At 36.3% G+C, this 57,671-nt stretch carries 53 protein-coding genes (2 of these 53 running past the window's edge); 8 read left to right on the top strand and 45 right to left on the bottom strand.

Annotated features, from left to right (window positions below):
- The 13 genes from uvrA to H3T43_RS06475 all read right to left on the bottom strand — a co-directional run.
- Positions 1-1,132, bottom strand: the 5' portion of a protein-coding gene (gene uvrA, locus H3T43_RS06535; protein WP_198213383.1) for an excinuclease ABC subunit UvrA. Its footprint begins 1,721 nt before the window's first position; the window shows 1,132 of its 2,853 coding nt (coding positions 1-1,132); its start codon is at positions 1,130-1,132; its stop codon lies beyond the left edge, outside the window.
- Complete coding sequence (gene uvrB / locus H3T43_RS06530; RefSeq protein WP_034977480.1) at positions 1,122-3,164, bottom strand: excinuclease ABC subunit UvrB; 2,043 nt, start codon at positions 3,162-3,164, stop codon at positions 1,122-1,124. Before uvrB ends, uvrA begins: the two co-directional genes overlap by 11 nt.
- 100 nt (positions 3,165-3,264) lie before the next feature.
- On the bottom strand, positions 3,265-4,989 hold the full coding sequence (locus H3T43_RS06525; protein WP_198213381.1) for a phospho-sugar mutase: 1,725 nt from the start codon (positions 4,987-4,989) through the stop codon (positions 3,265-3,267).
- A gap of 132 nt (positions 4,990-5,121) precedes the next feature.
- Entirely contained in the window at positions 5,122-6,051 is a 930-nt protein-coding gene (gene trxB, locus H3T43_RS06520) for a thioredoxin-disulfide reductase (RefSeq protein WP_198213379.1), read from the bottom strand.
- Positions 6,052-6,108: 57 nt separating this feature from the next.
- Entirely contained in the window at positions 6,109-7,128 is a 1,020-nt protein-coding gene (locus H3T43_RS06515; RefSeq protein ID WP_198213377.1) for an NAD(P)H-dependent glycerol-3-phosphate dehydrogenase, read from the bottom strand.
- A gap of 30 nt (positions 7,129-7,158) precedes the next feature.
- The gene (lgt, locus tag H3T43_RS06510; protein ID WP_198213375.1) at positions 7,159-7,995 is read right to left on the bottom strand and encodes a prolipoprotein diacylglyceryl transferase; all 837 of its coding nucleotides are present in this window, start codon (positions 7,993-7,995) and stop codon (positions 7,159-7,161) included.
- Positions 7,992-8,954: an HPr(Ser) kinase/phosphatase gene (hprK, locus tag H3T43_RS06505; RefSeq protein ID WP_034977465.1), complete on the bottom strand. Its 963-nt coding sequence runs from the start codon at positions 8,952-8,954 to the stop codon at positions 7,992-7,994. The genes lgt and hprK overlap by 4 nt, the downstream gene beginning before the upstream one ends.
- Before the next feature lie 16 nt (positions 8,955-8,970).
- Positions 8,971-9,246, bottom strand: a complete 276-nt coding sequence (locus H3T43_RS06500; protein ID WP_109586077.1) for a hypothetical protein — start codon at positions 9,244-9,246, stop codon at positions 8,971-8,973.
- A gap of 8 nt (positions 9,247-9,254) precedes the next feature.
- A protein-coding gene (gene prfB, locus H3T43_RS06495) for a peptide chain release factor 2 (protein ID WP_187161002.1) occupies positions 9,255-10,371 on the bottom strand; the annotation gives its coding sequence in 2 pieces (ribosomal slippage) (positions 9,255-10,298 and positions 10,300-10,371; 1,116 coding nt in all).
- 79 nt (positions 10,372-10,450) lie between these two features.
- Positions 10,451-12,850 carry a preprotein translocase subunit SecA gene (gene secA, locus H3T43_RS06490; RefSeq protein ID WP_034977457.1) on the bottom strand — a complete coding sequence of 800 codons (2,400 nt, stop codon included), beginning with the start codon at positions 12,848-12,850 and terminating at the stop codon, positions 10,451-10,453.
- Positions 12,851-12,980: 130 nt separating this feature from the next.
- Positions 12,981-13,529 carry a ribosome hibernation-promoting factor, HPF/YfiA family gene (gene hpf, locus H3T43_RS06485; RefSeq protein ID WP_034977454.1) on the bottom strand — a complete coding sequence of 183 codons (549 nt, stop codon included), beginning with the start codon at positions 13,527-13,529 and terminating at the stop codon, positions 12,981-12,983.
- A gap of 93 nt (positions 13,530-13,622) precedes the next feature.
- Positions 13,623-14,312 carry a ComF family protein gene (locus tag H3T43_RS06480; protein WP_198213373.1) on the bottom strand — a complete coding sequence of 230 codons (690 nt, stop codon included), beginning with the start codon at positions 14,310-14,312 and terminating at the stop codon, positions 13,623-13,625.
- Positions 14,309-15,592 (bottom strand): DEAD/DEAH box helicase, encoded by a 1,284-nt coding sequence (locus tag H3T43_RS06475; RefSeq protein WP_198213371.1) that lies wholly within the window; start codon positions 15,590-15,592, stop codon positions 14,309-14,311. The genes H3T43_RS06480 and H3T43_RS06475 overlap by 4 nt, the downstream gene beginning before the upstream one ends.
- Before the next feature lie 41 nt (positions 15,593-15,633).
- On the opposite strand from H3T43_RS06475, the gene H3T43_RS06470 reads away from it, so the two are divergent.
- On the top strand, positions 15,634-16,296 hold the full coding sequence (locus H3T43_RS06470; RefSeq protein ID WP_198213369.1) for a YigZ family protein: 663 nt from the start codon (positions 15,634-15,636) through the stop codon (positions 16,294-16,296).
- 133 nt (positions 16,297-16,429) lie between these two features.
- On the opposite strand, the gene H3T43_RS06465 is transcribed toward H3T43_RS06470, so the two are convergent.
- From H3T43_RS06465 to H3T43_RS06375, 19 genes are all read right to left on the bottom strand, one after another.
- Positions 16,430-17,584: a glycosyltransferase family 4 protein gene (locus H3T43_RS06465; RefSeq protein ID WP_198213367.1), complete on the bottom strand. Its 1,155-nt coding sequence runs from the start codon at positions 17,582-17,584 to the stop codon at positions 16,430-16,432.
- Between the two features lie 167 nt (positions 17,585-17,751).
- The gene (locus H3T43_RS06460; RefSeq protein WP_198213365.1) at positions 17,752-19,548 is read right to left on the bottom strand and encodes an FAD-dependent oxidoreductase; all 1,797 of its coding nucleotides are present in this window, start codon (positions 19,546-19,548) and stop codon (positions 17,752-17,754) included.
- A gap of 21 nt (positions 19,549-19,569) precedes the next feature.
- Positions 19,570-21,375, bottom strand: a complete 1,806-nt coding sequence (locus H3T43_RS06455; RefSeq protein WP_198213363.1) for an FAD-dependent oxidoreductase — start codon at positions 21,373-21,375, stop codon at positions 19,570-19,572.
- Between the two features lie 16 nt (positions 21,376-21,391).
- Positions 21,392-22,384, bottom strand: coding sequence for a helix-turn-helix transcriptional regulator (locus H3T43_RS09620; RefSeq protein WP_198213361.1), 993 nt, complete (start codon positions 22,382-22,384; stop codon positions 21,392-21,394).
- A 158-nt stretch (positions 22,385-22,542) separates the two neighbouring features.
- On the bottom strand, positions 22,543-24,171 hold the full coding sequence (gene rny / locus H3T43_RS06445) for a ribonuclease Y (protein WP_152560546.1): 1,629 nt from the start codon (positions 24,169-24,171) through the stop codon (positions 22,543-22,545).
- A gap of 134 nt (positions 24,172-24,305) precedes the next feature.
- The gene (gene recA, locus H3T43_RS06440; RefSeq protein ID WP_034977431.1) at positions 24,306-25,418 is read right to left on the bottom strand and encodes a recombinase RecA; all 1,113 of its coding nucleotides are present in this window, start codon (positions 25,416-25,418) and stop codon (positions 24,306-24,308) included.
- A gap of 146 nt (positions 25,419-25,564) precedes the next feature.
- Entirely contained in the window at positions 25,565-26,230 is a 666-nt protein-coding gene (locus H3T43_RS06435; RefSeq protein WP_198213359.1) for an ABC transporter permease, read from the bottom strand.
- Entirely contained in the window at positions 26,230-27,135 is a 906-nt protein-coding gene (locus H3T43_RS06430) for an osmoprotectant ABC transporter substrate-binding protein (protein WP_198213419.1), read from the bottom strand. Before H3T43_RS06430 ends, H3T43_RS06435 begins: the two co-directional genes overlap by 1 nt.
- A 43-nt stretch (positions 27,136-27,178) precedes the next feature.
- The gene (locus H3T43_RS06425; RefSeq protein WP_034977425.1) at positions 27,179-27,802 is read right to left on the bottom strand and encodes an ABC transporter permease; all 624 of its coding nucleotides are present in this window, start codon (positions 27,800-27,802) and stop codon (positions 27,179-27,181) included.
- 2 nt (positions 27,803-27,804) lie between these two features.
- On the bottom strand, positions 27,805-28,983 hold the full coding sequence (locus tag H3T43_RS06420) for an ABC transporter ATP-binding protein (protein ID WP_198213357.1): 1,179 nt from the start codon (positions 28,981-28,983) through the stop codon (positions 27,805-27,807).
- Positions 28,984-29,144: 161 nt separating this feature from the next.
- Complete coding sequence (pgsA, locus tag H3T43_RS06415) at positions 29,145-29,705, bottom strand: CDP-diacylglycerol--glycerol-3-phosphate 3-phosphatidyltransferase (RefSeq protein WP_198213355.1); 561 nt, start codon at positions 29,703-29,705, stop codon at positions 29,145-29,147.
- A 24-nt stretch (positions 29,706-29,729) separates the two neighbouring features.
- Entirely contained in the window at positions 29,730-30,857 is a 1,128-nt protein-coding gene (locus H3T43_RS06410; protein WP_198213353.1) for a RodZ family helix-turn-helix domain-containing protein, read from the bottom strand.
- Positions 30,858-30,922: 65 nt separating this feature from the next.
- On the bottom strand, positions 30,923-31,651 hold the full coding sequence (gene ymfI / locus H3T43_RS06405; protein ID WP_198213351.1) for an elongation factor P 5-aminopentanone reductase: 729 nt from the start codon (positions 31,649-31,651) through the stop codon (positions 30,923-30,925).
- Positions 31,652-31,812: 161 nt separating this feature from the next.
- Positions 31,813-34,263 carry a DNA translocase FtsK gene (locus H3T43_RS06400; protein WP_198213349.1) on the bottom strand — a complete coding sequence of 817 codons (2,451 nt, stop codon included), beginning with the start codon at positions 34,261-34,263 and terminating at the stop codon, positions 31,813-31,815.
- Between the two features lie 19 nt (positions 34,264-34,282).
- Positions 34,283-34,675, bottom strand: coding sequence for a DUF1149 family protein (locus tag H3T43_RS06395; protein WP_034977408.1), 393 nt, complete (start codon positions 34,673-34,675; stop codon positions 34,283-34,285).
- A gap of 1 nt (position 34,676) precedes the next feature.
- Entirely contained in the window at positions 34,677-35,234 is a 558-nt protein-coding gene (locus tag H3T43_RS06390; protein ID WP_198213347.1) for a tRNA (cytidine(34)-2'-O)-methyltransferase, read from the bottom strand.
- Positions 35,235-35,271: 37 nt separating this feature from the next.
- Positions 35,272-36,498 carry an AI-2E family transporter gene (locus H3T43_RS06385; protein ID WP_198213345.1) on the bottom strand — a complete coding sequence of 409 codons (1,227 nt, stop codon included), beginning with the start codon at positions 36,496-36,498 and terminating at the stop codon, positions 35,272-35,274.
- 13 nt (positions 36,499-36,511) lie between these two features.
- Positions 36,512-36,892: a PTS glucitol/sorbitol transporter subunit IIA gene (locus H3T43_RS06380; RefSeq protein WP_198213343.1), complete on the bottom strand. Its 381-nt coding sequence runs from the start codon at positions 36,890-36,892 to the stop codon at positions 36,512-36,514.
- A gap of 80 nt (positions 36,893-36,972) precedes the next feature.
- Complete coding sequence (locus tag H3T43_RS06375) at positions 36,973-39,729, bottom strand: cation-transporting P-type ATPase (protein ID WP_034977395.1); 2,757 nt, start codon at positions 39,727-39,729, stop codon at positions 36,973-36,975.
- Between the two features lie 170 nt (positions 39,730-39,899).
- Here H3T43_RS06375 and H3T43_RS06370 point away from each other — a divergent pair, with 170 nt between their 5' ends.
- Positions 39,900-40,934, top strand: a complete 1,035-nt coding sequence (locus H3T43_RS06370) for a lactonase family protein (protein ID WP_198213341.1) — start codon at positions 39,900-39,902, stop codon at positions 40,932-40,934.
- Positions 40,935-41,013: 79 nt separating this feature from the next.
- Here H3T43_RS06370 and H3T43_RS06365 read toward each other — a convergent pair whose 3' ends face one another.
- The 3 genes from H3T43_RS06365 to H3T43_RS06355 are packed head-to-tail and all read right to left on the bottom strand — an operon-like array spanning position 41,014 to position 43,326.
- On the bottom strand, positions 41,014-41,904 hold the full coding sequence (locus tag H3T43_RS06365; RefSeq protein ID WP_034977389.1) for an RluA family pseudouridine synthase: 891 nt from the start codon (positions 41,902-41,904) through the stop codon (positions 41,014-41,016).
- Entirely contained in the window at positions 41,891-42,697 is an 807-nt protein-coding gene (locus H3T43_RS06360) for an NAD kinase (protein WP_198213339.1), read from the bottom strand. Before H3T43_RS06360 ends, H3T43_RS06365 begins: the two co-directional genes overlap by 14 nt.
- On the bottom strand, positions 42,697-43,326 hold the full coding sequence (locus H3T43_RS06355) for a GTP pyrophosphokinase family protein (RefSeq protein ID WP_045927773.1): 630 nt from the start codon (positions 43,324-43,326) through the stop codon (positions 42,697-42,699). The genes H3T43_RS06360 and H3T43_RS06355 overlap by 1 nt, the downstream gene beginning before the upstream one ends.
- Positions 43,327-43,679: 353 nt before the next feature.
- On the opposite strand from H3T43_RS06355, the gene H3T43_RS06350 reads away from it, so the two are divergent.
- On the top strand, positions 43,680-44,303 hold the full coding sequence (locus H3T43_RS06350) for a CYTH domain-containing protein (protein ID WP_034977382.1): 624 nt from the start codon (positions 43,680-43,682) through the stop codon (positions 44,301-44,303).
- A 72-nt stretch (positions 44,304-44,375) separates the two neighbouring features.
- Positions 44,376-44,996 (top strand): DsbA family protein, encoded by a 621-nt coding sequence (locus tag H3T43_RS06345; RefSeq protein ID WP_198213337.1) that lies wholly within the window; start codon positions 44,376-44,378, stop codon positions 44,994-44,996.
- Here the strand turns inward: H3T43_RS06345 and H3T43_RS06340 are convergent.
- The 6 genes from H3T43_RS06340 to H3T43_RS06315 all read right to left on the bottom strand — a co-directional run bounded on the left by H3T43_RS06340 (position 44,982) and on the right by H3T43_RS06315 (position 49,626).
- Complete coding sequence (locus tag H3T43_RS06340) at positions 44,982-45,770, bottom strand: competence protein CoiA family protein (protein ID WP_232350292.1); 789 nt, start codon at positions 45,768-45,770, stop codon at positions 44,982-44,984. The two genes, H3T43_RS06345 and H3T43_RS06340, sit on opposite strands and share 15 nt — an antisense overlap.
- A gap of 126 nt (positions 45,771-45,896) precedes the next feature.
- Entirely contained in the window at positions 45,897-46,622 is a 726-nt protein-coding gene (locus tag H3T43_RS06335; RefSeq protein WP_198213333.1) for an adaptor protein MecA, read from the bottom strand.
- Positions 46,623-46,729: 107 nt separating this feature from the next.
- Entirely contained in the window at positions 46,730-47,128 is a 399-nt protein-coding gene (gene spxA, locus H3T43_RS06330; RefSeq protein ID WP_034977372.1) for a transcriptional regulator SpxA, read from the bottom strand.
- Between the two features lie 202 nt (positions 47,129-47,330).
- Entirely contained in the window at positions 47,331-49,064 is a 1,734-nt protein-coding gene (gene ptsP, locus H3T43_RS06325) for a phosphoenolpyruvate--protein phosphotransferase (RefSeq protein WP_198213331.1), read from the bottom strand.
- Positions 49,064-49,330: a phosphocarrier protein HPr gene (locus H3T43_RS06320; protein ID WP_034977366.1), complete on the bottom strand. Its 267-nt coding sequence runs from the start codon at positions 49,328-49,330 to the stop codon at positions 49,064-49,066. Before H3T43_RS06320 ends, ptsP begins: the two co-directional genes overlap by 1 nt.
- 113 nt (positions 49,331-49,443) lie before the next feature.
- Positions 49,444-49,626: a hypothetical protein gene (locus tag H3T43_RS06315; RefSeq protein WP_198213330.1), complete on the bottom strand. Its 183-nt coding sequence runs from the start codon at positions 49,624-49,626 to the stop codon at positions 49,444-49,446.
- Between the two features lie 170 nt (positions 49,627-49,796).
- Here H3T43_RS06315 and H3T43_RS06310 point away from each other — a divergent pair, with 170 nt between their 5' ends.
- Positions 49,797-51,992, top strand: a complete 2,196-nt coding sequence (locus H3T43_RS06310; protein ID WP_198213328.1) for an ATP-dependent Clp protease ATP-binding subunit — start codon at positions 49,797-49,799, stop codon at positions 51,990-51,992.
- 128 nt (positions 51,993-52,120) lie between these two features.
- Positions 52,121-52,402 carry a DUF1827 family protein gene (locus tag H3T43_RS06305; protein ID WP_034977791.1) on the top strand — a complete coding sequence of 94 codons (282 nt, stop codon included), beginning with the start codon at positions 52,121-52,123 and terminating at the stop codon, positions 52,400-52,402.
- Between the two features lie 31 nt (positions 52,403-52,433).
- Here H3T43_RS06305 and H3T43_RS06300 read toward each other — a convergent pair whose 3' ends face one another.
- Entirely contained in the window at positions 52,434-54,005 is a 1,572-nt protein-coding gene (locus H3T43_RS06300) for a peptide chain release factor 3 (protein ID WP_198213326.1), read from the bottom strand.
- Positions 54,005-54,877, bottom strand: a complete 873-nt coding sequence (locus H3T43_RS06295; RefSeq protein ID WP_034977355.1) for a hemolysin family protein — start codon at positions 54,875-54,877, stop codon at positions 54,005-54,007. Before H3T43_RS06295 ends, H3T43_RS06300 begins: the two co-directional genes overlap by 1 nt.
- A 99-nt stretch (positions 54,878-54,976) precedes the next feature.
- Here H3T43_RS06295 and H3T43_RS06290 point away from each other — a divergent pair, with 99 nt between their 5' ends.
- Positions 54,977-55,438: a hypothetical protein gene (locus H3T43_RS06290; RefSeq protein WP_198213325.1), complete on the top strand. Its 462-nt coding sequence runs from the start codon at positions 54,977-54,979 to the stop codon at positions 55,436-55,438.
- On the opposite strand, the gene H3T43_RS06285 is transcribed toward H3T43_RS06290, so the two are convergent.
- Entirely contained in the window at positions 55,435-55,920 is a 486-nt protein-coding gene (locus tag H3T43_RS06285) for a hypothetical protein (RefSeq protein WP_198213323.1), read from the bottom strand. The two genes, H3T43_RS06290 and H3T43_RS06285, sit on opposite strands and share 4 nt — an antisense overlap.
- 8 nt (positions 55,921-55,928) lie before the next feature.
- The gene (gene recX, locus H3T43_RS06280) at positions 55,929-56,744 is read right to left on the bottom strand and encodes a recombination regulator RecX (RefSeq protein ID WP_198213322.1); all 816 of its coding nucleotides are present in this window, start codon (positions 56,742-56,744) and stop codon (positions 55,929-55,931) included.
- Between the two features lie 122 nt (positions 56,745-56,866).
- Here recX and rlmD point away from each other — a divergent pair, with 122 nt between their 5' ends.
- A protein-coding gene (gene rlmD / locus H3T43_RS06275; protein WP_198213321.1) for a 23S rRNA (uracil(1939)-C(5))-methyltransferase RlmD crosses the window boundary here: on the top strand, positions 56,867-57,671 show its 5' portion. The gene runs 572 nt beyond the window's last position; only the first 805 of its 1,377 coding nucleotides appear in the window; its start codon is at positions 56,867-56,869; its stop codon lies off the right edge, out of view.

Below are 57,671 nucleotides of genomic sequence, written 5' to 3'. Positions count from 1 at the left end.
CAACATTTTCCATGGCACCTTCAAAAGGTGCAGTAGTGTCATTAACGCCAAAATCACCAGTTACATGAAATTTAATTTTCTTAGTCGAGCCATGCAGAATCGTCTCTCTTTGCTTTTTGGTTAATTTACCAAAAGGTTTGTCTAGGGGAATTTTTAACGCTGCACAAGCTTGTTCAAGCATTTCCCCATAGTACTTCGAATTCTTCCATGGTGCGATTGCACCTTCTGCCAAAGTTTTACTTTTATCTGGGACGACTAAATCTTCATCGACTGATAACTTCACACCCAAGCCATCACAACCAGGACAGGCTCCAAATGGTGCGTTAAAAGAAAATAGACGCGGTTCCATTTCACCTACAGTAAAACCACATTTAGGACAAGCATAGTACTCTGAAAAATTGATCATATCACTACCGATAACATCAACATTCATATAACCATCCGATAAACGCAAAGCAGCTTCTACTGAATCAAAAAGTCGCAAACGAATACCTTCTTTAACAATTAAACGATCAACGACGATATCAATTGAATGGCGTTTATTCTTTTCTAAATCAAATTCTTCACCAATCTCATGCATAGTACCATCGACAATGACACGCACATATCCGGCGCGTTGTACCCGTTTAAAAACTTCTTTATGAGCACCTCTTTTAGATCTAATTACAGGTGCCAGAATTTGAATACGACTTCGCTCAGGTAAAGCTAAAATACGATTTACCATCTGCTCGACTGACTGACGCTCAATTAAGGTGCCATCATTTGGACAAACCGGATGCCCAACTCGAGCCCATAATAATCGTAGATAGTCATTGATTTCAGTCACTGTGCCAACAGTTGACCTGGGATTATGTGAGGTAGTTTTCTGATCAATTGAAATCGCAGGATTTAAACCATCAATCGAATCAACATCAGGTTTGTCCATTTGACCCAAAAATTGCCGTGCATAGCTTGACAATGACTGAACATACCTTCTTCGTCCTTCAGCATATAATGTATCAAAAGCTAAAGAACTTTTCCCAGAACCTGACAAACCAGTAATAACGACCAATTTATCCTTAGGAATTGACAGGTTAATGTCTTTTAAATTATGTTCACGGGCTCCCCGAATAACAATCTTATCATTTACCATTTAATGCTTTCCCTTTTTTCTTTATTGGACTTCTAGTTGAACTTTCCAATTCCATGATCGCATCCCGTAAAGTAGCGGCTCCTTCAAAGTCAAGTTTCTTAGCAGCCTCCTGCATTTGTTTACGCAAGTCTTTAATCATAGTTCTCTTTTGTTTGGCAGTTAATTCATCAAAATTCAAATCGGCAAAACTGTCAGTTTGAGCGTCTTCATCAGCAACTTTTGTGGCAGAAATCACATCTCTAATAGGTTTAACAATCGTTTTCGGTTTCATGCCGTGTTCTTCATTAAACTTAATCTGTAATTTACGTCTTCTCTGCGTTGCTTCAATGGCTTGTCGCATTGAATCAGTAATCGTATCAGCATACATTATTACCGCACCATCAGAATTTCTAGAAGCACGACCCATTGTCTGAACGAGAGGTCTGTAAGAACGCAAGAATCCCTCTTTATCAGCGTCAAGGATTGCAACCAGCGAGACTTCCGGTACATCAATACCTTCACGCAACAAGTTAATACCAATTAAAACGTCATATTTACCGGTTCTCAAGTCACGTAATATCTGCATACGTTCCAACGTTTTAACATCTGAATGCAGATACTGCACTTTGATGCCCAGATCCTTCAAATAATCCGTCAGATCTTCGGCCATTTTTTTCGTTAGAGTAGTAACAAAAACACGTTCATTCTTTTCAATTCGTTTGTTAATTTCGGCAACAAGATCATCAATCTGTCCTTCAACCGGTTTTACTTCAATCTTAGGGTCAAGCAAACCTGTCGGCCTGATAATTTGTTCAACTTTGTGATTTGTTCTCTGCAATTCATAATCACCTGGAGTTGCCGAAACATAAAGAATTTGGTTAACGTGCTTCTCAAATTCAGCGAGTTGCAAAGGTCTGTTATCAAGAGCAGACGGTAAACGAAAACCATAATCGATTAATGTCTTTTTACGATTGCGGTCTCCGTTATACATTGCCCTTATTTCCGGCATTGTAGCATGAGACTCATCAATTAAAATCAAAAAGTCATCAGGGAAGAAATCCAGCAAAGTATACGGTGGCTCTCCCTCTTTACGTCCTTCCATATGGCGAGAATAATTTTCGATACCATTGGTATAACCGACTTCGCCCATCATTTCCATGTCAAAAGTCGTACGTTGCTTGATACGTTCGGCTTCTAACAATTTACCTTGACCCTCAAATTTTTTCACTTGTATTTTCATTTCTTGTGAAATTGCTTTAAGAGCCCTTCTCATTTGTTCTTCATTAGTCATAAAGTGAGTAGCCGGAAACAGAGATATACTTTCTCTTTCACCAATTACTTCACCAGTTAAGGCATCAACTTCTACAATTCTGTCAATTTCATCGCCAAAAAATTCAATTCGATAAGCATGATTAGAATTACCTGCAGGAAAAACTTCTACAACATCTCCACGAACGCGAAAACGACCACGTTGAAAGTCAATATCATTACGATCATATTGGATATTAACAAAATCACGCAACAGAGTATTTCTATTATATTCTTCGCCTTCATGAACAGTAATCACACTTGCAGCATATTCTTTAGGATCACCTAAACCATAGATGCACGAAACAGAAGCAACGACAATGACATCATTACGTTCCATCAAATCGCTGGTAGCTTGGTGACGCAACTGGTCAATTTCATCATTAATTGCAGAGTCCTTTTCAATATAAGTATCGGATTGAGGCACATAAGCTTCCGGTTGGTAATAATCATAATATGAAACAAAATAGTCAACAGCATTATGAGGGAAAAATTCCTTAAATTCGCCATATAATTGGCCAACTAAAGTCTTATTATGAGAAATAACTAAAGTGGGTTTATTTAATTTTGCAATAATATTGGCCATTGTGAAGGTTTTACCTGTACCAGTAGCACCTTCTAAAATCTGTTCCTTATAGCCTTTTTTGAAGCCAGTAGCTAATTTGTCGATAGCTTGTTGCTGATCACCTGCTGGATTAAATTTTGAAACCAGATCAAATTTACGTTCTTCTTGTCGTTTAATCATCGAAAAACCTCTCGTAGAAAAAGTTGGACAAAACAGCCCAACTTTCATTTTCACTTATTATATTTTACACTCTCGAACGTATTTTCGCATCCTTTTTGTTTTATTTTAACAGTTTTGCTAATGCTTTTTGATAACTTTCAGCAGCTTCAGTTGCAGTAGCAATATCTGGTTTATTTACTCCAACATAAGCTTTAATTACTGGTTCTGTACCTGAGGGCCGCAAAGCCAGCCAAGTTTCATCGGCCAAAAAGTATTTTAATACATTTGATTTAGGTAAATCTCTCATTGGTTTAGTGCCATCTTCAATAGATTCCTGTTGCTTTAAAAAGTCTTGAATTTTAACGACCGGGATTCCATTTATTTTTTGTAAGTTTTCAGAACGCAATTTTGCCATCAATTCGGCCATTTTCTTTTGTCCACCAATTCCTGGCATTTCTATAGCTTTGGTAATTTCATACGATGTGCCATATTTTTGCCAGATTTCACTCAAACCATCTAAGACTGTCATATTCCTTGAGGCATAATAAGAGGCTACTTCAGCAAACATTAACGCACCTTGCATAGCATCCTTATCTCGAGCAAATGGTTTAAAAAGGTAACCATAACTTTCTTCAAATCCCATTAAAAATTTTCCATCATGCATTTTATTCATGCGGTCAATTTCTTCGCCAATAAATTTAAAACCCGTCAAAACTGATTTTGTTTTGATACCAAAATCCTGTGCAATTTTAAGCGGCATGCTACTTGAGACTATTGAAGTAATTAATTCATAGTCACTTATGAGTTGACCATTATTTTTCAAATTAACCAATAAATAGTAAATCATCAAGGTAGCAATCTGATTGCCTGTTAAAACTTGAAAGTCACCATTTTTTGTTCGCACACAAGCACCCATACGATCTGCATCAGGGTCAGTTGCAATGATTAAATCGGCATTTTTTTCATTTGCCAGCTTAATCCCTGGATCAAAGACATCACGATATTCTGGATTTGGCTTTTTAGTAGTGGGAAATTCTGGATCGATGATTGCTTGACTGGGAACGGGTATTACATTACTAAAACCACTTTGCCTAAAAGCTCGTTCATAAAGCATTTTACCTGTACCATGCAAAGGAGTATAAATAATTGTTAGCTTATCGGCATTTTGCTTTATAAGTTCAGTATTAACATTTACCGTTTTCAGTTTTGCTAAATATACTTCATCAATATCTTCTCCAATTAGTCGCAAAATTCCCTGAGCCCGCAGTTGAACTACTGGTGCAGTATTGACAGTAAATATATCAGTTACTTTTTGGGAGTATTCAAAAACACGCTCAGCATCTTCAGGCCCCATTTGGGCACCATCAGCACCATAAACCTTGTAACCATTATATTGCTTGGCATTGTGAGAAGCAGTGATATTAATTCCTGCATACGAATGTAAATATCTTACTGCAAATGAAAGCTCAGGAGTTGGTCTTAGATCATCAAAAAGATAAACACGAATATTATGAGCTCCTAAAATTTGAGCTGCATGCTCCGCAAACTCGCGAGAGTGATAGCGAGAATCAAAAGAAATCACTACACCCCTTTTTTGAGCTTTGTCACCTTTTTCATCGATCAGACGGGCCAAACCTTCCGTCACTCGACCTATAGTATATAAATTAATACGATTAGTCCCTGGCTCAAGTCTGCCCCGCATTCCAGCGGTTCCAAAGTTAATGTCTTGGCCAAATGCATCCGCAATCCATTTAGGATCTTGACTCAGCTTTGTTAACTGTTCTTGCAAGTAATCAGGCATGTTGTGTGCATTTTGCCATTCTTGAAATGTTTTTTCAGCTTTCATTTAGATAAGGTACCCCTTTTTCTAGCAATAAATTCGGTTTCATAGATTCTATTCTAGCATTTATCATTATTATCATCCGTAAAAATAAAAAAAGAATTCATTTTAAATGAATTCTTTTTTTAATCTTTATATTTAACGATCATTTAAGTCTTGGAGATAATTATAAGCTTCTTGACCGGCTATACTGCCATCACCAACTGCATTAGCAATCTGACGTAGATCTTTAGCACGCACATCACCTAAAGCAAAAATGCCATCAACTTTGGTTCTCATGTGTTCATCAGTTGGTATCCAGCCCTTCTCGTCAGTTATTCCCAAATCTTTAAATGGAGCTGTTTGAGGAATAACCCCAACATAAATAAAGACACCTCGAGTTTGCAAATGCTTTTCTTCTCCTGTTTCTTTATCTTTGTATGTGACTCCGGTAACCTTTTCGCCATCTCCATCAATAGATTCGGTCAAACCATTCCAAATAAAGTGCATTTTGGAATTAGCGAAAGCACGTTTTTGTAAAGTCGGCTGAGCCCGTAATTGATCACGACGATGGATAACCGTGACTGATTTAGCACTTTGTGCCAAATAAATTCCTTCTTCAATAGCTGAATCACCACCACCTATAACAGCAATGTCTTCGTCCTTAAAAAAGGCAGCATCACAGACTGCACAATAAGAAACACCTTTACCGGAATATTCTTCTTCACCCGGAACTCCTAAATGACGATGATCAGCTCCGGTAGCGATTATTAATGCAGGAGCGCTATATTCACCAGTGTCTGTTTTTACGATTTTCTGGTCTCCGTCTATAGTTACTGTTTGAACATCGCCATACTCAAATTTTGTACCAAATTTCATGATTGAATTATACATTTTTTCACTTAGTTCAGGTCCTTTTATTTCACTGAAACCAGGATAATTGTCAATCGCATCGGTATTATTCATTTGCCCGCCATACAAACCACGATCAAGCATTAGAACTGATAAATTTGCACGAGAAGCATAAAGAGCGGCAGTTAACCCACCTGGTCCTGCTCCTATAATGATCACATCATATTTTTCCGTCATAGTTTTACCCCCAGTACTTTCTTATTTTTCGTAAGTAATGTTACAACGAATTGATCGCTAAAGTCTAATTTCTTGTTTAGGACTCCTGCCCATCATCTTGGTAATTTCATCATCAACGTTGGAATTTTGGTATAAAACTCGATAAATTGCTTCACTAATTGGCATATCAATTTGCTTTTCCTGACATAATTCATGCACAGCTTTTACCGTTGTAGCACCCTCTACAACTTGACCCATATTCTGCAATATGTAGTCAAGACTCTTTCCTTCTCCTAATTGCTTACCACAACGCCAATTACGCGAATTAACTGAAGTACAGGTAACAATTAAATCACCTATTCCGGAAAGTCCACTGAAAGTCATTGGATCAGCACCAAAATAATTAACTCCTAAACGCGTAATTTCAGCTAAACCACGAGTCATTAAAGCTGCTTTGGCATCATCACCATAATGTTTTCCTACTAAAATGCCCGCTGCAATGGCAATAACATTCTTAACTGCTCCTGCCACTTCAACTCCAATCAAGTCACTGTTTGTATAAAGGCGGAAATAATCATTTGAGAATAATTGCTGGACCTTTTGGGCATTTTCCCTGCTTGTTGAGGCACATGAAATTGCAGTTAAATCTTTTTGAGCTACGCTTTCTGCATGACTCGGTCCTGAGATTGCTACAATTTTGTCCTCATCATCCGGATAGATTTCTTCTGTCAATATTTCAGAAATCAATTTTTTAGATCCCGGCTCAATACCCTTAGTCGCTGTCACAATAAGTGGCTTAGCATTAGTCTTTTGTAACACCTTGCTTACATTTTGAGCAACACTGCGAATAGCCTGAGTAGGCAGAACAAATAAAACGATTTCTGCATCCTTTAGTGCTTGATTTAAATCACCCGTTGCAGTAACCGTCTGATTTACCTGCCAATTCTTCATGTAATGTTCATTAGTATGATGCCGATTAACCTCATCATTAACTTTTGCGTTATTACCGTACAATACGATTTCATAGCCTTTATCAGCAAGCATCGATCCCAGAACCGTGCCCCATGAACCTGCTCCTAAAACTGCAATTTTTGTCATTTCTAACTCTCTTTCACTTAAAACAATTTATTAGTCTCGACTATAAGGATACTTCAAGCCGCTGCCGTCAAGATACCATTTCGGTTTAACTACTTTTCTGCGATAAATAAATAATCCTACGACCACAGCAAATAGTATTAAACTAAGCATTTGTGAAACGCGTATCGAACCCATTAAATAAAGGCTGTCGGTCCGCATCCCTTCCACAAAAAAGCGCACGACAGCATACCACGCCAAATAAAGCATAAATATTTCACCTTGTTTGAATAAATGCTTTTTATGTCTCAAAAACAATATTATTAACAAACCAATTAAATTAAAAAAAGATTCGTACAAGAAAGTAGGTTGGTAGTAGATTCCACCGATTTTCATTTGGCTAATGATAAAATTAGGCAAATGCAAGCTTTGTAAAAATGCTAATGTTGTTGGTTCACCATGGGCTTCCTGGTTAATAAAATTACCCCAGCGTCCCAATATCTGAGCCGCCATTACACCTGGGGTAATAACATCCAACATCAAAAATGGGGGCAGCATTCTTTTATAACAAAATACCAAAAGAACTGCCAAACCAGCTAACAGACCACCGTAGATAGCAATGCCGCCATTCCAAATAGCAATTATCTGATCGAGATGCTGGGAATAATAATCCCTTTCAAAGATAACATAATAAATACGAGCACCAACATATCCAATTGGAACAGCCCATAATAGCAAATCCATGAAGTCGTCACTTTCAATTTGTCGCTTGCGTCCCTCAATAATTGCCATTGATACGGCTATGATAATCGCTACCGCCATGATAACGCCATACCATTTGACATTTAAGTTTCCTAATTTAAATGCTACAGGACTAATGGTCAATGTCATTTATTCTTATCCTTTGCTGAATCTTCTTTAGAGTTTTTCTTAATTAACTTCGTTAAGTTATTATCAAAAGTTTTCGTGGCGTTATATCCACTCCTTTTGGCACGGAAATTCATTGTGGCAATTTCAATAATGTCTTCCATGTTGCGGCCTACTTTAACTGGAATAGTAATTTGTGGCACTTCAACATTGCAAATATCACGTTTACTCTCTTCAAAGCCTAAACGATCGTAATTTGCCTTATTATCCCAATTAACAAGCTTGATTACTAGTTGAATACTTTCACGGCTTTTGACGGCACCAACACCAAACAAATCCATGACATCAATTATGCCAATGCCGCGAATTTCCATTAAATGCTTCAAAATGGCCGGTGCTTCACCCATCACCGTTTCAACATCTTTTTGATAGACATCAACCCGATCATCGGCAATTAAACGATGACCACGATGAATCAAACCCAAGGCAGTTTCAGATTTCCCAACACCGGAATCACCAGTCAAAAGGACACCCATACCCTTGACTTCAATCAGAACACCATGAATAGTATCGCGAACGGCCAGACGTTCGCGCAAATATTCCGTTAATATACTAGAAACATAAGTGGTTGATTCAGGTGAAGAAAGGATTGGAATTTGTGCATCATCAGCAGCTTTAACTAATTCAGGCGGTACACGCAGAGAACGTGACACAAAAAAGCACGGCGTATCAGGTGTGCAAAGCTTAGTAAAAACATCGACCAAGCTATCGTGATCTAACCTGGCAGCATAAGAAATTTCTGTTCTACCCAATAACTGAATACGCTGGCGCGGATAAAAATCAAAGTATCCTGTCAATTCCAACCCTGGTCTGTAAATATCGGATACTATAATTTCTTTATCGTTAATATATTGTTTTCCGTGCACGACGTGGACAATTTTATTATCACGAATTAAATTCTTTAATTTGACCGCATTTGTCATTTTAAATTGCCCCTTTTTACTTGTCGACATCTTTAGTTTTAGCATCACGTACTTTTTTACGTTTTGGTCTGGCTTCATTATTTTGGTTCCAGTTTCCCCAGTTATAAGGACCAGGACCAGAATTTCCGCTCTTATTTTCATCATTTTTAGTAAAATGGTTAATAAGCCATATAATGCCAATAATAACTAAAGCTGCGGGCAGTAACAAAATAAAGACATGAAACATGGCGTAAATAATACTCAAAATGACTACTGCAAGTAAAACTAAACCAATAATTCCCCAAAAACTCATCTAATCACCTACTCTGGATTTTCCTGACTTAAAAGCCACTGCAAATATGCATAAACAAATGGTTGCAGCTTACCATTCATTACACCATTTGTATCAGAAGTTTCATAGCTTGTACGCAAATCTTTAACCAAATTATAAGGATGAAAAACATAAGACCGAATTTGAGAACCCCAGCCAATTTCTTTTTGGTCACCTTTAAGTTCCTGTTTGTGCTTACGTTTCTTTTCTTCTTCTAAATGAAACAATTTTGCTCGCAATTCATTCATCGCGGTTTCCCTATTTTGCAGCTGGGATCGCTGTGCCTGAGATGTTGTTACAATTCCTGTGGGCAAGTGAGTGATTCTAACGGCACTTGAAGTTTTATTAATATGTTGTCCCCCTGCACCACTTGAACGGTAGACATCAATACGAAGGTCTTTAGGATTAATATCAACTTTAATACTGTCATCAATTTCCGGAATAACCTCAACAGACGCAAAAGACGTATGTCTTCTTTTAGCTGAATCAAATGGTGAGATTCTAACTAACCGGTGAACCCCATTTTCCGACTTCATTAGACCATAGGCATTTTTGCCAGTAATTTTTGCACTGACACTTTTAAGACCAGCTTCTTCTCCAGGTTCATAATTATTAATTTCAAACTTGAAATTCCTAATATCAGCATAACGCTGATACATTCTAAGAAGCATTTGCCCCCAGTCCATAGCCTCAGTACCACCAGCACCAGGGTGAATTTCAATAAGCGCATTATGACTATCGTATTTACCAGATAAGAGCAAATCTAATTCGTAATCATGAAATTCAGTCTGCAACTGTTGTAAATCTGCTTCAACTTCTTTTTGTAAATCATTATCTGGCTCTTCTCTCAGCAACTCTACTGCAGTTATTTCATTTTCATAATCAGACTTTAATTTATCAAAAGAATCGCGTTTCTCTTTTAACAAATTTGTTTCACTGATCAAGCTTTGGGCTTTTTCTTGATCATCCCAAAAAGAGGGATCTTGCATCTTGTTTTCATTAACAATAATATTTTCAGTAATTGAATCTAAGTCAAAGAGACCCCCTAAAGTGGTCTAACCGCTTTTTTAAACTATCTAATTCATTTTGAATTTCACTTATTTCCATTTTTAAGCATAACACCTTTATTCTTAATAAAATTTCAGTAAAAAAGAGAAAGCAGCTGCTTTCTCTTCAATCTTAACTGTTAACGACTAAGATTTTGTCTAATTTCAGCTTTCATAAATAAACGAGTTACGTCAAATTCAATATTTGAAACCATTTCTTCAAACATGTTGTAACCAGAATCCTGGTATTCAACCAACGGATTAAGTTGACCGTAACCACGCAAACTAATTGATTGCCGTAATTGATCCATTGCATCTATATGATCAGTCCAGCGGTCATCAACTACTCGCAATATAACTACTTTTTCAAATTCAAGCATTTCTGAAGGATCAGCTAAAATTTCTTCTTTTTCTTCGTAATTAGCTTCAACAAGATCATATAGTTTTTGCTTTAAGTCAGATACTGTAATTGTTTTGAAGTCAATTGCATCTGTCTCTTCTTCGTTGGTTAAACTGGAAGAAATAAAGTCCCGCAAAGAATCAAGGCGCCACTTGCTGCGATCACCTTGCGTAAACATATCTACTTGACTGTTAATAGTACGACGAATCATCGGAATTAAAACATCCTTAAGGGAATCTTCTTCGCCGATAACTTGCATCCTTTCACCGTAAATGATTTCACGTTGAATACGCATAACATCATCATATTGCAGAGTTTGCTTACGAGTATCGTAGTTATTACCTTCAACCCGTTTTTGAGCTGACTCAACTTGCCTGGTGATCAGACGACTCTCAATCACTTTATCATCGTCATTATCTGATAAACGATCAAGAAAATCTTTTACCCTGTCACCACCAAAACGCTTCATCAAATCATCTTCAAGTGAAAGATAAAAACGTGTAACACCAGGGTCACCCTGACGACCAGAACGTCCACGGAGCTGATTATCAATTCTACGAGATTCATGACGCTCGGTACCAATAACAGACAGTCCACCTAATTCTTTGACACCGGGCCCTAATTTAATGTCAGTACCACGACCAGCCATGTTAGTAGCAATAGTTACGGCACCGCGTTGACCAGCATTCATAATGATCTGAGCTTCTTTAGCATGGTTTTTAGCATTCAGAACCGCATGCGGTATTCCTTCTTGGTCAAGCAATTTACTTAGTCTTTCAGAACTTTCAACCGCGACAGTACCGACCAAAACTGGTTGACCTTTAGAATGACGGTCTTTTATTTCATTGACAACAGCCGCAAACTTAGATGACAAAGTTGGGTAAAGAATATCAGGATTATCTTTTCTAATTAACGGGCGGTTTGTTGGAATCGTAATAACCTGCATATTGTAAATTTCACGAAACTCTTCTTCTTCCGTTTTAGCAGTACCAGTCATCCCGGCAAGTTTTTTATACATTCTAAAGAAGTTCTGATAGGTAATTGTAGCCTGAGTCTTGGATTCTTCTTGAATCTTTACTCCTTCTTTTGCCTCAATAGCTTGGTGCAAACCATCAGAATAGCGCCGTCCTTGCATAACACGACCAGTAAACGAGTCAACAATTAAGACTTCACCATCTTGAACAACATAATCAATATCTTTAAGCATAATGTAATTTGCTCTCAGAGCCTGATCAATATGGTGTACTAGTTTTTGATTCTCAACATCGTATAAATTTTTAAGTCCAAAATGATCACAAGCTTTTTGGATACCTGTTCTGGTTAACGAAATAGTCTTAGTAGGCCAGTCAATCTTATAATCACCATAGTCTTTGTCATCGTCTGCATCATCATCACTCTTATCCTCTTTAAGGGTTTTGACAAAACGGTCTGCACGAATATAGTCACCATTAGCTTGTTCGGCTTCACCCGAAATAATCAATGGCGTTCTAGCTTCATCAATTAAAATTGAGTCGACCTCATCGATAATAGCATAGTTAAGCTCGCGTTGAACCATTTGTTCCTTGTAAACAACCATGTTATCACGTAAATAGTCAAAACCAAGTTCAGAGTTAGTTGAATAAGTTACATCACAACTATAAGCTTCCCGTTTTTCATCTGGCGACATCGCATTAAGATTAAGACCAACTGTTAAGCCTAGCCATTTATATAGCTGACCCATTTCTTCTGCGTCACGACTGGATAAGTATTCGTTGACAGTAACAACATGAACACCTTTTCCTGTTAGTGCGTTCAAATATACAGGCATGGTTGCAGTCAAAGTCTTGCCTTCACCGGTCATCATTTCAGCAATATTACCATAATGCAGTGCAATACCACCTAAAACCTGAACATGAAATGGGTAAAGTCCTAAAACTCTTTTGGCACCTTCACGAGCAACTGCAAAAGCTTCTGGTAAAAGTGAATCCAAACTTTCACCATTTTTTAGCCTATCACGAAATTCAGGTGTTTTAGCCTGCAATTCTTCATCAGAAAGTTGACCATACTCTTCTGCATGATCTTCAACTTTACTAGCAATTTTTTCAAACTTTTTCAGTTCTCTTTTATCATTATTGTATAGTTTCTTTAAAATGTTTACCATTTAATCGATCCTTATATGTAGTTAAAGTATAAAAACACATGATAATTTTACCATGATTGAAGCTAAATGAAAAATAAACAAAACAAAGACCTCACACTAAATGTGGGGCCCTTGCTTGATAATACTATTTTTATTTTGTTTCAATCAAACCATAACGGCCATCATTTCTGCGATAGACAACACTTGTACCGTTAGTTTCACCATCTTGGAAAACAAAGAAATCATGTTCAAGCATATTCATTTGCAAAATCGCTTCTTCAGGACTCATCGGTTTCAAACCAATTTGTTTATTGCGAACAATAGAAAACTCATTGACCTCTTTATCTTTAGAATCCTCTTCTGCACTTTCAACAAAGAAATCGTTAAATCCTTTTTCACGACTCTTACGATTCACACGAGTCTTATACTTTCTGATTTGTCTTTCAAGTTTTTCTGAAACAAAATCAATACTGCGGTACATATCGTCAGTTGTTTCTTCAGCTCTCAATACTAAGTATGGCAGTGGTATAGTTACCTCGACTTTAGCCTTGTGATCACGATACACCTTTAAATTTACATGAGCAATCATATCTTGATTCAAATCAAAATACTTCTCTAATTTTTTTAGGCGCTTTTCTACGTAACTTCTTAAAGCATCAGTTACCTCAATATTTTCACCACGGACATTATACTTTAACATATGAGATTCTCCTTTCAACTGCTTATGCAGTCTTATGTTACCTATATTATAGCAAAATTATAGCAAAACATGAAAGCGCTGAACAATTTAGTTTTATCTGCATAAGGTAAAACTACTAATTTTTGCATTAGGAAAAACTTCTGCCAACGCATCCCGTGCATGATAAAGCGTTCTGCCCGTAGTATATATATCATCTAATAAAAGTATCTTGTATTTCTTCAAATTAATCGTAAAGTTTTTCTTAACAAAAAAACTTTGCTCACTTCTTAATCTTTCAGCGCGATTTTTTTCTCCCTGTGCACTTAGCCCTGGTTTTTTACCCAATACACAGGTTAATGAAACCAGATTACCATAAATTGAACTGATAGTATCGAATTGTCTTTGTTCAATATGTTCTGGAGAAGTAGGCACAGGAACATAGAGGTCGGCTTGATATTTAGTTAGATTTTCCCGACATAATTCCTCTAATACTTTGTGCAAAGCATAATCACCATATCTCTTATAATTAACCATTAAATCATGAAAAGCTTCATTATATAAATACAAGGAATGATTTTTTAGTAATTTTTTTCCATAGATTTTCTGCCAATTAATACAATCTAAACAAAATTTATTTTGGCTCAACTTACCAAAACAATTTGGACAATGTTTGTCAGGGATGCGCATATATTTACTTTGACAATTAGAGCAAATACATTTGGTTTCCTGCTTGTGCCAAGAAAATAATTGGATAAATGACACTTTAGCAACAAAAAGCTGCCCACACAGTAAGCACCTTCTCATTTGTTCATCTCGCGAATTTGTTTCATTGCATTACGAATGCTGTTGGTATATTTATGATAACAAAATAAAACCAAACCACTGGAATCAGTTTTGTCTCTTCCGACCCTACCGGCTATCTGCACTAAGCTCGAAGCAGAATAAATTTTATCATCCGCTTGAACAACAATTACCCAGACATGATTAAAAGTAACCCCTCGTTCCAAAATTGTAGTTGTCACTAATAGCCGAGTTTTTCCTGCTCGAAACTTTCCAACTTTTTTAATTCTATCTGTATCGTTTGCATGAACCCCAGAAATCTCAATCTTACTAAGTTTTGGCTCTTTTTTTAAGGCATCAATATAAAGATTTATTTGATCAACACGAGGTACAAAAAGCAATAATGGGTGGCCTGCTTCTACAACTTTTATAATGTCTTTAATGAGATTAACATTAATTTTGTTTTGATGCAGAAATGGACGGAGAAATAATTTTTCTTTTGGTACAGGTAAAAGATTTCCATGGAACCTTCTTTTCAATTTTAGTTTCTGCAATTTACCTTTTTCTACGGATGCTAATAAATCTTTAGTAGGCGTTGCGGTTAAGTATACTCTCTGTCCCTTGTCATTAATTGCATTTTCTGCTGCAAAATGCAATTCTGAATTATGAACATAGGGAAAAGAGTCAGCTTCATCAATTACAAGTAAATCAAAAGCATGAAAAAACTTTAATAATTGGTGTGTCGTACAAATAGTTAATTGTTCTAGGCCTGGCTCTTGGTACTCACTGCCATGATATTTACCGATTTTAATTTCACTAAAGGCATTTTGAAAACGTGGATATAACTCGTTTACAACGTCGATTCTTGGAGTTGATAGACAACATCTTTTTCCCTCTGCTAAACAGTGTGCTATTAAAGGAAAAAGCATTTCTGTTTTACCTGCACCAGTTACCGCATGAACTAGTGAGTCCTGACCGTTGATATAATTTTCAATTAATTTACGTGAAATTTTAGCCTGTAGTGAGGTTAGTTCACCCTTCCACGTTAATCCACCATTTGCTTTTATCGAGAAATTTATTTTTTGTTTATTGCGAATTAAATAATCACCCTCTACAATTCTTCCCAGACCAATGCAAGTTCTGCAATATGTTTTGCCACTTGGCAGTTTAGCATAAGCCCTGGCATTGCAGCGCAAGCAGCGACCATTTTTAATTGCCTCGATTTTGGTTAAGCCAGCCTTTGTGCTAAAATCCATTTGACTACTAACCCATTGGCGGCCTGCTAGATTTGAAATACTTTCCATTTTGTCCTCCAATAATAAATACGCAAAAAAGGGCTGATTTTTTGAATGAAAAAGAAAATTATTTGACCATTAAAGACAATGGCAATCACGAATTAACGATTAAAAAAAGTCGTTTTATTACGACTTTAATACGGACCCCAACTATTGAAGAAGCTGAAAAGGCAATTGCCGCTGTGTCTAACAAATACCGTGATGCCACTCATAATACGTTTGCTTACACCATTGGTTTAAACGATGAGCACGTCAAAGCAAGTGACAATGGTGAACCATCTGGTACGGCCGGAGTTCCAGAACTAAAAGCCTTGCAGTTAATGAAACTCAAAAATGTCACTGCAATAGTTACGCGCTATTTTGGCGGAATAAAATTAGGGGCTGGAGGTTTGATACGTGCATATTCTAATAGTGTGACTAAGGCAGTAGAAGCCGTAGGCGTAGTTAAACGAGTTCAGCAACAGGGAGTTAAATTTCAAGTCGATTATAAAAAATTCGATGAAATCCAGCACTATCTTAATCAACAAAAAATCTTTATTGACAATATTGATTATGGCGTCAGCGTGACAATTTCAATTTACATTGATGAAGGCAAATTAGAGGAATTAGAGAATGACCTCACTAATATTTTGTCCGGCAAAATACAGTTTATTTTTCTGCCTAAAAGATATAATGAGGTTCCCGTTACTCAGCACAATTATCATGATCAATAAAAGCATAATTCAATAACTATACAAAAGAAGAAGACAATCCACATTTAAGGAATTTGTCTTCTTTTTTCTTGTTAATTTTAGCAGTAGTCAAATTGACTTTTAAACTAAAATCTCTTGTCAGTATCTGCCAAGTTTAATCTTTCTTTTTCTTTTTTAATTGCTCAGGCTTGTCTTGCCCAAGATGCCAAACTTCCACCGTAGGATCTTTCTTACTCCGAGAATTAATCAGCTTTTGGGTCAAATTCATCAGCGGTTTATATTTTTCTCCTAAAAGACCAATGGATTCCACAAAAAACTCTAGGGCAACTGCCAGACCTGCAATTAAAACCCACATCCCCCACATTGGTGACAACAAAAACAAGAGAGAAATGAATGAAAAAATAAGTGATAAAGCATAAATCGTTAAAACCGTTTGTCTGTGGGTCAAACCCATTTTCATTAGTTGATGATGCAAATGGTGCTTATCGGCTTGCGAAACGGGACGGTTATTTAATTTGCGCCGAATCATGGCATAAATCGTATCTGTAATTGGAACCCCTAATATAGTGACTGGCACTAACAGAGAAATAAAAGTCACATTTTTTAAACCTTTAAGTGAAAATACCGCAATCATAAAGCCAATGTATAACGCTCCTGTATCACCCAAAAATATTTTTGCGGGATGAAAGTTATAAGGTAAAAATCCTAATAGGCAGGCAGCAAGCATAAAACAGCCAATAGGTATGTATAGTTGACCGGTATGCAGGAAGAAATAACCAACGATCCCCATGGTAATAAGTGAAATCATCGAAACCCCATCGGCCAGGCCATCAAGACCATCAATTAAATCAACTGCATTAGTTAAGGCCAATATCCAAAAAATAGTAATTGGTAAACTCCACCAGCCTAAGTGTATTTGTTTATTAAGAAAGGGCAAATTTAAGACGTTCATCCTGATGCCGGCAAGAAAATAAATTACCAGAGCGCCAATAAATATACCCAACATTTTTTGCCTTGGCTTTAGCTCCATAATATCGTCAATTATACCAGTCAAGACAATCACACTGGATCCTAAAAGTATGCTAAAAGCCTCATGTGTCGGGAATTGCTCACGCAATAAAACAAAAGCGCCAATATTGAAGGTCACAAAAATACCCAATCCGCCTAAAGTTGGCATTGGTTTTTTATTTACCCTTCTTTTATTTGGAATGTCGACTGCACCTAATACAAAAGCCAATCTCCTAATAAAAGGCGTGATCGAAGCTTGTATAATCACTAAAAAAAATAATTCAACAATAATTTTAAACATAGTCGGCTACTTTCATTTATAGTTGTCTTAATTATACAAGCTGGAACAAAAATGCACAAATTAGGTTAATTGAACACTAGTTTTTTTAACAAAAAATTGTTATTTAAAATCAAAAAAGAACTAGGTTCAAATGAATCCAGTTCTAATTAATTCACAAAATATAAAAACTACATGTGAGAGGCAGCTGAACTTGCATCAGCCTCTTCTTTGACATTGGTTACAGCACTTTCTCCAGCTATTCTTCCAAAAACAACAGCATTAGTAATGCCCATCCCACATCCGGGATAAGTCATTCCGCGCCAACCACCTGTAGTACTACCTGCAGCATAAAGATTGTTTATCTTTTTATCAAAATTGTCCAGAACTTCAGCTTTGGTGTTAATAGCTAATCCACCTGCCATGTCTGGTGTTGAAGGAGCCAGTTTAGCAGCATAAAATGGTGCTTTGAAAGCTGTTAAATCTTTTTGACGACCAAATTCTGTATCTTCACCTTTAATAACGTCATTATTCCACTTTTTAATTGTTTTCTCTAATACCTCTTGGTTTAGGTTAATCTGCTGAGCTAATTCTTTTATCGTATCAGCTTTCTTGAAGTAACCATCTTCTACCTCACGTTTTAAATGTGGTGACGGAGCTGGTGCTGAAAAAGCAGCTGGCATTTCATTTGCCATGCCTTCATCAAAAATTAACCAAACGTAGCCTTGATCAAGACTTGCGATTTTCTTAGAGGCATATTCAAAATACATATCTTCCCTAAAGTGCCTTTTAGCATCTGTGCCTACCCAAATGTAAGGCTTTGTCCAGGCAGTACACAGAGGACCGATACATACATTATCGCCGGATTGAGTACCAATTGAGTTGGCTATTGGCATCCACATATCTTTTAACTTAGCGCCAATTTCAGCGCCCATAGTGATACCATCACCCATTTGTCTGATTGAGCCATATGATTCTCCAACAGCAAAATCAGGCGCAAAACTCTTAAGCATTTCTTTGTTACGAGAAAAGCCTGCTGTAGCAATAATAACACTTTGGGCTTTGTAGTTACCCTTATTAGTATGTACACCAACTACATTATTATTCTCGTCAGTTATTAAGCTCTCAGCTGTGATATTAAAAATAAATTTTGTGCCAACTTCTTTTGCCTTATTGTAAAGCGGCTTTGACAGACCATAGCCACTTTTTTCGACAGTTAAATGTGATCTGGCTGCCGGAATAGCATAGTCTTTCATTGCTTCTTCATTGCCAATTTCTTGGACTTCTTGAAAATTGACACCAACTTCACCAGCCAGCCATTCATAATCTTCTGCGCCATGTTCAACGATTGTTTCTCTCATACCCGCGTCTTCATAGCCTTGACCAACTGCTTTTAAATAATTATTCCAGTTTTCCTTGGTATCTTTTATTCCCTGAGATTTTTGCAAACTAGTGCCCCCACCAGCGTTGTAATAACCACCAGACAGAGTCATATCGGACAACATATAACTTGAAGTATATTCCAAGCAAATTACTGAGGCACCTTTTTGCCTTGCAGCAATAGAAGCTGAAAGACCAGCAGCTCCCGCTCCGATTACCAAAATATCTGTTTGATCTTCAAATTCTAAATCATCTGGATTTATGTTGCGATAGTCTTTGCCATTATCCTTTTTCTCAGTATTTCTCAAATCAACTTTTTTATCAAGACCACTAGGATCGCCAGCCTTTGAAACTGCATCTCTGACTGCTTTTTGGACAGCTTGAAAACTAATAGTTGCTCCAGTAACTGCATCAATGTTATATGACTGATGCTCAACAATTAGCTTTGGTGCCTTTTTTAAAGCAGCAGTGCTTATACCAGAAGTTTCATCCTGTTGATCAATTGTTACATTCGTAATTTTATTGTCTTTAACGGTTACCGAAACCTTAACTTCACCGCGGTTACCAGAACCTTGTCCCTGATAAACGCCATCTTTTAAATTTGCCATTTCTTATCCTTTCGTTAGAAACTAAGCTTGATTTAACGCAGATTCAACAGCCTCTTTAAATGCACGACTTGATGCAGAAGCTCCAGATACAGCATCTACATTAACTGTTTTGTTAGTCAGCATTTCTTGTTTCATTTTCTTAATAGCTTTTTCACCGTAGTCAGGTGATTCGCTTTCTTTTAAAACTTCAATATTGGTTGGACGCTTATCACTGTCAACTGTTACTCGCACTACTATTTCATTGCCCATGCCGCTTGTTGATTTGCCAATATATTGATTTTCAGCAGTGGAATAATCTTCTTGTTTAGCTTCTGATTCAGGAAATGCAGCATCAGTATTATTTTCACTAGCACTGGCACCTGAGACTACTAGATCATCTTTAGTCTTGGCGGCATTTTCTCCAGCTAGTTTACCGAATATTAAGCAGTCAGCTATGTCTCCGCCGCCATTATATTGATTTGCACCGATATGACCCAGTTCACCAGCAGCATATAAGTGTGGCAAAACTTTTTGATCTGTATCTATGACTTCAGCATTTTCATTTCGACGTGGTCCACCTTGAGTGTTTAACATCGTATGTTGCTGAGCTAAAGAATAGAACGGACCTGCAAGTGAAATTTTAACCATTGATTCTGGCTTACGTCCACACTGATAATCGACTCCCTGATCAACAAAGAAATTATATGTGTTCAAAGTATTTTCTAAAACTGCCCGATCAACTTTTATTTCTTTAGCTAAATCTGAGATAGTTTCTGACTTAACTACTTTAGTTAAAGCTTCTTTTTGAAATTCATCATTATCAGCTGAGAATAGTTCATCGTATTTTTTCTGATCAAAAATCATATGAGGATGTACTTGGGCTAAAGGAATTCTCCAAAGGCCATGATTATAGCGATGACCATGACGGGTTGGATCGTCTTCTGCTACATAACGCGTACCATCATCACCAACTGTGATCAAGGAACCGGCAAATAATGCTTTCCATGCCATAATGTTATGAGCTCTTTGGCCTTTAGGAGCGGCTAAATTAACAGTTCCACCTGGTTCATAATTATTCATATGCCATAAATCCGCACCAACTTCTATAGCCATTTTGATGCCATCGCCATTGTTATAAAGCGTACCGTATGGTAATAAATTAGTTTCACCTAAATAATCCTGTACCATTTGTTCGTTATTTTCAAATCCGCCAAGCGCTAAAACTACACCATTTTTTGCTTGAACATTGAACAGCTTGTCTTTATTTTCAATCTGTACACCTATAATTGTCTTATCCGTATCCTGGATTAAGTGCTTTGCTGGTGTTGAATAAAGCACATCAATTTTGTCGCTGCGATCCAGTACATTCTGCCGCAATTTTTTCCAAAGAGCAGCATCAAATATCTGATCATGCACTAACAAGTCATCATTGGTGTCTGCACCTTCAAATTCAGGATATTCAGCACTCATATAAGCCAACATAGCAACATTTTTGTTACCTGGATTATTTTTCACACTAAAAGCTTTTCCACCCAAATATTTTTCAAAATAATCTGATAAATTGACCATACCTTTTACAAAGGTTTCAAGCACCTTCTCGTCCAAATCAAGTGGAGCGGTCATTTTTTGATAATACTTTTTGAGCTTATCATAATCGTAACCTGCTTCAACTATCTGACCACAGTATCTGGTATTGCCACCTTCATGTCCTTCTGGAGCACTGTCAACCAGGAGGACTTTTGCTCCTTTGTCTGCAGCGAAACGCGCCGCTGTGGCTCCTGCTCCACCAAATCCAATTACAACAACATCATAAGTCGCATTCCAGGTTTCGTTGTCTTTTAAAAACATTTTGTTTTCTCCTAAATTAAATTGCATTTATGCTATTAGACTGTAAAATCTTTTGCAGTCTGTATTCTCTAACCGTTAATCCGGACCATTTCTTAAAAGCTTTATAAAATGAGGCAACACTGTTAAAACCGACTAAGAAACTTACCTCAGCAGTATTTAAAGTTTTATCTTGCAGCAGGTTTTGTGCCAAAATTTTTTGCACAAGACTAAGTTGCTTTTTAAATGTAGTATCCTCATTTTGCAACCACCTTTGTAATGTCCGTGAAGAAATACCTAATTCACTTGCTACATCATTTAGTTGAAAATTGCCCCCAGCAATCAACTTAAAAAGAGTGTTTTGTACAACAGCCGAAATTGGAGGGTTGATATTTAATTTTTTGATGTATTTTTTTAAACCAGGTTCAATAAAGTTCCACATTACGTCGTTCTTGGTCATAAATGGCTGCTCTAAATCATGTTTTTTAAACACCAAATAATTGTCTAAACTATTTTGAGCTTCAACACCTAAATAACTATTAATTTGCGATCCATATTTGTATTTGCTACCAATAGATACAGGAACAATATTTTTATTTGTTCCAGCTCTAATCAGACTAACTAAAGAAATTTGATCAACTAGTAGACTAAAACGTGAGAATTTACGATATTGATCCAGGTATCTGATGTGAATTCTTAAATTTTCACCTTCTTTAAATCTTCCCATTTCGATTGGCCCTATAAGCTGCTGATAGGTTGCCAACCGAGAAATTGCCTGTATTCCATTTTTACTTGATAATGCAGCAAAATATGGAGGAACAAACTGGTAAAAATTTCGAACATCACTGCAAGCCAGTAACTGCTTATCAGTGGCTTCTTTATCAAGTACTTGAAATACGTGTGAGTTTTTTATCCATTTAGCATTAAGGTATTTATCCATCATGCTGGAATCAAGCAACCCAGAAATTGAATCAAATGGATAACCTAACTCTTGTAAAAAGTCTTTTAATTCAGTTGTTATCTTTTGGTTCACGGTATATTCCTCCATTCAATTCGTATTGTATACCCTTTCATTTTATCAAAATATGTTCAATTGCGATAATTTATGTCAAAACCTGCCACATCATAGTTGAATTATAATAAAACGAACAAATAAAAAAGGTTGAATTTTTAAAAATTCAACCTTCTACTTTACTTCGCAATTGATACAGCTCGTTTTTCACGAATAACTGTTATTTTAATATTACCCGGGTAATCAAGTTCCTTTTCAATTTGGTTACGAATGTCTCGTGCCAATACGGTAATACGATCATCTGAAATTTTATCAGGCTCAACCATTACGCGAACTTCACGTCCAGCTTGAATAGCATATGCCTGTTTAACTCCATCATACCTGCTAGCTATTTCTTCCAGGTCAGTAAGTCTTCTAATATAATTTTCCAAACTTTCGCTTCTGGCACCGGGTCTTGCAGAAGAAATTGTATCCGCTGCAACTACCAATTCAGCAATAAACGATAACTTCGGCACATCTCCATGATGTGCTGCAATTGCATTAACAACCACATCCGGCTCATGATACTTCCTAGTCAATTCCACGCCTATTTCAACGTGTGAACCTTCAATATCATGGTCGACTGCTTTTCCAATATCGTGTAATAATCCCGCGCGAACCGCTAATTTTTCATTTAATCCAAGCTCCGCAGCCATTGTCCCAGCTAATTTTGCAACTTCAATTGAGTGACCTAAAACATTTTGACCGTAGGATGTACGGTATTTAAGTCTACCCAATATTTTAACCAGCTCAGGATTCATTTTATGAATTCCCAGCTCCATTAGAGCGCTTTCTCCAGCTTCGTAAATATCATCATTTACCTCTTTACGAGCCTTGTCAACTGTCTCTTCAATTCTAGCCGGATGAATTCTTCCGTCCTTAATTAAACGCTCCATTGCCCTTTTAGCAATTTCACGTCGAATTGCATCAAAACCACTTAGCGTGACAACTTTAGGTGTGTCATCAATAATTAGATCCACCCCGGTAAGTGCCTCAAAAGATCTGATATTACGCCCTTCACGACCGATAATACGACCTTTCATTTCCTCATTAGGCAAATCAACGACTGACACTGTAGTTTCGGCTACTGTATCAGCAGAACTGCTCTGAATAGCATCAATAATTATTTTACGTGCATAGTGATCCGCCTTGGCTTTTACTTCTGCATTACTATTACTAATCATTTCTGCTCGTTCTTTAACTAATTGGTCTGCCAATTGATTTAAGACGAGCTTTTTCGCCTGCTCCTTGTCTAAATGAGCAACTTCGTAAAGTTTTTGTGTAGTCTGTTCGACCAATTCATCAGCCTTTTGCAATTTAGCAGTTAATTCAGTTTGCTTTTGTTCCAGCTGTTCATCTTTTTTAGCTAAATCTTCCTCTCTTTCTTTTAGCAAAGAGTTTTTATGATCGAGAGTATCCTCTCGTTGTGTTAAGCGATTTTGATCGCGTGCTATTGTATCACGTTTGTCGTTTAATTCATCTTCAACTTTTTGTCGATAATCTTGAATTTGTTCTTGAGCTTCAAGAATTTTTTCCTTTTTAGTGTTTTGCGCACTTTGTTTTATAGCGTCAGCTGCCTGCTTCTGTGCATTGACTTCAGCCTTAGCAGCGTCGACTCGTGCTTTTGCTTCGGTTAAAATATGATCGGCATCGTTTTGAGCATTTTGGGCTTTCTTCTCCCAAATTTTTTTACGTATAGCGTATCCTACAACTGTGCCTACTATAATTGAAATAATAGCAATCGCGACGGGAATCAAAAATTTATTCATCATGATTTCTATCGCCTTTTTATTTTTTTAGATTATTCACACAATATTAATGATAAAGAACCACGGGGATTATGTCAAACGTCATGAAAAAAACCTCAACCAGTTTTCACAGGTCGAGGTCTATTTCTTCATAGTTAGCTACTTTTGCTGTCAGCTTCTTTTTTATCAGAAGCTTCCTTTTCTTTACTTGCAACTTTCTTAGCTTTTTTTTCTTTTATTTTTTCTGGATCTTCTCTTTCAGCTACGGATTCTTCATCAATACCAAATGCCTGACGAACTTGCTTCTGAACATCATCATAAACATCAGGATGATCTTCAAGATACTTTTTCGCATTTTCACGACCTTGTCCAATTCGTTCATCATGATATGAATACCAAGAACCAGCTTTAGCAATAATGTCCTTGTCAGCGGCCATATCCAAAAGTTCGCCGCTTTGCGAGATACCTTTACCATACATCATATCAACTTCGGCAACTTTGAATGGTGGTGCAACTTTATTTTTAACAACTTTAATTTTTACACGGTTACCAGTAATTTCACCGCCAGTTTGCTTGATTTTTTCCGCTCTTCTGATTTCTAGGCGTATAGTAGCATAAAACTTGAGTGCACGACCACCTGGTGTAGTTTCAGGATTACCAAACATGATCCCAACTTTTTCACGTATTTGATTAATAAAAATTGCTATAGTTTTAGTCTTATTAATATTACCTGAAAGTTTACGCAATGCTTGACTCATTAAACGTGCTTGCAGTCCAACGTGACTGTCACCCATCTCGCCGTCAATTTCAGCTTGAGGTACAAGTGCTGCAACTGAATCAACTACTAAAATATCAATTGCACCACTCGTAATCAATGTGTCCGCAATCTGCAATCCCTCTTCACCAGTGTTGGGCTGGGATAAAATTAGTGAATCAACATCAACACCTAGTGCTTCTGCATAAGCAGGATCCATCGCATTTTCAGCATCAATATAAGCAGCGGTGCCGCCTCTTTTTTGCACTTCAGCGACCGCATGTAAAGCTACTGTCGTCTTACCAGAAGACTCTGGTCCGTAAATTTCTACAATTCTACCACGGGGATAGCCGCCAACTCCTAAGGCCGCATCAAGAGCAAGCGAACCTGAAGGAACAGTTGAAATTTTGGTGTCAGCTTTATCGCCCATACGCATGACGGCGCCTTTACCAAAATTCTTTTCAATTTTCTTAAGCGCATTTTCCAATGCAGCTTGTTTTTCATCTTTGGCCAAGACTCTTGTCCTCCTATAAATAGTTTCATCATTTTAATACGTAATAATTATACTTTGCTTTAGTGTATATTTGCAAGAAAAAAGGCGAACAAATGTTTATTAATTTTGTTCACAATAATAGTTACGCAAAAACCAGCAAAACTTTTTTAGTTTGCCTTTTTTAATCCTTTTGGTTCTAAAATTTTTTGCAAGAAGTTCAAAATGACATCTGCTAAAATTGCCATTAAAGCTGTAGGAAGAGCACCAGCCAGTATAATTGCACTGCCGTTGGTAGCATTAGTTCCACGGATAATAATATCACCTAACCCGCCAGCACCAACAAATGAGCCAATTGATGTAATACCAATAGCTATTACTAAAGCGTTTTTTAAACCTGCTATAATAACTGACATCGATAAAGGCAGACGAACCATGTAAAGCAGCTGAAACTTTGTCATACCCATACCTTTACCAGAATCAATAACATTTTTATTAACATTACTCATACCAGTATATGTATTTTTTATAATAGGTAAAAGTGAATAAAGTGTAACAGTTACAATAACAGTCATAACACCTAAACCCAGACCAATCATTACAATGGACAACAGAGCCAAAGATGGAATAGTTTGAATAAAGTTGGCAATTTCAACAACAAAGTCACCTAAATGACCATTGTGGGAGATAAAAATTCCTACTGGAATTCCTATAATTGCAGCAAATAATACCCCATATATTGAAATGAGAAAAGTACGATTAAATTGTTCCAATACGTAACTGCCATTATGGGCATAATAATAAATAAACTGCTGCCACAATGATAAATGAGACATTATTTCTCCCCCCTAAAGTAATTATGCTTTACTAAAAATTGATGTGCAACAATAGCCGGCTCAAGCAATTTATCATCAACTTGGAAATTCATTTTACGAATATCATGAACACTCACATTGCCAACTAACCGTTTCAGTATCGGCTTTAATTCAGGATGCTCGCGCAACAAATAATTATTGATTAACATCCCACAATTATATGGTGGAAAGAAATGCTTATCATCTTTGAGAAGATGTAAATTATAGCTGTCAATTCGACCATCTGTTGAATAGCCCAAAATGACATCCATTTTTCCACTATTCAAAGCAGAATATACTAAACCTATGTTCATAGGATGGGCTTTAGAAAAAGTCATTCCATATGCTGTTTGAAAAGCCGGATAACCTACTCCTGGGGCATTAACCCACTCCGATGCTACACCAAAAGAAAATTTGTCTTTAACTTTCTTTAAATCTGAAATTTTATAAAGATGATATTTCTTTTGATCTTTTTCTCTAACCATAAAGGCATAATTATTAGCAAAACCATAGGTATGCAAATAAGTTTGGTCCCATCTCTTTTTTACTTCTCTGCGAACCGTATCGTTTGCCTTCTTGGAATCTTTAATCGCAGGTAAGAGCAAATTGGCTGTTAATTCACCACCATCATACGCAGCTGCTTGAATATCGGCATCATGACGATACAATGCCTGGTGCTGCATAGGTGCAGACCCTAAATTATTAACAATAGAAGTCTTGTATGATGTTTCATGCTCAATTAATTGGGCAACAATATTAGCCATAATTTGCGACTCAGTCGTTGTTAGTGCCGTAATTCTAATATTTTTTTCACTACCCTCACTATCAGAAAGTCCCGGTAGACCACAAGCACTAGTAGTAAGCATTATGAGCAGGGTGGCTATCATTAATAATATTTTTTGCAAATACTTTTTCACGATAAACACCTCCTTATATTCCCTTTGGAGTCAGCTTACGTTCCAGCTTACCCAATAGGTAATCCGTAAGAAGTGCCAAAATGATTACTGGAATCGTTCCTCCAAAAATCAAATCCGTTTGGTAGAGGCTAAGTCCGTTAAAAATAAAATCTCCTAAGCCGCCAGCTCCGATATACGATGCAAGAGTTGCCCAGGCAATTACATAAATAGCAGAAAGTCTGATTCCTGCCATAATTACAGGCATGGCTAAAGGAATATCAACTTTTAAAATAAGCTGCATATTAGTCATGCCTAACCCGCGTGCAGAATCAATTGTATCTTGATTAACATCAGTTAATCCAACATATGTGTTACGTAAAATGGGCATTAAACTATAAAGAAAAAGAGCGATAATTGCTGGTACTTTACCAACACCAAAAAATGGTATCATAATTGCCAGCAAAGCCAAAGCCGGTATAGTTTGTAACATACTGGCTATTGCTATTACCACTTTAGCAATTCGCTTAAATTTCATTAATATAACGCTCAGTGGAACTGCAACTAGTATTCCCAGTCCTAAAGAAATAGCAGAAATATATATTTGTTGCCAAGTTTTTACTAATAACTCGGAACCGTGTTGTGCAAAAAAGGCTGACATTATTATTTCGCCTCTTTTTCTGAAGAACTTTGCAGGTGACTTTTATCGCCCCATATTTTTTCATAAACAACATTTACTAAACTAGCCCGAGTGACTATACCTACTAATTTTTTGTCAGAATCTGTTACTGGTATGTAACTCTTATTACGACTCATAATCCGACTAAAATTATCACGTAGATATTCCTCAGGACCGACAGTGCCTAGCTTAGTAATCAATATATCACTGACACTACTTACTTTAGGGTAATTCCTTTGCAAATCATCAATTGAAATGTAACCTTTGAGGTGGTCTCCATTATCAACGACTAAAAGCGTATCAACGCGATGCTCCTTCATCATAGTTAAAGCATCAGTGAGTGAAGCACCTAAATCAATTTTTGTTGGATTGGTCAACATCACATTTTTAACTTTTACAGTTTCATATTTTGCTTCTGACAAGCGCTCCTCACCAATCAAGCTCTTAACGTAGTCATTTGCAGGATGATGTAGAATCTGGTCAGGTGTTCCTACTTGGATCAACTGTCCATCATGCAAAACAACTACTTTAGTTGCAAGCTTTAATGCCTCATCCATGTCATGAGTGACAAAAACAATTGTTTTGCCTAAGCGTACTTGTAAGTTTTGAACCAAGTTCTGCAAGCTTTCACGCGTTATTGGATCGAGTGCGCCAAATGGTTCATCCATTAATATCAAGTTTTGATCTGCCGCAAGCGCACGTACGACACCTATTCTTTGCTGCTGACCACCAGATAGCTCTGTTGGGTATCTGTCTAAATATGACTCAGGTAATTCAGCCATTTTAATAAGCTTTTGTGCTTCTCCAGCCAGCTTTTCTTTAGGCCACTTTAATAATTTTGGTACTAAAATGATATTTTCTCTGATGGTCATATGAGGCATTAAACCATTATTCTGAATAACGTAACCGATATGACGCCTTAAATTGACAGGATTGAAACTTTTAACATTCTTGCCGTTAACAAGTACTTCACCTTTAGTTACACTGTTCATGCGATTTATCATACGCATTATAGTTGTCTTTCCTGAACCGGAGGTGCCAATCAGGCAGCAAAAATCACCTTTTTCTATTTTAAAACTAATATGTTTAACAGCTGCATTTTTCATCTTAGGATATATTTTTGAAACGTCCCGAAATTCAACTGTTGGTACTTTTTCTACCATAAAATTTCCTCCTTTTTCCAATATTCCCTTAATTTAATCCTAACAAGTAAATGTAACTTAATCAACAGTCTGTCTTTTCAACAGCAGTTTATATTAAAAATAATGCACAAAAAAACACTACTAAATGCAGTGCTTTTTTTCTATATTAACTTTTCATTAATTTACATTGATCCTTCGAAAACATCCCATGAACTGCGGAAATAATCCCAACCAGAATAAATTGTAAAGATTAATGCAATGTATAGCAAAATTGTTCCTATGTGATGGAAGTCTCCGATTAACAGGAAAATAATTGAAAGCATTTGAAAAGTTGTTTTAATCTTGCCAGGCATGGCTGCAGCCATAACTTGACCCTTGTTTTCTGCCAATATTAAGCGCAAACCTGTTACTGCTAATTCACGACAAACTATAATAGCGATAACCCAGTCAGGAGCCAGATTTAACGAAATTAACATGATAAAAGCAGTCATGGTAAGCATTTTATCTGCCAGCGGATCCGCAAATTTACCAAAATTGGTAACAAGGTTGCGTGATCTTGCTATGTGCCCATCAAACCAATCCGTTGCAGATGCCACTGCAAAAACAATAGCTGCAATGACTAGTTTCCAATAAACAGTTGTTCCTGCAACCTTAACACTAGCATCGCCACCAAAAATGACAATTAACATAAAAACTGGTATCAATAATATTCTAAAAACCGTTAACTTATTAGGCAAATTCATTCTTAACTTTTCCTCCCAAAATAATTATCTTTCATTACTATCATTCCCACCTGAAGAAGTGCCACCTGAATGACCAGATTCACTACTGTGTTCATTATTATTTGACTGATTGCTATCATGGCCTGACTGATTATTATTCTGGTTACTCTGGTTATTATTTTGATTACTTTCTTGGCTATTGGATGAACTAGAATTATTGTTGCCACTAGTACCATTATTAGTGCTATGACTGCCAGTTTGATTATGGCTCTGGTTTTGATGATTTGAATTACTATGTCCTGAATTATTGGTCGTGGTTCCAGAATTGTTCTGATTATTTTGAGTTTGATTACTTTGATTGCTGTTGCGTTTACCAATATAAAAGGTCAAAGAAAGATTCGAATTCTGAGCAGTATATGGAACTTTTTTACCACCAATTGTAACTGAAGTCCCGACAGCATTACTGAAAGTAACAACAACAGTTTGAGCAGTTTCAGGAATCCTCAATGTGTGCTTTTGACCAGCAGATAAAGTCTGACCACTTTGGTTAACGCCGTTCATAGCAATAGAAACTGTAGTAGCCTGATCACCGGCTCGCACAACCAAATTACGATTATTTTTTAGACCGGTAATTTGGAACTGATTTGTAGCTAATTCTTTAATTTTTACGCTCTTCTTTTTAGGTTTCTTGATCTTTTGACGACGTTTATCATTATCTGAAGAAACTGATACATCACCCGCTGTACTATTATTTTCATTGCGGTTAGAAGAGAAATGAGCATAAACAACATAGCATACCAAAATAACAACGATTATTCCCAGGCCAACAATAATTCGTGGAAGGTAATCTTGCCATATCTTTTTCTTATTATTAGTTGTTTTGCTGACTTCTTCACTTTTATTGTCAATCGAATCTTCAACAAATTCTTCAGGTTCAGCCTTAGGTATATCCTCATGATATTCACTTAGCAGCTTTTTACCATCTAAACCGACTATTTGAGCATACTGTCTGATAAATGCTCTTACATAAAAATCACCCGGAAGCTTATCAAAATCATTTTGCTCAATCGCCGTCAGATATCTGCCTTGAATTTTGGTTGCTTTTTCAATATCTTCAATTGAAAGTCCCTTAGCCTCTCTGGCACTGCGTAATTTATCTCCGATATCTGCCATAGTTACCTCTTTAAATCTTAAATTTACTCTTTGAGTATAACATATACTACATACTATTTTTATATTTAAATGAGCCAGCCACCACTTACATAAATGGTCTGACCAGTTAAATATCCAGAATTAACGTCCAGCAGCGTTTTAACCCAATAGGAGATGTCTTTGCCTTCTGCTAAACGTCCAACAGGTATTTCGCCCCTAACCTCTTCCATTGCTTCTGGTGCTAATATTGAATTCATTGATGTGTTGACCGCGCCTGGTGCTAAAACATTAACTGTGAGATTGGCAGAAGCCACTTCACGAGAATATGCTTGTGCGAAGCGCTCAAGTCCAGATTTTGAAGAACTGTAGACAGCTTCCATAGCGCTGCCTGAACCACCATAAACCGAACCTAAATAAACAATACGACTATAATCACTTTTTATCAAATGAGGTTCTAACAAGCCTGTTAATTTAATAGGAGTAATCAAATTTATGTGCAAAACTTCATCAATTTTTGTCATATTCTGACTGCTAACAAAATTATAATCTGTAACTCCTTGGGCAAATACCACTGCGTTCACTGGCAAAAGCTCACTAACAAATTCTTTTAATTCGTCATTTTTAGCCAAAAAATCTAACTTTATAGGAATAAAGTCCTGACTAGGATATTTTTGACTCATTCCTTCAGCCATAGTATAGGCCTTTTGCCAATTTTGACTGCAATGAACATAAAGAGACCAACCGGCATTGGCTAAGTCAGCACAAATCGCTTGACCAATGCCACCTGTTGCACCAAATACAAGTGCTCGCTGCAATTAAAACATTCCTTTTATTTTATTTTAGTATGAAGATGACCATATAGCTAAACTAGTCTGTTAACGATAAATTCAGTTATGCATTCATATTCAATTTTATTTTAACATTATTTTTTTGCAAATTTGAACTAATAAAACGACATAATAAACTTTCTTAAAAATTAGGTCTTGTCCTCATCTTTTTTAGGCGGTAACAAAACTTGACGAGGCTTTGATCCTTCAGATGGGCCCACAATACCCTTCTCCTCCATCGCATCAACTATTCTGGCTGCACGATTATAGCCTATACGAAATCTTCTTTGTAAAAGTGATACACTTGCTGTTTGTTGCTGTCTTACCAGTTCAACAGCCTGATCATAAAATTCATCCTCTGGCTCGTCATCTTGTTTTTCTGAATTTTCTTGACCTTTTTGCGGAATCATCCCTTTATCATATTCAGGCTTTTGTTGTTTCTTTACCCAAGAAATTATCTTCTCAACCTCACTTGAAGAAACATAAGCACCTTGAATTCGTTCAGGTTTGGAGGCTCCTACCGGCATGTATAACATGTCTCCTCTGCCGAGCAACTTCTCAGCTCCAGTTTGGTCTAAAATTGTTCTTGAATCAATACCACTTGAAACAGCAAAAGAAATTCGAGATGGTACGTTTGCCTTAATTAAACCGGTAATGACATCAACACTCGGTCGTTGAGTAGCCAATATCATGTGAATTCCTGCAGCGCGTGCCATTTGCCCTAAACGAACAATTGCACCTTCAACATCGCGGCCACCAACCATCATCAGATCACTAAGTTCATCAACCACTACCAAAATATATGGCAATGGTTTCATTGCAGGCTTCGATTTATCTTGATTATTGAGTTGAACCTTATCATTAAACTCACCCACATTACGGACACCACTTGCGGCAAATAGTTTATAGCGTCGTTCCATTTCCTTAACAGCTTTGCCTAATGCATTCGCAGCTAACTTAGCATCTGTAACTACCGGTATCAACAAATGTGGTACACCATTATAAACTGAAAGCTCAACCATTTTAGGATCAATTAAAATCAACTTAACTTGATCCGGCAGTGCCTTCATTAATATACTTGTTAAAATGGTATTGATTGCAACAGACTTTCCGGAACCTGTCGAACCAGCAATGAGAAGGTGGGGCATTTTAGTTAGGTCAGCTGAAATCGTTTGTCCGCTAACATCCTTTCCCAAAGGTACTTGCATAGGATCTTTTTTAGCCCTATTATCTTGACTCTGCATTACATCTTTAAAAGCAACGACCGAAGTGTTTTTATTGGGCACCTCTATACCAATATATGGTTTGCCGGGTATAGGTGCTTCTATTCTGATATCTTTTGCCGCCAAGGCAAGAGCCAAATCATCTGCTAAATTAACAATCCTGCTAACTTTAACTCCAACAGCAGGCTGTACTTCATAACGTGTAATTGTAGGACCCAAAATTGCTTTTTTTATGATAACTTTGACGCCAAAACTTTTAAAAGTAGACTGTAAAGTTTGCGTATTTTTGCGAATAAGAGCCTTATCGGTACTTTGATCAATATTCTTAATGCTATCAAGCAAGGTTAAAGGAGGTTTTTGATAATTTGGTCTTACTTTCTGATCTTGTTTAAGTTCGCCATGATCAACAGATTCCAATTCTTGCTTAATTTTCTTATCTTCTTCAACAAAAGAATGTGATTTAGGTAAATTGCCACTGGTATTATTAGTTTTGCTCTCTTTTTGATTATTATTTTGACTGGCCACCTGAATTTGTGGCTCAACTGGAGAATGTTCTGGCATATCACCAAATTCAGATTCATGCGAAACAGAATTGTCTACGTCCTTAGTGTCTGCAAACTCTTCAGACGACTTGTCATTAACAGCAAAATCATCAACATCAGGAAAAACCATATTTTTAGAATCCGATGTTTCCTGAAAATTTTGAGATTGTTCATTCAAGTTCTTCTGTTGTTGTTTTTCTTTGAATGAACCATATTTATCTTTTATTTTCGTGCCAGCTGCCTTGTTTTTATCAATAAAAAGCTGACTAACCGTCTGAAATTTTTTAATTATAGTTGCAAACTTTACATCAAAGAACATCAAAATACCACATGGAATTAGTAGAATTGCAATTACTCGCAATCCTATATGACCTAGTAAGGGATAAAATATTTGGTAGCATAATGCACCAATTACTCCTCCACCAACATGTTGGGTAACAGCCATTCTGCCAAATTCAGCAGATATTTCATGCCAGAATGCATTCATAAACGCATTATTTACAAATTCACTTTCAAAATAAACGCTGCTCTGAATTAATAAAAATCCGAGTATTGCAAAAAACAGACCACAACTGCGCTTAAATTTAAAGTGCATCGGCTTGTTATAAATCAGCATAACCAGGCCAAAAATAATACAAATTCCAGCAGCTAATAAATAGGAATCTCCAAAAAAGAAACGAAAAATATTCGCAACTTGTTTACCAAGAATTCCAAATTTAACAAATGCCAAAACTGAAATAATAATTTGTACAAGGCCAAAAATTGCCCAAGTAATTCCAGTATTCTGATTTTTCTTATGAGACTTGGTGGTTTTTCTCCTCTTCTTTTTAGGCATAATACTACCTAATCAACAATTAAAAATTTGCTTGGAAGTTCAAATTAACTGGTTCATCCAAAGTAATTTGAGTAACTTCATAAGTAAGGGTTTCAATATATTCAACTAATGGCCGACTAAGCAACTTATAATCTGTCTTTTCCAGGTCGCTGCCATCACCAAAATAATCTTTGATTTTAACGATCTGACTAATCATTCCGCTAACCGAAAAATCACCTGGCGCTGGTGCCACGTCAAAAATAACAGTCACATCAAAATAATTGCCGTCAGAACCAGCATCAGTTGAACCATCATCATTTTGTTTTTCGACCTTTTTTAAGCCAAAATTTACCTGATCTTTAACTTCCTGGTCTTCATTAATATCATAATGAAAGTTTTTGACTATAACAGGAGTTTCTTTTTCAAATTCCATCTTATTTTCCTCCTAAATTTCTTTCATACCTCTCAGGGCGATTGTAGTTATCTTTTAATTTATCATTTTCATAATGATGTGTAGTTTCTAAATTAGGAAAACCTTGCTGACGCAATGCTTCAAGTAAAACTATCGCCACTGAGTTAGCCAAATTATAACAACGAATATTATCCGACATAGGTATTCTCAAATTGCGTTCGTAATATTCTCGCATAAATGTTTCTGGTAAACCAGTAGTTTCTTTGCCAAACACAAAGTAGTAATTTTTCGCAGAATCTGTATAATCTATTTCCGCATAATTTTTTGAAGAAAATTTAGAAATAAGATACATTTCGTCTTGAGGACCAAGTTGACCTAGGAATGCATTAAGATCTTCATGTACCCGAACGTCAACCTTATCCCAATAATCCAAGCCAGCTCGTTTCATTTTTTTGTTATCGATTTGAAAACCTAATGGCTCAATCAAATCAAGAACTGTATTAGTCCCGGCACAAGTTCGGGCAATATTACCAGTATTAGCTGGCATTAGTGGCTCATATAACACTACGCGATTTGTCAATCTTTTTCTCCTTCACTATATTTTTAACAAATAAAACTTATTTTTTTGGCGGTTTTTCTTCTGATCCTGCGATTAAATTATTCGGGTTCTCAGCCGCAACTTGGAAGTTTTCCTCATCTTCATCTTCTTTGAATACCTGAGAAACATTACGGTAATAGTTATAAACACGCAAAATAATAATTTTTAAAATAGCATAAATTGGAATACCAAAAATGACGCCCCATAGTCCCCAAACAGAACTTGAGCCTATCAATAATAAAATAGTGGTTACCGGGTGCATCTCCATCTTGTTTCCCATTACCAAAGGACTAATAACCCTTGATTCAATGGTCTGTTCTATTGCAAAAACAACCAAAACTTTAATTACCATTGGCACAGAAAGCATAATAGCAATCACGATTACAGGTATAAAGGAAATAAAAGTACCAAAATATGGAATAAGGTTAAGAACACCGCTTAAAACAGCAAGGGCAATGCCATACGGAAGTCCAATGATACTGTAACCAATGGCAAACATGATTCCGACCCAAAAGGCAACAGTAAGTTGTCCCCTAATATATGATGCTAGTGCAGTATTAATATCGTAAAGAAGTTCGCCAAAACTTTTCTGCCAGCGCTTCGGTGCAAATTGCATTAAGTAAGGGCGTAAATTGTGAGCATCTTTTAACATAAAAAACAGGATAAAGGGTGCAGTAAGTAGGGTCATAACTATAATAGTAACAACACTAATTGCTGAAGAAATATTGCTAAGCGCTGCATTGACGGCCTCATGACCTGACTTAAAGAGCATATCTTGCGCCCTATTGATAGCATCATTAATATTGCCCTTAACACTGTGAAGTTGCGGATTACTCAGCCAATCCTGTACCGCATTTGTAGCATCCTTCCAGATATGAGGCCAATGAGTAATTAATGAATTAATTTGACTTTGAACAATTGGCAATAAAGTATTAACTATCCAAACGAGCAAAACTGCTACTAAAACAAATAATCCAAGAATAGTAACAATCCTTGGTACTTTGAACTTTCTCTCTAAAATATCTACTAGCGGATTCATAATATAAAACTGAATCAAAGCCAGCATTAACGGAGGAAGAATCGCACTTACAAAGACCTTAGCGGGATTTAAAACAAATGATATTTTGTTGAACAACCAAATCACAAGGAAGAACAACAAAATGTTTAGTAGTGCAATACTAAACCGATTATTCAAAAACCATTTTTGAAATATGGTTCTTTTTTTATGCTTTTTCTCGTAGTCCATCAAATCATCCTAATCAAATATGCTCATATATTATGTCATCACCGATATTAAATTCGGGCATAGCCTGTTTATCTTCTAAAGTAAAATACACACCGTTAGCCAATGGATTTTTTGACTTTTTCTGATTAAAAAACAGTGTAACATGACCCAGAGCCCTCATATCGCTGGCAACCATAGAACCGACAAAGTCAGCAACATAGGTCTGCCCATCAATAGTAATTGTATCGCCTTTTTTCATAATAAAACCAGTGGGAGGAGTTTGGGGATCGAATTTTTGAATAACCGAAACATCGACTAGTTCAGGAGTGACATTTTCACCAAATAAAATCACCATGTTTCCCTTAGGCTCAATAGCTTGCTTACCAATTTTCGTAATAGTTGCTGTCCATTTCATAATTTGCTCTCCTTAAGCTTTAATTTTAGCATAACAAAAACCGCTTAACTAATATATAAGCGGTTTTCTTTGTTACTTCTTTATTTTTTATGATAAAGAAGCCATTTTTTAATTTCATCAATAATAACTAACGGTATTGGCAGACAGAATAAGAATAACCAGTCAACCGGTAATAACCTTGTCGTATTGAATAATTGCTGCAACCCGGGAGTAACAGTTAAAGCCAAAAACAGAAGGATTTCGAATATAATTCCGTACCAGATATTACGATTGCTGAATATACCTTTCTTAAACAGAGAAACTTTGTTTGTTCTGCAATTCAGTACGTTTGCGATCTGCGTAAAAATAATTGCTCCCAAAACCATTGTAGTTGCACGCATATAAACTGGACCATCAGCAGCTAATGGCACATGAGGCCAGCCGTTTTGAAAATTCACAAAGAAATATGCACCAATTGATATGGCACTGGAAATCAAACCATACCACAAAAATGCTTTAATAATTACGCTTCTGTTAAGCAAGTGCTCATTACGTTTTCTTGGAGCTTGTTTCATGACATCAGGATCAACAGCTTCTCCGCCCAGTCCTAATGCCGGTAGCATATCCGTTCCCAAGTCGACTGTTAAAATCTGCATTACAGTCATTGGCAAAGGAATCATGCCTCCAGAAAATAGGAACAATATCGATGGAAAGGCCTCCGGTACATTTGAAGTCAAAATATAAGTTAAAAACTTACGGATATTACTGTAGACGGCACGGCCTTCTTCAATTGCGGCCACAATAGACGCAAAATTATCATCAGTCAAGATAATATTGGCTGCATCTTTAGCTACATCCGTACCAGTCAAGCCCATTGCTATACCAATATCTGCCTGCTTCAAAGCAGGTGCATCGTTAACTCCGTCACCAGTAGAAGCTACAATTTCACCATTTTCCTGTAAAGTTTTAACGACCTTATATTTTTGTTCAGGAGCTACTCTAGCAAAAATCACTTCTCCTTTCAATGCTTCTCGTAAGTCTTCATTGCTCATGGTTTCTAGTTCATCACCAGATATGACTCGAGCCTTGTCAGAGGTCAAACCAATTTGAACTGCAACAGATTTTGCTGTCAACTTGGAATCCCCAGTAACCATAATAATTTTAATTTTTGCCTGGTGACAACGCCTAACGGCATTATATATTTCAGGACGAGGTGGATCACTCATTGTAGTCAAACCAACAAATATTAAGTGCTCCTCAGCTGATTCAATGGTTAACTTAGTAACATCAGTATTTTCTTTTTCCACAATTCGATAGGCCATAGCCATACTGCGAAGTCCTTTAGCAGCATAGTCGGCATTGTGTTTTTCGGCTCGTTTCTTATCATCGTCAGTCAGAGCCCGAACTTTGCCATCGACTTGAATTTGGTCACACTGCTTAATCACATCGCTAAAAGAACCCTTAGTAAAAATGATATATTGGTGATCATTCCAGCGATGAATAGTTGACATACGCTTTCTATTAGAGTCAAAAGGCAGTTCTCTTAATCGCGGATACTTAACCAAAACTTTTTGACGATCAAATCCTGCTTTTTCGGCCATAATAATTAAACAGGCTTCAGTTGGCGTCCCCAAAATTTTGGGCTTTCCTCCTTTAACCTTGCTGGGTTGAACAGCTGTATCGTTGTCCAAAGATGCTATTTGAACCAACTTATGCAAGTCGGGATTTTCTTCATACCACAACTGTTTATTGTTTAATTCAATCTGCCCATTATTGACATAACCATTGCCAGTAACTTTATATTCATTTTGAGGAGTCCAAATGTAATGAATAGTCATTTGATTCTGGGTTAAAGTACCTGTTTTGTCTGAACAAATAACTGTAGTTTCTCCAAGTGTTTCAACAGAATTTAATTCCTTAACCAGTGCATGTTTTTTGGCCATGCGTTTAACACCCTGAGCTAAGCTAAGAGTTACAGTAGGCAATAATCCTTCTGGGATAAAAGCTACAATCATCCCTAAAGCAAAAATAAAGGCTTTAGCAAACGGATATTTAACAAAGAAAATCGCTGCAATTAGAAACAAAATACCTATCGAAACAGCAATTATTGATAATTGTTTCGTCAGGCGGTTTAATTCTTGGGTTAGTGGACTATCGACTTTATTTTGCTTTTGTGTTAACTGCGCTATTTTGCCAAATTCAGTATTCATTCCCGTAGCAAATGCTATTGCACGAGCTGTACCTGAGCCAACTGTTGTTCCTGAATAAACCAAATTAGCTTCTGCGTAGCTGCCTTCGCCCGGTGCGTAATCCGTAGTTTTTGATTCAGGTACAGATTCACCATTTAGAGCACTTTGATCAACTTGCATTGAGCTGGCAGTAATTAGTCTGGCGTCTGCTGGAATAGCATTACCTGCTTGAAGAATAAAAACATCTCCGGGAACCAATTCTTTGGCATCAATCTGCGTTTTTTTACCATCACGAATTGCCTGAACATAAGTTGGCAACATATTATTTAAAGCATCTGTTGCTCTTTTAGCTGCCCTTTCCTGCCAAAAACTAAACAAACCATTAATAATGTTGACCATCCAAATGGCAATTCCCAATTCAATGGTACCGCTGAACATCGCAACAGCTCCGGAAATCCACAACAAGATTGCCATCATACTAATAAAGTTCTTAAAAAAAGTCTTCCATTCAGACTCTTCCTCAGACTTTTTAATTTCATTACGACCATATTTAGCCAATCTTGCGGTTGCCTCTGCAGAAGTTAAGCCTGCAGAAGATGAGTGAAGATTAGTATAAACTTCAGAAATATCATTCTTAGCATAAAGCTCTCGAATTTTATTTTCTTCCATTCCCAACATACCTCTTATTTCAAAACTTTCAATTTAAAATTAATAAATAAAGCCGACACCATACTTTAACACTTTTTGAAATGTTAAAGTCACTCAATATTTTTACAATTGCGTGTCATGCTATACTAATTATTGAGACAATTATAAATGAAATTGGAGGCTTTTCAAGCATGAAATTATTAATTGGAGGATATACCAAAAAAAAATCAACGGGAATCTATGAATTACCACTCACACTCGATGAAAACGGTCTGGAAATGCAAATGGGACCAGCTAAAGAAGTAATAAAAGTTGGAGGTCCAACCTATTTTGTTCAAGATGGCAAGCTTATTTTTACTATTAATAACGCTGGCGATAAAGGTGGCATCAGCTCATTTGAACTCGTTGATGGTAAGTATCAGGAAAAAGATTCATACTTAACTCCCGGTTCGTCACCTGCCTACATTGGCATTAACCAGAAAAAGAAATTGCTTTATACTGCCAATTACCATACAGCAGTTTTAGCTGTATTCTCATTTGATGATGATGGTAAGTTAACTTTTTTGGATTCAGTGACTCACACTGCAGATAGCCTGGGGCCTTGTCCTGAACAAGCTGATGGTCCCCATCCGCATTTTTTTGATCAAACACCACAAGGAAATCTTGTAAGTTGCGACTTAGGCAATGACTGTGTTGATTTTTATAGCTTTAAAAATGATAAGCTGCATCATTTAGCTAAATATCAAAACGAGCCAGGCTTTGGCAGTCGCCACATTGTTTTCAGTCCTGATGACAATTATTTTTATGTTGTTGGTGAGCTTTCAAGCAAAATTAATTTAGTCAAGTTTGATGAGGTTAATTGGCAATTTAAGAGTATTGCCACTTATTCAACTATTCCTGATGATTATTCCGACCACAATGGAGCGGCTGCTATTAAAATTAGTAAAGATGGTAAATTTATTTATGCTTCCAATCGTGGTCACGATACTATTACTGTTTTTGCAGTCAACGATGATCATACTTTACAGTTGCGTCAAAGAATCTCAACCTTTGGCGAATTTCCGCGAGATTTTAACTGGGATAAAGACGAAAAATATGTAGTAGCAACTAATCAAAATTCTGATAATGCTACTTTATATACTAGGGATGCGGAAAATGGCTGTTTGACTCCTGTGCAAAAGAATATTTTTGTTCCAGAAGGAACCCGCGTGCTTTTTAGCGAATAATTTTTCCATAACAAATAACCATAACAAATAAAGAGTTGTCTAAAATAATGACAACTCTTTTTTATTACATGTGCTAAAACTATTTCGGAATATTCTGCCATAATTCCTGCATATCAATTGGATCAGGGATCTCAATACTAACTTGCCTTTCTTTGCTGAACGGATCAGGAAATTCTAAGTAAAAGCAATTTAATGCTTGTCGTTTGAAATTATCTTTTTGCCCATATAATGGATCTCCATATAACGGATGACCAAGATATTGCATGTGCAAACGAATCTGGTGAGTTCTCCCGGTATAAAGGCGTAGTTCTACTATACTGGCATTTTCTTTTTGTGCAATCACTTTATATGCCGTTTTTGCTTTCTTGCCAGTGGGTTCAATACTACGTACAATCGAAGTTCCTTTTCGTCCAATTGGCTGATCTATGATGCCCTTTAGTTCGTCTAAACCAAAATTACCATGAACTATTGCATGGTACTTTTTAATAAATTTATCTTTTTTGAGCTGACTAAAACGTGCATGCGCAATAGCATTTTTACCAACTAAAACCAAACCAGAAGTGTCACGGTCAAGTCGCGTTACAATATGTGGCTTGATATTCACACTTTTTTTGCGCTCAAAATAACCTAAAATTTGGTTAACGAGTGCGTTATCATCATAGCGGGAAGGAATCGATAAAATCCCTGCAGGCTTATTAACAACCAGGTAGTTTTCAGTTTCTTTAACAACCTCAATAGGTTTTTGAGAAGGTGTGAGCCATGGATTATGCTTTTCCTGACCCGGAATGAAAATCACTTCATCGCCAACATGTAAAATGAAGTTTGTATAGCGCCTTTTATGATTAACAAGAATCATGCCACCCGCATTTTTAGCATTATTGACAGCTCTTTTTGAAAAACCATTCTTTAATAAAAAAATCCCCAGTTTTTTGGGGGCCTTTTCATCTACAGTAACTTTAAATAGTGTCATCGTTATCTCCAATAAATGCACTTTGAACCCTTGACCAAAAATGGGTATGTCCAAACCTGTCAAAATGAATTTCCTTACTAGAAATACGGTAATTAATCTTTTTAGCATTTCTAATGTTAATGCGACGACCATCAATGGTCATTACAAAATGATCAGCATTAGGAACTATGGTAACACACTGCTGGGGAGCGAGTACAATTGGTGATGACAAAGATCTAAAAATACTATTGTTAATAGAAGCTATTTCTGCCATCTGTAAGGCTTTAAGTCTCGGATGGATTACGGCACCACCAAGCGATTTATTATAACCTGTTGAGCCGGTTGGAGTTGAAATACATAAACCATCTCCGCGGAAATTTTCAAATAACTGATCATCAATGTAAACTTTAGCTTCAAGCGTATGTGAAATGCGCTTTACTGCTGACTCATTTAAAGCTAAAAAGTGTTTCTTTTCTTTAGCTTCAGTTAGAAGTTCCACCTCTAACAGCGGATAGCTGGCAGACTCAGGTTCTCTTAAAAATAAAGCATCTACCATTTTATCAACTTCAGGACCACGCCAATCAGTATAAAAGCCCAGATGTCCAGTATGGATGCCGATGAAGCGAATTGAACTGATTTGGTTTTCATATCTGTGAAAAGCATTTATCAAAGTTCCGTCTCCACCGACCGTAATCACTACATCTGGATACTTGGCATCAAAGACAACGCCCTCTTTGGTTTCTAACAATTTTCGCAAGTGCGCCACTACCTTTAGTGTCTCCTGATTGGTGTTATGGGCAATTGTAATTCTCATTATTTTTCCTTACCCTTGTTTTTGGTAAAAACTTTCTGAGCTTCTTGCACTTCATCTTTAATTAATGACATTTCTTCATCAAGCTTATATGCCGTTTCTGCAGTAGATTTTAGTCTTTCAGAAATATCTTTAGGATAAGAACCCTGATATTTGTAATTGAGAGTGTGTTCTACCGTTGCCCAAAAGTTCATTGCCAATGTTCTAATCTGAATTTCAGCTAATAATTTTTTTGGACCAGTCGGCAAATAAACAGTATATGAAATAACCATATGATAAGAGCGATAGCCCGAAGGTTTAGCATTTTTCACATAATCACGTTCTTCAATGACTTCCATGTCGGCACGTGTATGAATTAAGTCTACCACCTTATAAATATCATCGACAAATTGACAAACTATTCTAATTCCCGCTATGTCTTGCATATCAGTTTCAATAACGTCGAAACTAATTACACGTCTTTTCATTTTTTCTTTAATTGAGTCAACAGTTTTCACCCTGCCGACCACAAATTCTATAGGTGAATGTTCTCCCTTTGTCAAGAAACTTTGTCTTAAAGAACGAAATTTCACCTTTAATTCTCGCACGGCCTCTTCATATGGCCATAAAAAATTATCCCAGTCATAATTCATAGAAATAACCCTTTCTCAAACAGCATATTCATTTTAACATAATTTATATGATAGCAATTTCATATGGTCATTTACCTTAATAAAATAATCCCTGTTTTTCTATACAGGTGCCTAAAGCCTTATTATAAAGTCTTTTTTCTTGCACATTAAACCTTTTGATATTATGATAAATTTATTAATTTCAATTAGGCTATACTATCATAGCTTTAGCACTTATTTTACTTATTTAGAAAATTTTAAAATTTAATGACATTTGTTTTTGATTTTTAGAAACTACTTTTGAAAAATATAGATTTTGCTACAGAATATTAAAGTATTTCTTTCATAAACAAAATTGAATGGAGTAATATTAAATGTCTCAAAATAATGAAATTGAAGCAAAAATCATCTTACCTAAGGCAATATACCAAAAACTTTGTCATGATTTTCCAGTAAAGCAAAGCTTTACACAAGAAAATTATTATTTTGATACTACGGACAGTTTGCTAAAACAATATAACATAAGCTGTCGCATTAGGCTTTTTAGTGACCATGCAGAGCAAACTCTGAAGGTTCCAAATAAGAATCCCATACAACACGATTTTCATGAAGCAATAGAAATTAATGATTCCTTAAAATTAGATGAAGCTAAAGCATTAATTAAGCATGTAGCAAAAGGATCGCCTATAATTTTTAAGTATAGCGTAGGAGAATATTTGGATCAGAAATTTTCACAGAAGTTAAAACTGCATTTACAAACTTTCTGCAAAACTCACCGTATATTAGCGAATGGACCACAAAATTGTGAACTGACTTTTGATGATAACACTTATCCAGATAACTACGAAGATTTTGAGCTTGAGATTGAAAACCATAATCCAGATTTAATAGAGCAGATTCTTGCAGAATTAAAAAAAGAGTATAAATTTACACAAAATTATACTAATACTAACCAAGCAAAAGTTGCACGCGCTTACATACATCGTGTTAGAATATGATTGAGTGAACTTTTAAAAGGGTAGATTTTTAATCATTTTATACTTAACAATCAGTATTGGAGGAGCCTGATCATGTTCGAGATTTTTCTTTTTGTTAATCCCGTTGGTATTTATTGTTATGATACGGAAGTTTTAATCAAAGACGCGATTGATGAACTTAATATCAACTCTTCTTTTCATTTTGTTCCGATCATAAATTCAAAAGTAATAAAAGAGGACATTATTAGAAGAAAAAATAATGGCCAGAAAATAAAAGATATACCGAGGTATACAATTGCTTCCTTCCAGGCTTTACGGCACTACAATGCAATCAAGATAGAATATGGCAACAAGAAAGCACGTGCTTATTTAGTAGCTTTACAGCGTGTTATGAGTACCGATTTTAATAAATACTCAGAAAGTTTGCCTAGAGAAATTGCGCAAAGTTTAGACTTGGATTTTAGTCGCATTAATAGCCGCAAAATTGCCCGCTATGTTGATGATTCAATTCAACAAGACAAAGATCTTGCGCGTAAATTCAACGTCCGCAATTTTCCTACTACTATTATTTTTAATGAAAGTGGCAATTATAATGGTGTAATGTTAGAAGGTATTCTTGCACATGATAAACTGATAAAGCTTCTTAAGGATAATGGTTGTGTTGCCAGAGAGCCAAAAAATTATTACCCTGTACGACATTTACGACTGATTTAAATATTTACTTACATTATCTGGCGAATTTATTTTACGAAAATTGTTAAAAACCCAAAGCGGCAAATTATCTATGGTTTGTCGTTTTTTATATAACAAATTTGCAATTTGTTTGCCTTTCAAGCTTTTATGTGCAAGCTGCATTTGCAAATATTGTTTTTGCTGTTTAGGATTAACATGATATTTCTGTAACAATGGCTGAAAATTCCATAATTTTTTTAAACCTTTTGCACCGATACCAAATTTTTCTTCTTGAAAATGAACTTTATTTGTTAGCGGCTCAAGCAAAACGTTATATTTTAACCGAATAATCTTTTTAAAAGGATCAATCTCTAAATAATAATCTCGCCAAAAATTATTTTTACGAAAGAAAATGAGTTGAGATTTTTTCAAGTTTTGTAATAAAAAGTGCCTCTTACCAACTATCCATATATCCTTAATGCCTATTTGTTTATATAAAAAATGGCGATGTCGAAATTCTGACTTATTAAGAGGAGCACACTGAATTTCAAAGGCTAAATTTGAAGATGCCAATACATCAGCTCGCAATTGTCCATTAGCAAGACTGACCTCTGATTGAGCATCAAAATGTACCTCTCTCAATGCTTGAGTCAGTATTTTTTTACTTTGCGCATGTTCTTTATTTTCCCCGCATAAGTTAATTTCAGATGGTATATGTTTAAAGTAGGGTCGCTTATCTTTACTTACTAATCGCATTTCTCGTTCACAGTGTGGACAAAAATAATGTTTTTTAATTTTATTGTTACTTTGGGGCAACTTGGCTTCCTCAATTGCTAAAACCAAAATATTATTTAACAATGCTGCGTACATATTTATCACCTAAGAATAAATACGCAAAAAGGCAGGGTTTTACCTGCCTTTTTATTCAGCTATTTTGCTATTTTATTTAATATCACTAAAATATTGGCGTAATCGGTCTAAAGCATCATGAGATAACAAACATTTACCATTTGTTCGCACGCGAGCCATTTCACTTGTCTTTACTTTTATACCATATTCGTTTGCAATTGCCCATGCATCTGCTGGCTTTATTTCTGAATATTCTTGATCAGTAAAAATCAGCTCTAAATAAAATTTACCTCGTTCGAAATATAGGCTGGAAGATAAATCACTTGCTTCAAGACTGTCTGCTAATTCAGTTACCTGATCAAGATCAGTAAAGCAGTATGCCTGTTTTTTCTGCAATTTCCAAAACTGTTTCTTAACCTTAGGTTGAGAAGAATCTGCTGGCTCACTTGAACCTTCTTTATCTTCTTCCTCATTTTCAGGTTCAAGGTCGAGAAAAGACTTGCGAGCATCATTGTTCTTTTTATTGCCGTTGTTGGCAAAATCATTATCAAATAATTGAGCAAGATTATTACGATCTTTTTCTGTTACTTTAGTGATTAGTAAATCAAGTCCACCGTTATTAGGCATTACTTGAAAAGTTACCGGTGCATCCTGACTAAAAGAGTGATCAGTATCAATTTCATCCAAAATTGAGTAAAAGAAATGCTGGATTTTATTTTTATCACCTAGTAAATCCAAAACTTTGAGACCACGATTAGCTAACTCTTGTTTACCTATTCTCACGCGAATCGTATTATTGTTTATATGATCTACTTGCATGAGTTCTCACCTCCATCAGATTCTTTGTTCTATTGTAGCGTACTTTGCTAATAAAATAAAAGCGTTAGTTTAAAAACTAACGCTTTTATTTTAAACTTACCTGAATTTTATAAATCAGCTATCTTTTGCATTTCTTCAAGCTCAAGACGACGTACTTTTCTTGGTAAAAAGCGACGAATTTCGTCTTCATTATACCCAACTTGCAAACGCCTATCATCCATAATGATTGGACGTCTTAATAAACTAGGATTCTTTTCCACTAAGTCAAGCAGTTGGTCTATTGATAGATCATCAAGATTAACTTTAAGTTGTTGAAAGGCTCTTGAACGCGTAGAAATAATTTCTTCCGTACCGTTTTCAGTCATTCGCAATATTTGCATAAGTTCGTCTTTTGTCAGCGGCTCAGAAAAAATATTCCTTTCCTTAAACGGAATATCGTGTTTCTTTAACCAAGCCTTTGCTTTGCGACATGATGTACAGCTCGGAGATATATATAAGTTGACCATATATTTCACGCTCCTTTTAATTGTTTTCTAAATTATTATAACATACTACTTCTTTTTTGTAAGTAGTGTTTTTGATAACTAATTACATTCTCATGCTAAGTTCAAAACGTGAATATTCTGTGAACTTTTTGCCAAGAAAGATTAAAGAAATTAAAAAAGGATACAAAAACTTTAAGAATGTACCCTTTTTGAATATTAATATTTATTTATTTACTTTTTTCATTAAATCGCTAACTAATTTTTCGTTTTCTTCAGCAGTTTCTGAAACATAGCAAGCTTTATTTACTAATTCTTTGATGTCATTAGTGTCAAGCTTCTTCATCAAACTTCTGATTCGTAAAATCGAGGTAGCACTCATTGAATACTCGTCTAAGCCCATTGACAACAGAATTGGGAACATGGTGCTGTCTCCAGCAGCTTCACCACACATGCCACACCAAATACCATTTTCATGAGCTGCATCAATTGTATGTTTAATCAGACGTAAAACAGATGGGTTCGCTGGTTGATACAAGTAAGAAACGTTATCATTACCACGATCAGCAGCCATTGTATATTGGATTAAATCATTAGTACCAATTGAGAAGAAATCAACTTCTTTTGCAAGTTGGTCGGCTAAAACGGCAGCAGCTGGAACCTCAATCATCATTCCAACTTCCAAATCTGAACCGATCTTAACTCCCTTTTCAACTAACTTGTCTTTTTCTTCACTTAAAATTGCTTTAGCTTTACGTAATTCATTAATGGTACCAATCATTGGGAACATGATACCCAACTTACCATAAGCAGATGCACGTAACAAGGCACGAAGCTGAGTACGGAAAATTTCTTCATTTTGCAGTGAAAGCCTAATTGCACGCACTCCCAAAAATGGGTTCATTTCTTCTGGCAAGTTCCAGTAGTCAAGGTGCTTGTCACCACCGATATCCATGGTTCTAATAATAACCTGCTTGCCATGCATGCCTTCAAGGACTTCTTTATAGGCTTCAAACTGTTCATCTTCCGTTGGAAAGTCTTTTGAATCCATGTACAAGAACTCAGTTCTATAAAGGCCTACAGCCTCAGCACCATTGTCATTCACACCCAGCATATCATTTGGCGTACCAATATTTGCTGCAATTGTGAATTTTTTACCATCCGCAGTTACTGAAGGCTCATCCTTTAACTTTTCCCATTCAGCTTTTTGCTTCAAGAAATCAGCACTCTTTTGCTTATAGTCTGCAATTTCGCTGTCCGTCGGCTTAACGACAACATCACCGCTAAGACCATCAACAGCAACAGTATCACCATTTTGAACATCTTTTGTGATTGAGTCAGTACCAACAACAGCTGGTAATTCAAGAGAACGAGCCATAATAGCAGAGTGAGCAGTCCTACCACCAATGTCAGTTACAAAGCCCTTAACAAACTTCTTGTTTAATTGAGCAGTGTCACTTGGGGTTAAGTCATGGGCTACCACAATTACTTCGTGATCAATCGATGCGGGATTAGGCAACTCTTTACCTAGTAAATGAGCCATAATTCTCTTTGAAACGTCTCGTACATCAGCTGCACGTTGCTGCATGTATTCGTTATCAGTCATGCCTTCAAAAATTGTAATGAATTTTTGAGCAGTTTCATCAAGTGCAGCTTCACTGTTAATTTTTTGCTCTTTGATTTCATTTTCGATGGCACCAGTAAATTCAGGATCGTTTAAAATCATCAGATGAGCTTCAAAGACTTGAGCTTCATCTTCACCTAAACTCTTCTTTGCGCTATCACGGATTTTTTCAACTTCAGCAGTTGATACTGAAATTGCCTTCTTATACCGTGCTAATTCACTTTCAACATCGCTAATTGTAGATTTTGAAAATGAAAGATCAGGTTCAACCAAGAGATAGGCTGGTGCTACAGCAATACCATCACTTGCAGCAATTCCTTTTAATGTCTTGGTCATTATTCAGCTAAACCCTCTTTTTTCATTGTTTCAGAAATAGCGTTAATTGCGTCTTTTTCGTCATCACCATCAGCACTGATGGTAACATCAGCATTTTTGCCAACTCCGAGTGACATAACACCCATGATTGACTTCAAATTTACAGATTTACCGTTGTATTCCAAGTTGATATCTGAACCAAACTTAGAAGCAGCTTGTACTAGCAATGTAGCTGGACGAGCATGAATACCTGTTTCTGCAACAACATGAAAATCGCGTTTTTCCATTATATATATCTCCTTTTAATTCAAAAAATCAAAACGGTAGTAAATACCTATTCGCTTACTTAGACTATCATTTTTTTGTGAATTAGACAACATAAATGTAACAGTTTACATCACTAAACTTCAGTCTTGGACTGCGAATAAATTATTTTACCACCCCGCAAGGCCTTTCCCGTTATGTTTTGCCTCTTATTAAAAGACCTTAATGCAGATTGAAATTCAAAAGCATCTTTAGGATCAACTTCATAATGATCTAGTTCACCATCTGCCAACTGCTCAAGAATTTTTTGATAATCCAAATTTACCACCGCTTTTATCCTATATTAGTTCAGCAATATTTTTGATTTTGCCTACATGTATTTTAGCATATTTACCGTACTTACAAATAATAAGATCCAAGTTTTAGCACTTGATTATTCCGAGTGCTAATTATATAATTTAGTAAACTGATATGAAAGGCGGTAATACAATGCTTTGTCAAAACTGTCAAAAACGACCAGCTTCCATTCACTTATTTGCAAAAGTTAATGGACAAAGTCGAGAAATTAATTTATGCGGACAATGTTATCAACAACTTAAACAACAAGGAAATATTAATATGAATAATGACAATAATGGCTTCTTTGGTGATTTCAGCGATCTGTTTAACTATAATGGCAATGCTGGAAATCCAGGAGACCCTAGAATGAATAATGGTGGACCTAACAATGGTAATAATGGTACCGGAGGTAGTCGTTCACTTTTAGATCAATATGGTACAGATCTAACTGCATTAGCAAGAAAAGGCAAAATTGACCCAGTCATTGGGCGTGATAAAGAAATTGCACGCGTTATTGAGATTTTAAACCGCAGAACAAAGAATAACCCAGTTTTAATTGGTGAAGCCGGAGTAGGTAAAACTGCTGTGGTTGAAGGCTTAGCTCAACAAATTGTTGATGGCTCGGTTCCTGCCAAATTACAAGATAAAAGAATAATATCATTAAACGTAGTTTCTTTAGTGCAAGGTACAGGTATTCGTGGCCAATTTGAACAGCGTATGCAGCAACTTCTTAAAGAAGTGGAAAATCACGATGACATTATACTATTTATTGATGAAATTCATGAAATTGTTGGCGCAGGGAATGCTGAAGGCGGAATGGATGCAGGCAATATTATTAAACCCGCTCTTGCCCGTGGTGATTTGCAACTAGTCGGTGCTACTACATTAAAAGAATATCGTGAAATTGAAAAAGATTCTGCTTTAGCAAGACGCTTTCAGCCCGTCGATGTTAAAGAGCCGTCAGTTCCAGAAACTATTCGGATTTTGAAAGGTATCCAAAAGCGTTATGAAGACTACCATCATGTACATTATACTGATGATGCCATAAAAGCTGCTGCTGAATTATCTGAGCGCTATATCCAGGACAGATTTTTACCTGATAAAGCTATCGATTTGCTTGATGAAGCAGGTTCACGAATGAATCTGACAATTCCGTACGTTGATAAAGATAAAATGAAGGAACGGATTGATGCAGCACAAAAATTAAAACAAGAATCTTTAAAGAACGAAGACTATGAAAAAGCTGCATACTACCGCGATCAAATTGAAAAATATAATAAGATGAAGGATCAAAAAGTCGATCCAGACAAATCTCCTATTATTACCAGCAAGATTATGAATAAGATTGTTGAAGAAAAAACTGGCATTCCTGTGGGCGATTTGCAAAAGCAGGAAGAAAACCAGCTGCAAAATCTGGCACCAAACCTGAAAGCTCACGTCATTGGCCAAGACAAGGCTGTTGATAAACTGGCTCGGGCAATTAGGCGTAACAGAATTGGCTTTAACAAATCTGGTCGTCCAATAGGCTCTTTCTTATTTGTTGGACCAACTGGAGTCGGTAAAACGGAACTAGCTAAACAATTAGCCAGACAAATGTTTGGCTCAGAGAATGCTTTGATTCGTTTTGATATGTCAGAATATATGGAATCATATTCAGTGTCTAAGCTTATCGGGTCTGCACCTGGTTATGTGGGTTATGAAGAAGCCGGTCAATTGACTGAACGAGTTAGAAGACACCCATACAGTTTGATATTGCTTGATGAGATTGAAAAGGCTGACCCAGCTGTTATGAATCTATTTTTACAAATCCTCGATGATGGTCGTTTGACCGATTCTCAAGGTAGAACAGTATCATTCAAAGACACAATTATTATCATGACCTCTAATGCTGGTCAGGGAATTAAGAATACCAGTGTTGGTTTCGCAGCTGAAAATTCTAAGGATAAGCCGGATTCTGCCAGAAGTTCAATGAGTCAATTCTTCAAACCAGAATTTTTAAACCGTTTAGATGATGTAATTGAATTCAATGAATTAACTAAAGATGATCTGATTAAGATTGTTAATTTGATGCTTGACGATGTAAACAATATGGTTAAAAATCAGGGCTTACAGATTACTGTTAGCGACGATGCCAAGAAGAAACTTGTTGAAGAAGGCTATAATCCCGCTATGGGAGCAAGACCTCTGCGCAGAACTATTCAGGAAGAAATTGAAGATAAAGTTGCTGACTATAAGCTTGACCACCCTGCAGCAAAGAACTTACTAGCAAATGTTTCTGACAACAAAATTGTCATAAGCGAAAATGAAAATGTTGTAAATTCAGAAAACAGCAGTGATAATTACTAACTAAGTCAATTCTTATTAAGCATGGTTATTGTAAATTATGATAATCATGCTTTTTACTAAAGAAAAAAGTTTAGATTAGTTGTATACTAAAATAAAAAAAGAGCTACTAGAAGAAACGGGTGAAATCCATGCATTTAATAGATGTAACCAATAGTTATAAGGACCTAGTTCATAGTCAACTAAATACGACTAACGTAAATTACGTCAAAGTTTACTCTCTAGGCAATACTTCCGTTATCTACACCGAAAGTGATAAAGCGATCGGAATTGTCTTGGAAAACCACAATCGCCGTGTACGCAAGGACGAAACAGATTTTGTCATTAAACGACTTATTCAGGAAAAAGATCCTATATATAAGTTGACAATTGATGAAAGCCAACATGTAATTGAAATCCATATCGATAAATAAAAAAAGCTGGTTTAAAAACCAGCTTTTTTTGTTATAATTTTTCGGTTAATTTAACATCAGGATACTTATCTTTGAAAAATCGTTCAGCAAATTGATTTTCGAACAAAAATAGTGGTTGACCATAGCGATCTTTAACCAGTAGGTTTCGAGTATTAGCCATGGCAGGATCCAGTTGTTCAGGGTCAATCCAACGGGCTACTCTATGACCAATATTAGTCATTTCAACATCAGAATTATACTCATTTTTCATTCTGAATTTAAAGACTTCAAATTGCAATTGACCGACTGCACCTAAGATATACTCATCAGTTTGATAATTTTGGTATAACTGAATTGCACCTTCTTGAACCAGTTGTACCATTCCTTTATGAAATGATTTCTGTTTCATAACGTTTTTAGCAGTGACCCTTACGAATAATTCCGGTGTAAATTCTGGCAGTGGTGGGTAAACCACTTTGTCTTTGCCGGCATAGATACTGTCACCTATCTGAAAATTACCAGTATCATAAAGTCCAACAATATCTCCTGCTACAGCATCCGAAACCTGCACTCTTTCGCTGGACATAAACTCTGTCGCATTATTTAACCTTATTGGTTTACCTGTACGAGCCAAAGTAACGTCCAATCCCTTTTTAAACTCGCCACTGCCAATACGAACAAAAGCAATGCGATCGCGGTGATGAGGATTCATATTAGCCTGAATTTTAAACACAAAACCCGAAAATTCTGAATCATCAGGAGCTAGTTCTTCAGTTTCATTAACTGTATGACTTGCAGGTGCAGGAGCCAGTTGGACAAAGCTTTGCAGGAAAGTTTCAACACCAAAATTTGTTAAAGCAGAGCCAAAGAATACCGGAGTTTGATCTCCTTTAGCAATCTTTTGTAAGTCAAACTGGTTACCGGCTTCTTTAATTAATTCAATTTCTCCTAGTGTATCTTGAAATTGAGGATTTTGACTAAAGGGTTCACTGTCCGGCAATTTACCGTCTTTATCTAGTGACAAAAAGCGGTCAGATCCATTTTTATGATACATTTCAATTTTGTTATTAGCGATATCATACAATCCCTGTAAGGTTTGGCCTGAACCAATTGGCCAATTCATAGCCACGCCTTCAATGCCCAGTAGATCTTCAAGCTCAGCAATCAAATCTAGCGGAGGTCTGCCGTCACGATCCAACTTGTTCATGAAGGTAAAAATTGGAATCCCCCTTTGTTTTACGACCTTAAATAATTTTTTAGTTTGAGGTTCGATACCTTTAGCAGAATCGATAACCATGACAGCTGAGTCAACTGCCATTAAAGTACGATAAGTATCTTCAGAAAAGTCTTCATGCCCAGGAGTATCAAGAATATTAATTCTCTTTCCCTGATATTCAAATTGCATGACGGAGCTGGTAACTGAAATGCCACGTTGCTTTTCAATTTCCATCCAGTCACTTGTAGCATAATGACCGCTTTTACGTGCTTTAACTGTCCCAGCACTGCGAATCACGCCACCAAAAAGAAGCATTTGCTCGGTGATCGTAGTTTTCCCTGCATCTGGGTGCGATATGATAGCAAATGTTCTTCTTCTTTTTACTTTGTCTAACAGTTCGTTACTCATTAAGTATTTTGTTCTTCTTTCTTTTTAGGTTTTGCTTCAGGTATAGTTAATAAAACTGTCATTAGTCTTGAACGCATCATTCTTCTGGTAGTTAAAACCATGCCATTGTCTAATTTGACTGAGAGTTTTTCGCCTTTTGCAGGAATTATGCCTAATTTGGTAATCATATAGCCGGCAATGGTATCCACATCTTCCATTTCAAGATCCGTGCCAAATTGTTCATTAAAATCATCAAGAGGCATTTTACCATAAATGACAAACTTGTTCGGTGCAATCTGATGCACTAAAACCTCAGTTTGATCTACTTCATCATCAATATTACCGACTATCTCCTCAATAATATCCTCAATGGTTGCAATTCCGACAACCCCACCATATTCATCTGTCAAGATAGCTAATTGCTGCTGTGTTTGCTGCATTTCTACGAGTAGTTCTCTAAGTTCAGTTGTTTCTGGCGCAAAAAGAGGAGGATTCATTACATCATCGTAAGTAATTTTGTCAAAGCCCTTCTCCCAAGCTTTACGCAAAACAGTGCGAATATGAATGATACCAACTATTTTGTCCTTATCATGTTGATAAACCGGTATTCTGGAATATGGTTCACGCAATATTTCTTTTAGATGATCCTGCAAACTTTCCTGGCAATCAACCATGAAAGCATCAATTCTGGGTACCATCACTTCACGTACCATCCGTCCCTGAAAATCCAAAACTGCATTTAACATTGAAAATTCATTGTCACTAATTTTCTTGTCTTTATGTAAATCTTCAATTTCTGTAATTAAGTGCTCTCTTGTTTCTTCATCATTTGTAGGGGAAAATTTATTTTTGAAACGCTCAAATAAATTCCCCTTGTCGGGGTCGCTAGCCATTTTATTGCTCTCTTTCTTAAAATAACGTATTAAATACTAACATTATATCATGTACGCAAACAATATGTTAGAATAGCACGTAAGAAATGAGGTCAAACTATGAAAAAAAGTCATGTCATACTTGTTTTCACATTTTTACTGTTAATTCCCTATCTGTGTAGTTTAACCATTATTGGTATTGGTTATGATGCTCTGGTTTTACATTCGGCTGATCTTTTTCGTACTAGTATTGGTGCAACAGTCGGTGCCTTAATTATGTTTGCAATTAAGGCAACGATTCAAAGACCGGTCGATTTGCTGGCAGTTGAAATAAACGATGGCTTCTTGAAGCAATTGCTACGTTTTTTTAGTATCAGAAGACGCTACCTTTTGCAAATTGCTAATGTAATTTTGGATTTCATTCTTTGCTTTGCTGCCACTTTTGTAGTCAGAGAATTTTTAACACTAGATCAGATTGTGGGCAAATCAGTTGGTATCGTGATGCTGATCATGCTTTTGTCAACTTGTCTTGGTGCTTATGTGGAGTATGATAACCTGTCAATTGATCCCAAACAACACTAATTTTTAAGACTGTCTTCAAGATATAATTCTTGGGTCAGTTTTTTTGTGTCTAAATTCAAGTTTTGCAAAATATAAGGAGTTAAACTATCTCCCGGATTTTGGTAAATTTTAATGCCTTCATCTGCAACAGCAGCTAAAAACTGTGAAATTACCATATTTAAAGGTTGACTAAAAAAGGAAATGTTTTGATTAGTTTTTTCTTCAATTGCTACTTGAGTTTCAGGCAAAACAAATTTCATTAAACCTTGAGGAACTTTAATATTGTTTGGTGCAACAACACCATACCAATACATGAAATTTTCAGGACCAAAGACCACCATACTGCTCCTAGTATTTTTCAAATTGTTTTTGCTAATAAAATCTTGGAAAACTTGATTTTGTTCCATTTCCATGTTTGCCTGATTAAAAGTTTTTTGTTCATCCATCACTTGATCTGGAAAAGGACGACCAACGAATGTTACTTTTTTTTGCAGTTTTTTCATAAATTCTCCTAATATTCAGCTAATTCATCTAAAGGAATAATTTCGCCAGCAAGAAAGGCATCAATTTCGTTACTGGCAAATCCATGTGTGAAGAGATAATTACGTATTTTAATTTGTCTTTCGCTTTCTGGTAAACGCCGAAAACGCTTATATGCTTTTATGCCCTGCCTTTTTAAGGCTTCTGTTTGGTCTTCATCATTTTGTGGTAAATCAATTTGAGCAATTATTGTGCTGGCCAGAGAACTGGAGAAGCCATGACTTAATAATTTCACCGTCATTTTTCGTTCCAGCTCACGTTTTGCTAATTTGCCTACTTTGCTTCTCATTGATTTGAGCACTCTTTTGCCTGCATCCAGCCACTTATCGTCATCTACTTCAGCTAAAGCATTGTCAATTATTTCAGGATCAATTCCTTTTTGTCTAAGCTTATTGCTTAAACTAAGTGGTCCATCAGTACCTATACGTAAATCTTGTCTAATCATCAATTGAGCGTACTTGGCATCATCTAAAAAACCCATTTCTGTCAGCTGACTAACTGCTGCTTGTGCAGGTTCATTGTCAATGTCATGTTTATTGAGGTATTGTAAAACTTCAAATACTGTTCTGGGTTCATAACTTAAAAATTTAGTTGCAATATTAGTCGCCTTAGCATCTGTATCAAATTGTTTAATTTCCACAATTTGTTCTTCAGAAAGCTCTTGCCCTTTTAAGAGCATAAACTCAGCCACAGTTTGTTCAGCAGCCGAAAAAGAATATTTGCCGTCTAAAAAGATATTAAAACGACCGGGTCTTTTTTGGCTGCTGACTTTAGTAATTATTGGCATAGTGACTCACCTTTCTACTCCCTAAATCCATGCTAGCAAATTTTGCTTTTTCTTGCTAAAAACTTTTTCCAGGGAGTACAATAAATTATTAACATTTAATATTTTATTGTAGAAAGAAAATTATGTACAAGAAATTTAATCAAAATAATCCAAAAGATAAAGATATTATTATTACAATTAAAAGACTAGGAATCAATGGTGAAGGCATCGGCTATTACCGCAAAAAAATAATTTTTATTCCCGGTGCCCTGCCTAATGAAGTAGTTGTTGCCAAAATTATTACAGAATACCCACGCTATATTGAAGCTGAGCTTGTCCGCATTAAGGAAAAAAGTCCTGATAGAGTACCTTTCCCCACTAATGTCAATCCAGAAATTGGTGGACTCGAACTTGCTCATTTAGATTATCCTAAACAGCTTGAATTCAAACGCGACAATGTTCTTGAAGCTCTTAAAAAATATCATCCACGCGGTTACAGCAAGTATAAAGTTAAAAAAACAATTCCGGCTCCAGAAGAATGGCATTACCGCAATAAAGCTCAATATCAAATTGAACAATCTCATGGTCAGACCAGTTTGGGGCTTTTTGCACCTAACTCACACGAACTGTTTGATTTGCCTGAAATGCCAACTCAAAGTGAGGCAACCCAAGACACCGAACGTAAAATTAAAAGTTTAGTGGAAAAATTGCACATTAGAATTGCAGATCCTTTTCGGCACTTTGATGGTCTTAAGACCATTGTAGTACGTCAAGTCTATGCTACTCACGAAATTCAAGTAACTTTAATTATCGTAGGACACAGCCTTAAAAATATTAATCAACTTGCAAAAGAAATTATAAGGCTTCCTGATGTAGTTAGTGTTTATCAAAATGAAACTGATTGGCGCAACCCACAAGTCTGGGGCAACAAAACCACTAAAGTAGCAG

Origin of the sequence: Lactobacillus sp. M0396 (assembly GCF_016101625.1) — a bacterium.
GTDB classification, from domain to species: Bacteria; Bacillota; Bacilli; order Lactobacillales; family Lactobacillaceae; genus Lactobacillus; species Lactobacillus huangpiensis.
The sequence above is the reverse complement of the archived record's forward strand: the minus strand, read 5'-3'. Positions and strand labels throughout refer to the sequence as shown.

Excerpts from the sequence above, each read along its gene's own strand:
- uvrB (WP_034977480.1), bottom strand. The coding sequence starts at position 3,164 with ATGATTAAACGACAAGAAGAACGTAAATTTGATCTGGTTTCAAAATTT.
- H3T43_RS06525 (WP_198213381.1), bottom strand. The coding sequence starts at position 4,989 with ATGAAAGCTGAAAAAACATTTCAAGAATGGCAAAATGCACACAACATG.
- trxB (WP_198213379.1), bottom strand. The coding sequence starts at position 6,051 with ATGACGGAAAAATATGATGTGATCATTATAGGAGCAGGACCAGGTGGG.
- H3T43_RS06515 (WP_198213377.1), bottom strand. The coding sequence starts at position 7,128 with ATGACAAAAATTGCAGTTTTAGGAGCAGGTTCATGGGGCACGGTTCTG.
- lgt (WP_198213375.1), bottom strand. The coding sequence starts at position 7,995 with ATGACATTGACCATTAGTCCTGTAGCATTTAAATTAGGAAACTTAAAT.
- hprK (WP_034977465.1), bottom strand. The coding sequence starts at position 8,954 with ATGACAAATGCGGTCAAATTAAAGAATTTAATTCGTGATAATAAAATT.
- H3T43_RS06500 (WP_109586077.1), bottom strand. The coding sequence starts at position 9,246 with ATGAGTTTTTGGGGAATTATTGGTTTAGTTTTACTTGCAGTAGTCATT.
- secA (WP_034977457.1), bottom strand. The coding sequence starts at position 12,850 with ATGGTAAACATTTTAAAGAAACTATACAATAATGATAAAAGAGAACTG.
- hpf (WP_034977454.1), bottom strand. The coding sequence starts at position 13,529 with ATGTTAAAGTATAATGTCCGTGGTGAAAATATTGAGGTAACTGATGCT.
- H3T43_RS06480 (WP_198213373.1), bottom strand. The coding sequence starts at position 14,312 with ATGAGAAGGTGCTTACTGTGTGGGCAGCTTTTTGTTGCTAAAGTGTCA.
- H3T43_RS06475 (WP_198213371.1), bottom strand. The coding sequence starts at position 15,592 with ATGGAAAGTATTTCAAATCTAGCAGGCCGCCAATGGGTTAGTAGTCAA.
- H3T43_RS06465 (WP_198213367.1), bottom strand. The coding sequence starts at position 17,584 with ATGTTTAAAATTATTGTTGAATTATTTTTTTTAGTGATTATACAAGCT.
- H3T43_RS06460 (WP_198213365.1), bottom strand. The coding sequence starts at position 19,548 with ATGGCAAATTTAAAAGATGGCGTTTATCAGGGACAAGGTTCTGGTAAC.
- H3T43_RS06455 (WP_198213363.1), bottom strand. The coding sequence starts at position 21,375 with ATGTTTTTAAAAGACAACGAAACCTGGAATGCGACTTATGATGTTGTT.
- rny (WP_152560546.1), bottom strand. The coding sequence starts at position 24,171 with ATGAATAAATTTTTGATTCCCGTCGCGATTGCTATTATTTCAATTATA.
- H3T43_RS06435 (WP_198213359.1), bottom strand. The coding sequence starts at position 26,230 with ATGTCTCATTTATCATTGTGGCAGCAGTTTATTTATTATTATGCCCAT.
- H3T43_RS06430 (WP_198213419.1), bottom strand. The coding sequence starts at position 27,135 with ATGATAGCCACCCTGCTCATAATGCTTACTACTAGTGCTTGTGGTCTA.
- H3T43_RS06425 (WP_034977425.1), bottom strand. The coding sequence starts at position 27,802 with ATGTCAGCCTTTTTTGCACAACACGGTTCCGAGTTATTAGTAAAAACT.
- H3T43_RS06420 (WP_198213357.1), bottom strand. The coding sequence starts at position 28,983 with ATGGTAGAAAAAGTACCAACAGTTGAATTTCGGGACGTTTCAAAAATA.
- pgsA (WP_198213355.1), bottom strand. The coding sequence starts at position 29,705 with ATGAATTTGCCTAATAAGTTAACGGTTTTTAGAATATTATTGATACCA.
- H3T43_RS06410 (WP_198213353.1), bottom strand. The coding sequence starts at position 30,857 with ATGGCAGATATCGGAGATAAATTACGCAGTGCCAGAGAGGCTAAGGGA.
- H3T43_RS06400 (WP_198213349.1), bottom strand. The coding sequence starts at position 34,263 with ATGCCTAAAAAGAAGAGGAGAAAAACCACCAAGTCTCATAAGAAAAAT.
- H3T43_RS06395 (WP_034977408.1), bottom strand. The coding sequence starts at position 34,675 with ATGGAATTTGAAAAAGAAACTCCTGTTATAGTCAAAAACTTTCATTAT.
- H3T43_RS06385 (WP_198213345.1), bottom strand. The coding sequence starts at position 36,498 with ATGGACTACGAGAAAAAGCATAAAAAAAGAACCATATTTCAAAAATGG.
- H3T43_RS06380 (WP_198213343.1), bottom strand. The coding sequence starts at position 36,892 with ATGAAATGGACAGCAACTATTACGAAAATTGGTAAGCAAGCTATTGAG.
- H3T43_RS06375 (WP_034977395.1), bottom strand. The coding sequence starts at position 39,729 with ATGGAAGAAAATAAAATTCGAGAGCTTTATGCTAAGAATGATATTTCT.
- H3T43_RS06370 (WP_198213341.1), top strand. The coding sequence starts at position 39,900 with ATGAAATTATTAATTGGAGGATATACCAAAAAAAAATCAACGGGAATC.
- H3T43_RS06365 (WP_034977389.1), bottom strand. The coding sequence starts at position 41,904 with ATGACACTATTTAAAGTTACTGTAGATGAAAAGGCCCCCAAAAAACTG.
- H3T43_RS06360 (WP_198213339.1), bottom strand. The coding sequence starts at position 42,697 with ATGAGAATTACAATTGCCCATAACACCAATCAGGAGACACTAAAGGTA.
- H3T43_RS06355 (WP_045927773.1), bottom strand. The coding sequence starts at position 43,326 with ATGAATTATGACTGGGATAATTTTTTATGGCCATATGAAGAGGCCGTG.
- H3T43_RS06350 (WP_034977382.1), top strand. The coding sequence starts at position 43,680 with ATGTCTCAAAATAATGAAATTGAAGCAAAAATCATCTTACCTAAGGCA.
- H3T43_RS06345 (WP_198213337.1), top strand. The coding sequence starts at position 44,376 with ATGTTCGAGATTTTTCTTTTTGTTAATCCCGTTGGTATTTATTGTTAT.
- H3T43_RS06335 (WP_198213333.1), bottom strand. The coding sequence starts at position 46,622 with ATGCAAGTAGATCATATAAACAATAATACGATTCGCGTGAGAATAGGT.
- spxA (WP_034977372.1), bottom strand. The coding sequence starts at position 47,128 with ATGGTCAACTTATATATATCTCCGAGCTGTACATCATGTCGCAAAGCA.
- ptsP (WP_198213331.1), bottom strand. The coding sequence starts at position 49,064 with ATGACCAAGACATTAAAAGGAATTGCTGCAAGTGATGGTATTGCTGTA.
- H3T43_RS06320 (WP_034977366.1), bottom strand. The coding sequence starts at position 49,330 with ATGGAAAAACGCGATTTTCATGTTGTTGCAGAAACAGGTATTCATGCT.
- H3T43_RS06310 (WP_198213328.1), top strand. The coding sequence starts at position 49,797 with ATGCTTTGTCAAAACTGTCAAAAACGACCAGCTTCCATTCACTTATTT.
- H3T43_RS06305 (WP_034977791.1), top strand. The coding sequence starts at position 52,121 with ATGCATTTAATAGATGTAACCAATAGTTATAAGGACCTAGTTCATAGT.
- H3T43_RS06300 (WP_198213326.1), bottom strand. The coding sequence starts at position 54,005 with ATGAGTAACGAACTGTTAGACAAAGTAAAAAGAAGAAGAACATTTGCT.
- H3T43_RS06295 (WP_034977355.1), bottom strand. The coding sequence starts at position 54,877 with ATGGCTAGCGACCCCGACAAGGGGAATTTATTTGAGCGTTTCAAAAAT.
- H3T43_RS06290 (WP_198213325.1), top strand. The coding sequence starts at position 54,977 with ATGAAAAAAAGTCATGTCATACTTGTTTTCACATTTTTACTGTTAATT.
- H3T43_RS06285 (WP_198213323.1), bottom strand. The coding sequence starts at position 55,920 with ATGAAAAAACTGCAAAAAAAAGTAACATTCGTTGGTCGTCCTTTTCCA.
- recX (WP_198213322.1), bottom strand. The coding sequence starts at position 56,744 with ATGCCAATAATTACTAAAGTCAGCAGCCAAAAAAGACCCGGTCGTTTT.